The sequence below is a fragment of the Flavobacterium sp. LK-23 genome (assembly GCF_058135255.1).
This window is the reverse complement of the sequence record NZ_JBYUVT010000004.1, coordinates 346,029-403,699: the sequence shown is the minus strand read 5'-3', so window position 1 is coordinate 403,699 and position 57,671 is coordinate 346,029. Positions and strand designations below refer to the sequence as shown.

The following is a 57,671-nucleotide window of genomic DNA, read 5'->3' as shown; positions in this document are numbered from 1 at the left end:
CCAGATAGCGTATTTGAGACGATCTCAATTCCGAATGGACAAACTATCGGTTATGAGAAATTTGTCTTTGAAATTTTAGAAGCGCTTTCTGATAGTAATTTTCCACCATTCGGAACTCTTTTATTAGCCATTACTGCTACCAATAATGATAGTAAAGAAGCTATTGACAGAATTCAGGAGTGGGCAAAAGGCATAGAAATAACCAAATCATTTCCTATAGAACATTCGTTTAGATTAGGCGCCAGTATTGGTTTTATGAGACAGCTTTCAGCTTTGCCAGATGAATATAAAACTGGTGAAAAAAGACTGAAAATGTTTCAGACTATTTTTGATGGATGTCATAACAGAATTTCTACTGAAAAGGCCAAAAAGATTCTCGAGGAATACAGAGATAAAAGACATCATTTGGTACGAGCTGGTGTAAAAGAGCCCTTTAATGATGCCAATTTTATAAAAGATTTTAGAACGCTGGCTTTACTAAAAAAGAATTTTCCAACTGTAGAGTCCATTTTGCATGCCATGGAAAATAATCCGCATGAGGATTTAAAGGAGAAGCTGCAAGAGGAAATTTTAGAAGAGGAAAATCTTATCGATGCAGCAACTTTTGTGGAACAACTTATAAATGATGATCGTACGTTTCATGTAGGAAGTCTTATCAAACGACTTTGGTCGGGGCTTCATATTCCGTTGCACCACAATCACCCAAGTGAACAGCCTTTGGGAGGAATCTCGGATTTGACAAACAAAGGCGACTTTGATAAACTGGTCATCTCTGAATTTGCTTATGATGATGACGTTTTTATGTCCAGAATAGCCAATAACGAAGCGCTTTATATTCAAAGAGAAGTTCCGCCAGAAGCAGATAAGTTCGAACGTATTTTGATTATCGACAGCTCATTGAAAAATTGGGGGAATGCTAAGATTCTGTCTTTTGCTTCGGCAATTGCGATTGCTAGACATCCGAAAACCGATATTAAGTGCAGGGTTTTTATAGCAGGTCAGGATTTTAAAGAAGTTCCATTAGATAACGTTCATGATGTAATTGAGTCGTTGAGCGAACTTAGTGGTAAACTGGATTGTTCACAGGGACTTGAATCATTTTTTCAGCAAAATAAAATTAGCAGTAAAAATCAGGAAGTATTTCTTTTTTCCTCAGAAGACAGTTTGAAACTGACGGCAATGAAAAATGTGATAAGTACTTATTATACTGAGATTAAGTATGTTTTCGAAATGGAGATAGAAGGCATCAAAGTCTATAAAAATCAGAATAAAGGCAGAAAAATGCTTCAGCATATTATAATGCCACTGGATGAACTGTGGGAAAAAGAAAAGCGAGATTCACCACGCCGTAAGTATTCAGAAACAGACTTAGATAATATGCCGCTTTTGTTTCCATTAGAAAGAAGCTATCAGAATATCTTTTATTATGGTACCGACTTTTATACCTATCTAAACGGAAATTTATTCTGGTTTGTCAGTAATGAGTTCAGCAAAGGATTTAAAAGAATAGCTTCAAATCTTCCTTTTGACAAAGGAGAATTTGCTATAAAAACCAATGGCAAAGGCGAGAGATTTCTGTTGTGTTATGTAAGTGATTCGATACCAAAAATTAGTATTTATAATATTGATAAACAGGAGTTAAAAAGTAATTTGGTTTCTAATGAAGAATTTAATGATTTAAAAGTTAATGTTTTTGGATATAAGAATGAGTTTTATTTGACTGATGGTACAAGCTATTGGCGTGTCGATGATGGTTTAATAAAAATGAAGTCTGAGTTTAGTAATTTGATTAATGATGCTTTTGTGAACTATAGCATGAAACAAAATTCCTTTGTTAGGGATTTTATGAATAGTAAGTTCAAATACAGCGTCATAAAAAAACTAAAAGGATTGTCAATTGTAAATGATAGCATTGAAATTAACGGATTTAACTTTACGCACTTAGAGTTTTCTAAGAGAGGTTACTATTCTGCTGACTGGAAACACCCAGCAATACGATTTTACGAAAAAGTAAATCTTATTTTGAAAAATAGGGGAGCATCAGCTATTAATCTTGTTAAAATAATAAAACAAAATACAGGTAAATCTTTACTTGAAAGTAAAACTGTTGTAGATGAGGATTTTGGAGTTGTTTTAAATGATGTAACAAGACAGGAGGCTGAAATATTGAAGAATACTATAGAAAGTAACGGTGCTGTTTGTTATATAGAAACCTTGTGTTTTGAGTCTAAGGACGGAAGTAGAGTAACGAATAAGGATGGAATTCTAATATTTGAAAGCAGTAAGGAGGACATCTCCAAATTTTATATTCCTTTTATTGTAAACGGCAGAACAATTATGGCCTCCGAAAGTGAATATTCTGGTAACGATTATTTTATAACAGATTCTTTTCTGACGAGTGTAAAGGAGAAAGATTTTTTGGAAAAATATCTGGATCCGTTTATAAAAAATGTAAGACAAAATGGAACTTAAACTTAGCATAAATTCTAAAAATACATTTCCTAAAGGAGGTGTTTTCATAAAAAGCAGATTGCCGAAAGTATGGCTTCAGGAAATTCAGAATATGGGATTAGCATTCCATTTGGTCAAAACTTTCCCGGTTCCTGCCGTAAAGGCAAATGAGTTGTTTGGATGTATGTTGGTTTTTGATCAGAGTCTGATTAAAACGGATCGTATTGGAAAGAATTATTTCTGCCAATTGATAGAAAACAAATTATTTATTCCCGAAAATACAATTGTGACCCCTCAGCTAACAAAGGCTGAGTGGCACAATTTATTTTCAGAGCACTATCATTTCATGCATCCAGATATTGGATTAGTAGAGTTAAAGGAAGAAGTTTCGTGGATCGATTTAATTGAAGTGCCAGTTTTAAAAGAAATCGATATACTGGAACCTTCCAAAACAGTTCATATTCCGCAGTATATATCATCATTGCGTTACGAAACAAATACAGAAGATATTCTGGAAGCACTTGAAAAGCCATTTTCACAAGAAGATATGCCGGATGAATTACCATTTGATATGGAGGAATTAATGAAGGGAAATCAAAAGGAAATGGATAAGTTTTTGGCCTTTCTTGATAAAAATCCTGAAATGGCTTTACAATTGGCTATTCCTCTCGATACTTTAGGAACTGCAAGAGGAGGGTTTGATGGAAAATTTTCTTTTGAAGGAAATGGCTCAGGTTTCTCTGGAGGTCGTTCTTTTTCAGGAGGAAGCAGAAATAAAATGGATGAATCTGAATTTGATGGTAAGCCTTTTTTAATTGTTTTTAAGATAATTTTTGTACTGATCATTCTATTTAATCTGAAGAGTTGTAATTTCAGCAATACAAACCTTGGAACTAATTCGTCTCTAGCTTTGATTGTGATTGTGTTTGCAATTGGCCTAATAATAGCACTGGCACTTTTGAATAGCAGTTCTTCGAGTTCTTCTTATAGTTATTCACCACCACGCCAGCCATCGCAATCTGGAGGAGGAGGCTCGGCTCTGATAGATTCGGAGCGTTTTTCTACAATACAAAGCAGATATGAAAAAATGGCTGAAGAATTTAAAGAAAAGAAAGATTATGCAAAGGCAGCCCATGTGTATATGAAACTGCTTAAAAATCATTACAAAGCTGCAGATGTTTTGGAAGAAGGGGAGTTGTACAGTGAAGCCGCAGCAGTCCATCTTAAATATTGTAATAATAAAAACAAAGCGGCGGAGTGTTATGAAAAAGGACATGTATACAAACAAGCAATTGAATTATACAGAGAACTCAATCAAAATGAAAAAGTGGGAGATTTGTATACGATTCTAAAAGACAAACCGGAAGCCGATAAGTTTTATGGTAAAGTAATAGATGACTATAAAGTAAATAATCAATACGTAAAAGCATCTTTTATTTATAAAAATAAAATTAAGAATATAAATGAAGCACAGGAGCTGTTGATAACGGGATGGAGAAGCAATAAAGATGCATTCAATTGTCTGAATAATTATTTTGCAAATATTGAATCGACAAAGAAATTATCTGGAGTCATAACCTCAATTTATGAATCGGATGTTTCGGCGGAGAATTCAGAGTTGTTTTTGCAGGCCATGAAACACGAATTTAAAAAGCATGAGGATTTAGAAGAAATTACTAAAAATATTGCTTACGAGATTGTAGCCGATAAGATTATGATTAAACCTGACATAGCATCAGAGCTGGTTGCTTTTAACGAAAAAAACAAATCAATGCTTAAAGATGTTATGAAATATAAATTAAAGGGAAGAAAGTAAATCTAAATAAAATGGGTATATCATTCAATTGATTATGCCCATTTTTATTTTGAATCATTCAAATCCATTCTCCAGCAGCATTGTAATCATCTGGAAGATAAGTAAGATATTGAACCATTCTTGGGTTTTCTCCTCTGTTGGGTGTTGCGCAGTGTGGCAATGCATTGTGCCAGATTATAAAATCGCCTGCATCTCCTGTAATTGGTTTTGGTTGCAACGTTTTTAAAGCTTTTTCTCTTGGATTTTCATGTGGCTCAAGTTCGTCGAGCCATTCATCGATTTGATTGTGAAAACCTGGAACGCAATGGAAAGCGCCATCATTTTCTTTGCATTCAGTTAAATAAAATAACCCTTGTAGACCATAAGTAAGCGGTTTTTTTAAGCTCATATCCCAATGAAGCGGACTTCCAAGAAAGGTGAAATGATCTGTTTCGGGCGGATTAAAACTTACTTTATCTATAGTTTTGTAGATATTCGTAGTTCCATAAAGCTGTTCATAAGCCTTTTTTACTTTTGGCGAAAAGCGATTACGATTTAAAGTTTCATGATCCGAAAAATTAAGCATAAGCCCTTTTTGTTCTTCGTGACGCTTGTACCAGCTTTCTTTTTCATTCGGATTCATTTTTAAATATTCCCAAATGGCTTTTTGAGTGGCTTCGCAATCTTCTTTTGAAATAGCATTTTTAACCACAACATAACCGTTCCGATTCCAAAATTCAAGATCCTGCTCAGACAAGACATTTACAGTTAAATTCTCAATTTCTTGATCAGTATTTCTTTTTCTATTATTAATCCATGTTTTGAAAGTTTCAAAATCTGGTTTTTCAGAATATAGAAAATACAAAGTATCTTCCATGCCAATGCCTAACTGATATAGTGTTTTAATCTGGTTATCCCAATTGGTATGGTCTGAATTCGCATTTTTAGAATCTAAAGTTCGTTTCCACAATTGTTCGAGAACTGTCCAAGGCATATTGTTTTGTTTTAGGTAAAAGAAAACCTAAAAATACGCGATTTATAGTTGGGTGTTTAAAGTAAAAATACCCGTTTTTTGATACTAAAAAAAAGGCTATCTCAATGAGACAGCCTTTTCACTTTGGTTATATTATCTTGATTTATTAATTGTTTCCGTAGATTTTTGCATAAAGATCTTTGTAAATTTCTTTAATGATTTTACGTTTCAATTTTAGAGTAGGGGTAAGCTGTCCACCGTCAATTGACCATACATCTGGTGTAAGTTCAAAACGTTTTACTTGTTCCCAATGTCCGAATTTTTTGTTGATTCCTTCTACTTCTTCATCGATTCGTTTGATAACATCTGCATTAGAGCTGATTTCTGCATCAGAACTTCCTAAAGTAATTTTGTGGATTTTTGCCCACTCCTTTACAAATTCAAAGTTTGGCTGAATAAAAGCACCTGGCATTTTTTCGCCTTCACCAATAACCATTATTTGTTCAATAAAACGAGATTGTTTCATTGCATTTTCGATCATTTGCGGAGCAATATATTTACCGCCAGAAGTTTTGAACATTTCTTTTTTACGATCGGTAATTTTTAAGAAACCTTCGCTGTCGATTTCTCCGATATCTCCCGTATGAAAATAACCGTCAATTACAGCTTCTGCCGTTTTCTCAGGATCTTTATAATAGCCTAACATTACGTTTGGCCCTTTTAATAAAATTTCTCCGTCTTCGGCAATTTTTACTTCTAGGTTACGAATCGGCTTTCCAACAGTTCCAATTTTAAATCCTTTGTTTCTTTGGTCGTTTACAGCAATTACTGGAGAAGTTTCCGTTAAACCGTAACCTTCCATTACCGGAATTTCTGCAGCAGCAAAAACTCTTGTCAAACGCGGCTGTAAGGCAGCACTTCCAGAAACCATTAAATCTAAATTCCCACCCAAACCTTCTTTCCATTTACTGAAAATTAATTTGCGTGCAATTTTTAATTGGAATTCATACCAAGCACCATTTGCTCCGTATGGTTCATATCTTAAACCTAAATCGATAGCCCAGAAAAACAGTTTTTTCTTGATACCGGTTAATTCGGCACCTTTCGCATAAATTTTATCGTAAACTTTTTCTAAAAGTCTTGGTACAGCTGTAATTACAGTTGGACGGACTTCTTTTAAGTTATCGCTGATTTTATCAATAGATTCTCCAAAATAAACCGATACACCATAATATTGATAGATATACAAAATCATTCTTTCAAAAATATGACAGATAGGCAAGAAGCTTAATGCGGTGCTTTTTCCTGGATCAAATGGGATTCTTGGTGAGCTGTCTAAAACATTTGACACAATATTTTTGTGTGAAAGCATAACACCTTTTGGTCTTCCTGTTGTTCCAGAAGTATAAATAATGGTAGCTAAATCATCTGTTTGGATACTGTCTTTTTTAGCCTCAACTTCGCTTTGATTGCTGTCATCTTCGCCTAAAACCAATAAGTCTGACCAATGTTTACAGCCATTAATTTCATTAAAAGAATATACTTCTTTCAATGTCGGTACATTGGCTTTAATTGCATTTACTTTCTGTAACACTTCATCATCAGAAACAAAACAGTAAATACTGCCGCTGTGGTTTAAAATATATTCGTAATCTTCTTCTGCAATAGTTGGATAAATTGGAACATTTTGCGCACCAGTCTGCAAAATTCCAATGTCCATTATATTCCACTCGGTACGGTTATTTGAACTAATTAAAGCAATTTTATCATCTTTCTGAACGCCCATACGCAATAATGCTCTCGAAATAGCATTTGCTTTTGCAATATATTCTTCACTGGATGTTTTTTCCCAGACTCCATTTTTTTTGGTTGCGAGAGCAACTGGAAGGTTGTAAGTTTCTTGTTGATAATAGGGAAAATCAAAAAGGCGTGTGATTGAAACCATGTTTAATATATTGAATTTTATTGCAAATTAAATAAAATTTGGGTATGATTTTCAGTTTTATAAAATTTAATGGGAAAATTTATAAAGACTATTAAAAATCAACGAAAACGTTTTCTTTTTCGCCGTTAAATTTCTAAAAAATCAAGAAAAATTTAATTTGAAGACGTTTTTTAAACGCTATTGTACGTTATAATCTTCGTATACTTTTACTCTTTCGCCCATTAGAAACATTTTTTTCTTAGCAAAATGAATAGAGAATTGAGAATAATACCATTCATTACTGTCATTTGGTCTGTACCAGAATGTGTAAGAAGCACTATTGAATCCTTCTTTAAAAACAGGAACACCTTCTTCAGTACATTCGATTCCCCAATTTATTTTTTGTTTGCTTAAATCTTCAGCTTGAATAAAACCTGTTCCGTCTGGATTTAAAACCGTAATAGGCTCTTTTTGATTTAATGGCGCGTAAGTTCCAGGAACTGGATAGCCAATTGTAGTAGTAATATAACGTTCTTTAGAATTGTGGATAATCTGATCTACGTGAACTTGTGAATGTGATGGTGTAACAGCAAAGAATAGGCTGAAAACAAAAAGTAATTTTAAAAATTTCATTCTATGTAGGTTTAAATATTTTTGGGTCGAAAAATCTAGTGGATGATTTTTGCTGAGCGAATATAATCCATTTTTTTTATAGAATGGAAGCTTAAAAATACAAGAATGAAATTTTTATGTTTTATTTATTTTAGGTAAGTTTTTACTCTGTAGAAAACTGATTTTCTAGTAATTTTTCTTTAAAATCAGATCTAAACGTATAAGCAAAAGTAATCATCAATGCGCGCGTGTCTGATTTGTTTGTTCGGTGGTTGCTAAACAAAAGAGTGTTGTTTTTATAACCGCTTTCTAAGGTGTTAAACATATCGGTTACAACCAAGCCTAAACGGGCATTTCCTTTTCCTAATTTCTGTTGAAATCCCATATCAACATTATAAATCGGAATTCTTTTTCCTTGTGGAGTGGCAACGGCCGAATTATAGTTTCCGGTAATCTGAAGTTTTCCGCCTTTCCAAGGAACAAAGTTGTTAATCACTTTTCCGTACCAGCTGAAGGCATTGCTTACAACATCTTCGGCCTGTGGTAAATTGTCAGCATTGATGTTTTGCTGAAAAGCGGTTAAACTAATATTAGCATCATAAAAACCAACTGGTTTAAGGGTGAAAATGGTTTCTAAACCATAAGTAACCGTGCTTCCAATGTTTTGTGGCTGAAGTAAAATTACGCCATTGTCTAAAAGCTGTGCATATTGTCTGATAGCATCGTTTGCATTTCTGTAAAAGGCATTGGTCGAAAAAGAGTAGTTTTTCCAGTTTTTATTATAACTCATTTCGGCAATATGAATGATTTCGGGTTTTAAATATGGATTTCCTCCATGCGGATTTAACGCATCGGTAATGTCAATAAAAGGATTTAAATCATCCAGGTCAGGGCGGTTAATTCGTTTGCTGTATCCTAATTTTATAAATTCATCCGATTTTAAATTTAATTGTAAAGAAGCCGATGGAAAGAGTTTTAGATAATTATTGCTGAATCGGTCACTGTTATTTTGCGTTGCTCCTGTATTGGAAACATTTTCGGCACGCAAACCTAAATTGTATTTCCATTTTGGGTTTTCGCTGTCGCCAATATAAGAATTCATCAGACCATAAACGGCATTTATCTGTTCGTTAAATTTGAAATTATTACTAGCTAACGGATTTACAACATAATCGCCATTTATCATATCAGCACTTTCAAAATCTGAATTAAAAAATCTAAAAGTTCCTTTGTAGCCTGTTTCTATAATCGATTTTTCTGAAATTGGAAAAGCGTAATTTACAATGGCATTCGAAATATTCTGATTTTCATAATTGTGTGTTCTCTGCAGTAAAGCCTCACCAATCTGCTGCTGATATTCATCGTAATTATAAGTGTCAATATCAGTGTTTTCTTTATGTTTTCCAAAAGAAGATGTAATAGAGGTGTTTAGACTTTTTCGCTCGTCATCAAATTTACGATCATAGGTAAAAGCAAGTTCGCCAACTTTTGAACGTTCCAGTTCTAATGAATGTCTTCTGTTATTGGAGAAAAAGGCATTGGCATTTGTGTTTACTTGCGTGTATAAAGTCTCGTCATTGTCTTGAGTTTCTAGATTTCCAAGTGCTTCAAATGAAAAGCTATTTTTGTCATTTGGAGAAAAATCAATATTTAATTTCAGATTCTGAAGGCCTTCAGTTCGTTCATCGTTTCGATTTTGATGAATATAATGTTCGTCATCAATAAAATAATTGGTTCGGTAGGCATTTATTTTCTTTGTTCTTCCGGCAAAACGATTGTCATATCCTAAACCAAAATTCCATTTTTCTGTTTTATGATTGAAAAGAACAGAACTATTTGCTCTTCCTTTTGCACCAAAACCCGCGCCCAATGCTACAGCACCATTTGTACCGCTGAGGTTGTTCTTTTTAAGTTTAATATTAATGATACCGCTTTCGGCATTTGCATCATATTTAGCCGTGGGATTACTAATTACTTCAATACTTTCAATACTGCTCGCAGCAATCTGATCCATATTGGTAATAGCCGAATTTTTTCCGTTTATCAAAATCATCGGCGATTTTCCTCTTAACGTAATACCGCCTTCTGCATCGACGGCAACCGTTGGGATGCTTTTAAGCATATCTGTAGCGGTTCCGCCCGTTTGCGAAATATTCGAAACAGCATTAAAAATAAAGCCTTCGTTTGTTTTCTTAATCTGTTTTTTCTGTGAGTTTACCACTACAGTATTAAGCTGGTTGGTATCTTCTTGCAAAGTGATTGTTCCAAGTGAAATAGCTGTACCGGTATATTTTATTTTTTTAGTATTGGTTTTAAAACCAATTAATTTAAACTGAAGCAGATATTCTCCAGAAGTTATATTTTCTAATGAAAAATTTCCAGAAATATCTGTAACGACGTAATTAGCGGTTTTGGTTGAATCGGCTGTGTTTTTTAAAATTACATCAACAAATTCTATAGGATTTTTTCCGTCTGTGATGGTTCCTTTTATTGCTGTTTTTTGAGCGAAAGAAAATTGGCTTAAAGTAAATAAGAGGATTGTGAGGTATATTTTGCGTATAATATTTTTCATGTAGCAAAGATATTTGCCAGAATGTTTACGCTTGCTTAAGCTGTCTTAAGATACCATTAAATTAATCTTAGAGTCGTTTTAAAGAATGTTTTTTTTGCCACAGATTAAAAGGATTAGAATGATTTTAAGCGTTGCTAAAAAAAATCTGTGATAATCTTTTTAATCTGTGGCTATAAAAAAAAACGCCCGATAAAATTCGGGCGCTTTTAATAAAATCTATTTTTAGTTTTTCTCAATCCATTTTCTGGCATTAACAAAAGCTTCATGCCAAGGCGAAACCTCGTCATTTCTATCTTTTGGATAATGCGCCCAGTTCCATTGGAAAGTCGAACGCTCAATATGAGGCATCATAACCAAATGTCTTCCGGTTTTGTCACACATCATAGCTGTGTTATAATCAGAACCGTTAGGGTTTGCAGGATAACCTTCGTAAGCATATTTAGAAACAATGTTGTATTGGTCTTCTGCATAAGGCAATTTGAATTTACCTTCTCCGTGAGAAACCCAAACTCCTAAAGTGCTTCCAGCCAATGTTGACAACATAACCGAATTGTTTTCCTGAACCGTTACAGAAGTAAAGATACTTTCGTGTTTCTGGCTTTCGTTATGGTGCATTTTTCCGTGAACTTCGTGTTCTGGATTAATCACTTCCAATTCCATAAACAATTGGCAACCGTTACAGATTCCAACTGATAATGTGTCTTCTCTTTTGAAGAAATTATCCAAAGCTGTTTTTGCTTTTTCGTTGTATAAGAAAGCTCCAGCCCAACCTTTAGCAGAACCTAAAACATCTGAGTTAGAGAATCCTCCAACGGCTCCGATGAATTGAATATCTTCAAGTGTTTCGCGACCCGAAATTAAATCCGTCATGTGAACGTCTTTTACATCAAATCCAGCTAAGTACATAGCATTTGCCATTTCACGCTCAGAATTACTTCCTTTTTCACGAATAATAGCCGCTTTTGGTCTCTCGACTCCGCTCGAGATGACAGGCGCTTTTCCTGTAAAATGTGCAGGGAAAGTATATTGTAAAACCTGATTTTTATAGTTTTCAAAACGTGCCTGAGCTCTTCCGTTTTTAGATTGTTTTTGATCTAATAAATAAGAAGTCTCAAACCAAATGTCTCTGTACTTCGCAATATCCAAATTATAAATTCCAAATTCCAAACTTGGTATGCTTTGAACTGTACCTAATTTGAAGAATTCGATATTGTTTGCATTTAATTTAGCTTCAACAGCTGTATCAGATTTTGCTTGGAAAACAATTCCGATGTTTTCAGCGAAAAGGATTTTCAACAAGTCTTTTTCAGCAAATGCAGAGAAATCAATTTTAGCTCCCAAATTCACATCAGCAAAACACAATTCTAATAAAGTTGTGATTAAACCACCACTTCCGATATCGTGACCCGCTAAAATTTGGCTTTCGCCGATTAATTCCTGAACCGTATTAAAAGCATTTTTGAAGAAAGAAGCGTCTTTAATAGTAGAAGTTTCGTTTCCGATTGTGTTTCTGATTTGTGCAAAAGAGGAGCCTCCAAGTTTGAAATCATCCTGAGACAAATTGATATAATAAATAGAATCTCCGTTTTTCTGTAAAACTGGTTCCACTACTTTTCTAATATCGGTACAATTTCCTCCAGCCGAAATAATAACCGTTCCCGGCGCTATTACTTCGTCGTTTGGATATTTTTGTTTCATCGAAAGTGAATCTTTTCCTGTTGGAATATTGATTCCCAATTCGATTGCAAAGTCTGAACACCCTTCAACAGCGGCATATAAACGAGCGTCTTCACCTTCGTTTTTACAAGCCCACATCCAGTTTGCAGATAATGAAATTCCTTTTAAACCATCTTTAATTGGCGCCCAAACAATGTTTGATAACGATTCTGCAATAGCATTTCTACTTCCTGCAACCGGATCAATCAATGCCGCGATAGGAGCGTGGCCAATAGAAGTTGCAATTCCTTCTTTACCTAAATAATCCAGAGCCATAACTCCAACATTATTTAAAGGCAATTGTAACGGACCTGCATTTTGTTGTTTAGCAACTTTTCCTCCAACACAACGGTCCACTTTATTAGTCAACCAGTCTTTTGAAGCAACAGCCTCTAAACGTAAAACGTCTTTTAAATATGATTCGAAATCTGCTGAATTGTAAGCAACATCAGCATATTTTCTATCGATAGTTTTGTCTGTCATAACCGTTTTTGGAGAACTTCCGAAGAAATCTTCTAAAGCATAATCCATCGGTTTTGAACCATTTGATTTTGATTCGAAAGTAAAACGGTGATCTCCCGTTACATCTCCAACCTGATACATTGGCGAACGCTCTCTGTCGGCAATTCTTTGCAACGTATCGATATCTTTTTGACCAATAACCAATCCCATTCTTTCTTGAGATTCGTTACCGATAATTTCTTTTGCAGAAAGCGTTGGATCTCCAACAGGTAATTTATCTAAATCGATTAAACCTCCAGTTTCTTCAACCAATTCTGAAAGACAGTTTAAGTGTCCTCCAGCTCCGTGATCGTGAATAGAAACAATTGGGTTATTGTCGCTTTCTACTAAACCACGAATCGCGTTTGCAGCACGTTTTTGCATTTCAGGATTTGAACGCTGAATCGCATTTAACTCGATTCCTGAACCAAAAGCACCTGTATCTGCAGAAGAAACTGCAGCACCACCCATTCCGATTCTATAATTTTCTCCTCCAAGAATAACGATTTTATCGCCTTCTTGTGGTTTCTTTTTGATTGATTGATCTAGTTTTCCGTATCCAATTCCACCCGCTTGCATGATTACTTTATCGTAACCAATTTTACGGTTTTCTTCTTCGTGTTCGAAAGTTAAAACAGAACCTGTAATAAGCGGCTGACCGAATTTATTTCCGAAATCAGAAGCTCCGTTTGAAGCTTTGATCAAGATATCCATTGGCGTTTGGTATAACCATTTTCTCTCCTCAACTGCATTTTCCCATTTTCTGTCATCCTGAGCGGAGTCGAAGGACTTCAAACGAGAGTAAGAAGTCATGTAAACAGCAGTTCCTGCTAATGGCAACGATCCTTGTCCTCCGGCTAAACGGTCACGAATTTCTCCTCCTGATCCTGTTGCAGCTCCGTTGAAAGGCTCAACAGTTGTCGGGAAATTGTGTGTTTCGGCTTTTAAAGAGATAACCGAATCAAATTCTTTTATTTCGTAAAAATCAGGTTTGTCAGCCGATTTTGGTGCAAATTGCTGCACTTTTGGTCCTTTTACAAAAGCAACGTTGTCTTTGTAAGCAGAAACAATATCGTTAGGATTTTCCTGAGATGTTTTTTTGATTAATTTGAAAAGAGAAGTCTCTTTTTCTTCGCCATCAATTACAAATGTTCCGTTGAAGATTTTGTGACGGCAGTGTTCTGAATTCGCTTGAGAAAAAGCAAAAATTTCAGAATCAGTTAATTTTCTTCCTAGTTTAGTCGAAAGATTGTTTAAATAATCAACTTCTTCTTCGCTTAAAGCTAAACCTTCCACTTTGTTGTAAGCAGCAATATCATCAATTTCTAAAATTGGTTCTGGCTGAATGTTGATAGTGAAGATTTCTTGATCTAATTCATTGAATTTTTGAGAAAGCATTGGATCAAAATCAGTAAAATCTTCCGTTGCAGGATGAAATTCTTCAATTCTAATAATGCCAGAAATCCCCATGTTTTGAGTAATTTCTACAGCATTTGTACTCCAAGGTGTGATCATAGTGGCGCGTGGACCAACAAAAAATCCTGTCAATGCAGATTTTTCGATCTTGTTTGCGTCGGCAAAAAGCCAGTTTAATTTTGAAATGTCTTGAGCTGAAATTTCGTTTTGCGTTTGTACGGCAAAAACAGTTTTGCTTTGGTTTTCAAAGAAATGGATCATTTGTGTAGTTTGTTGTATTGAGCTGCAAATTTAATGTAAATAAATAGTAAGCGCAAATTTGAAAACCATCTCTTTTCAAAAAAAATGAAATTGCTTTTTTCTTGCATTTTTTCTACCAAAAAGACGCAAAATCAAGAGGTTTGGGTCAATGAGAAAATTTAGAGATTTAGTAATTTTTCTTTTTTGATATGTTCTGTAATATTAAACTTTTAGAAAGGAAAATATTAAAAATTGAATAATATAATTTTAGAATATTTAGTGAAATGGATTTGCAAAAATTACGAAAGATTCGGGTGAATAAAAAGAATATTTTTGAGATGAATGAATGTTTTGAGATTAAAAAGATAGACAAAACTCAATTTGTAGTCTAGATTTCATTTCCGATAAAGGACAGAACTTTACGATAAGCTCTATAAATATAGAATTTTCGTTCCGAGATTTTCTTTATTTAGTTAACAAGCTTAAATCACCATAGGCTGCTTATAATCTTGATTTTCTAAATACTGATTTATTAGAATAATAAATTTTTGGAGATGTTCAATTATATAATTTTTCCATTCCTCTAATTGTCGTGCTGTATAATCTTGACCAATCTCTGCAAATGTTTTTTCACCATGGGCTAGCCAATTTCTCTTTTCTTGGATTTGCTTTAATGCTTCGCCATGTGTGTGTCTTTTATAATCAATATTTAGTGCATCTGGATTTAATCCTAGTGCCTTTACAGTGTCTTTTATTTTTAACGCATCCAAAGATCCCCCATATTTAATGTAATTAGATGCTAAAACTAGAGATTCATTAAATATTTTATTTGAAATGTCTAGATAGCTTTTAATAACTGATTCTTTTTTTATTCTTTCGTCATGTTTATATATATTATCTAACCAGTACTTTTTGATATCGTCTATTACATCAAAAAATTTTAATTTCGGATTATGTCTTTCGGAATTAATGTCATCAAAAATTGAAATTACAGCATTAAATACTGTTGACTCAACTAGATTATATAAAAGCAAAAAAGCGCTTGCTCTGAAAATGTTTATTTTTTTTGAATCAAAGGAAATTTCTCTTTGATTTCCTTCCTGATCAATAAAATGTAACTTTGGACTAGTTGAATCTATTGCGTGTAAAATCTCAAAATAAGCGCTAATTTCTAGTATTCTTTTTTCAAATTCATCATTCATATTGTAATTTTTTTTTGTCAATTTTCTCTAAAAGACAATCTCTAACAAATTCTATTCGACCAATAAGTTTTCCTCTACTGTTCGAAGCATCTGAAGTTGTATGCTTTTTAAATTCTATTGAATCTAGCCATTTTACATCTGGATTTTTTAAGCCTGGTTTCTCTCTCAAAGCTAAATTTACACCCACTGAAATAGCTTCGTACCTTACTCTTGGAATAGATAAGCTTTTTTGAGATTTTCTAAATCCGTTCGGAATATATTTTTCAACAAAATCTAATGTTTTTTCAAATTCATCTCTTTTAAATTTACCAATTTCTTTGGTATATTTTTTACCTTCTTCGATAATGTAATTATCAAGAAAACCTTTGACAGAATGAATGAAATTTTCATAATTATCAGAATAAGCAAAGAATCTGGTAATGAGTTCCTCCTTTTCTCCCCTTAATTTTTCAGTGTTTTTTGCGGAACTGAAAAGTTTGCTGAATTGAGGAATGTCATTGCAACTTAAAATGAAATCATAAAATTGGTTTTGTATAAACTTGCCTTTTCTTATTTCGGCTGAAACTAATTTTTTGCCAGTTTCATTTAACCTTCTGAAGATATCAGCTCTTACTCCTTCATCTGTATTTTCATTAATTATATAAAGTTTTAAAGACGTATTTAAAAATTTTCGCTTTCTTGAGCCTTCTAACTTTTCGAATGTATAATCATTTAATGTTGTTAATTCTTCTAATTTGCTTAAAGTTAATTCATTACTAACAAAAGCTTTTACAGTAGATAATCGCTGTACACCGTCTAATAATTCTAAGTTTCCTTCGTCATCTAATTCAAAAGCGAAAAGAGGCTGGATAGGAACTCCCATAAAAATAGATTCAATGAACCTAGCTTGCATATCTTCTGGCCATACAAAGTCTCTCTGGTATTTTGGGACAAATAATATTGAAGTTATTTCTTCAGTTTCGATATTATCAAGTAAATTATCCTTTTGTCTAAATTTTCGAACTAATTCACCAATACTAAATTCAACAAGTCTGTAGCTATAATCAGCCTGTATTTCTTTTATTTGGTCCTCAACTTCACTAGGCGTTGATAATTTGATTTTGTTCATTCTTGAATAAATTTAAATGTTCTTTTATGCTTTTTGCAATAACTTGTCCAAGCGCTACAGGTACAGCATTTCCTAACTGTCTTGCAATCATTACACTTGAGAATTCTCCTTTTTTTTCATCAAAAAACTTATAGTTTTTAGGAAATGTTTGTAATAAAGATGCTTCTCTTAAGGAAATTGCTCTGTCTTGTACAGGATGTCCAAATCTACCGTTTCCATAGCCAATGCAGTGCGTTGTAATAGTTGGAGAAGGTTCGTCCCATTTCATTCTTCCATACACGCTTGAGTAAGACTTGCCAGATTTCTTTTGATGGCAAGCTAATACTAGATCATTAGACCAATCTTTCCAACTACCACCATAAGGTGTTGCTTTTATTCTTTTTTTATTTATAGCAGTAAGTTTTCTTGCAAAATGTAATTTATCATTTATATAACTTTCGCCGTCATTTATTTCAGGTAGTTTTCCAATAGTATCTTTAACTGTTTTGAAATTTTTTTGAGAGTGAGTTTTTGGAATTAAATTAATTTCTCCAAATAGCGAAGCTAATAGTACTAACCTTTTTCTTTTTTGAGGAATTCCATATTCTGGGCAGTTAACTATTTGATAAGAAACAAAGTAGCCTAATTCTTTTAGTTCATTTATGAAATCATCAAAGACTGGTGCTTTTTTGAAATTTACTAATTGCGCAACGTTTTCCATTGAAACAATTTGCGGCCTAGTCTCTCTTATTATTCTTGTAAATTCATATAATAATTTCCATTTATTATTTTCTTTTTCTTTATCCTTAAAAGTATACGATGAAAAAGGTTGACAAGGAGCGCATCCAACAAGAATTTTTATCTGAGATTCCCCATAAATTTCATTAATTTCACGTGAACTTACATCAGTTATGCTTTTTGATATAAATTGAGATTTGTTATTTGCTTCAAAAGCAAATTTACAGTCCTCATCAATATCTATACCGGCTAAAATATTAAATTTTTCTTTGACGAAGCCGTAGGATAGTCCGCCTATTCCACAAAATAAGTCAATTACTCCGACTCTATTTAAATTGTCTTCTTCTATTTTTTTCAAAATTAATAATGGGGTAAAATTATTTGATCGCAAGTTACAAAAATAAGACAGATGTTTTAATTTTCATTTTAAGCGATTGTAAAAAAAAAACTTAGCGTCTTACTGCCTTTTGGCAAAACTATTACTTAGGAAAATCCTGACTCTGATAAGCACCCAAATCTGGTGGAGAAGTTCTTGTAATTCCTAAAATATCGGTTGGAATCATAAAGACTGGATCTCCTTTCGCGAAAGCGGCAGAAGTTTTATCAATATTAAATTTATTCTGAGACACATTATAAAACTTCGGATTTTCATTCAGAATTATATTCGTATAATGTTCGGTGTCGGTCTTGAATTGATAATTAGGATCTTTAGTCGAACTGCTGAATTTTAATAGACAATTATTTAATTGATAGACAAATGGCACATTTGGATTTTTGTCCAAATTGAATTCGTTTGTAGCCGAACCATAAATAATGCAATTATTAAAAATAGCATTGGTTAAAGGATTGGTTTCTGGAGTTGCTCCAGCCAAAGAGTTGCTTAAATTTACTGCAACTTGAGAACTGCTTGACCAATTGTTGTTAAAGGTGCAATGCGTAAAGTTGTAATTTCCACCATAAACGCAGGATAGGGAAGCTAAACCAGCATAGTTTATTACAATATTGCTAGCAATAACATGAGTATCTCGAGCTAAAATTCCGTATTCGGCGCAATTATAAATTTGAGTGTTTTTAATTTCGAATGTATTATAAGGACTTTGCAAATCCAAACCAATAATCGCATTTTTTAAAGTTAAATGATTGATGGTGTGATTGGCACTTCCATTTGAAAAAATAACCGATTTCCACTGTCCAGGAATATCAGAATAAAGTGATTCTAAACGATCGCCTTCAAAAATCACTTCATTTTCAAGTTTATCAGTGGCAGAGGTTGTTCCGTTAATTTGTAGTGAAGCGTTATCACCAACATACAATCCAGAATTGGCATGAAAATGAACTCTTGCGCCAGCTTCAAAAGTTACGGTTTTAAATTCTGGAACTCCTGCGTAGCCATAAATTACGTATGGTTTTTCATTTGTAAAAAGAAGTTCATTTCCGTTTGCAGGATCATTTTCGTTTAAATAAAATCCGTCAACATCTTTGCCGTCAATTTTAATTTTTTCTTTGGTTCCGTCGGGATTTTGATTTGGATATAAAAACACCGCATCTTGAATTAAAGTAACCAAAGCTACTTCTTGCAAATTTGCACCACTGTCAAACTGAATTTCGTCGGTATATAAAAAATCATCAGGATTTGCATCTGTAATATCTGCCGTGGTTTCTATAAAAATGTACAAACTGTCTTTTGCTAAAAGCGTGACATCTTTAAAAATTTTCCCGTTGTTGCCCGTCATTCCGTCAACAGTCATTCTATATTTAGAATCTAAACCTTTTTTAAATTGTACAATCGGAATCGAAATATCATTTTTACTCTGATTGTATATTTTCAATTGGTAAGTGCTTGAGCCAATATTCTTAAAAACAGTATCCAAATAAACAGTGTCTTTCGAGAACTTTAAATTTCCAGAACTGGCAACAGTATCAAAATCAGTTCGGCAAGAACTGAAAGCTAGAATTAAACCAATAATGAAAAGTGCAAAGTATTGACGCATTTGAATGTTTTTTTTAGCCACGAATTCACGAATTTTTATTTGAATTAATTCGTGAATTCGTGGCGAATAAATTGTAGATAAAAAATCTTTTTAATTTATGTAATCTGTGGCAAAAAAAAGCCAAAGATTGATTTTGATTGTTTTTGTAAAAATAGCAAAAAACTGACAAGTTCATAATTGATTTTTAATTTTAGAATCCAATTTTTAGATTTATGTCTTATCTTTCTTTAATTTTACGATTTTAAAGTTTATTTTAATGAATTATACAAAAGAGCAGATTTTAGCGCGCTGCAATGAGTTTTCTAAAAACACATTGATGGAAACGCTAAAAATAGAATATATCGATGCCGGAGAAGATTTTTTAACTGCAAAAATGCCTGTAAATCCAAGTGTTCATCAGCCAATGGGATTATTGCACGGAGGCGCTTCTGTAGCTTTGGCAGAAAGTGTTGGGAGTGCAGCTTCTTTCTTTTTTATCAATCCGAAAGAACAGGAGGTAAGAGGTATCGAAATTTCGGCAAATCATCTAAAAAGTATTCGCGAGGGTTATGTTTTCGGAACAGCCAGAATTATTCACAAAGGAAGAAGTCTTCATCTTTGGGAAATCAAAATTACCGATGAAGTAGGAAATTTAGTTTCGCTTTGCAAATTGACGAATATGGTTTTGGATAGAAAGAAAAGCGAATAAATATGAATTCATTTTTCTTAAAAATTAAAAATCATAAAGAACAAAATTTACCCTTTGTACTTTATTCAAAACCCAATACAGAAAATTATGTTGGGATTTTGCAACAAAATAATATTTTAAATACCGTTTCGGATTACAGCGAAAAAGGATTTGTTTTTGCTTCTTTTGATGAAAAACAATTAATTTTAATTCCTGAAAATGAGTCGGAAATTATTACGGTTCAAAAAGAAAAGACTTCATTTGAACGCATTGAAATTGACGATTTGAGTTTTGATGCTGAAGCTAAATTTCAATATGAATATCTAGTAGCGCAGGGAATTCAAGCCATTAAAAATGAAGAATTCAAAAAAGTGGTTTTATCACGAAGTGAAGAAGTTCCTTTGTCTGAATTTGATTTTATTGAAACCTTTCAGCACTTGGTTCAGTTATATCCAGCCACTTTCTGCTATTGTTTTTTTCATCCGAAAATTGGACTTTGGATGGGGGCGACTCCAGAAAAACTGCTAAAAGCAAACGGAAATGTTTTTGAAACGATGGCTTTGGCAGGAACGCAAAAAGATAATCAAGAAGTAGAAATCGTTTGGCAGCAGAAAGAAAAAGACGAACAGCAATTTGTTACTGATTTTATTGTAAAGAGACTTCGAGAATTTACAGCTTCGGTTGTGGTTTCTGAGCCTTACAGTTTAAAAGCAGGATTGATCTGGCATATTAAAACAGATATTTCTGGAGTTTTAAAAGATAATTCGACTTTAGAAGAGGTAATAGACACGCTGCATCCAACACCTGCTGTTTGCGGACTTCCAAAAAAGAAATCGAAAGCATTTATTTTAGAAAATGAAAATTACAATAGAACTTTCTACACTGGTTTTCTAGGTGAATTGAACAGTACTTTTGAAGAAAATAATGCTAGTTCTGATTTATTTGTAAATTTACGATGCATGCAGATTCAGGAAAATAAAGCGATTTTATACATGGGCTGCGGTATTACCAAAGAAAGTATTCCAGAAAAAGAATGGGAGGAAAGCGTCAATAAGTCAATGACGATGAAACGGGTCTTAAGAGTTATGAGTTAGAAGTTATGAATTATGAGTTTTCAGCTGTGTGTCTCCCTGAGCGAAGTCGAAGGGCATATCGTAAAGGGCTTCGACTTCGCTCAGCCTGACAACTTGAAAGCAACCTATAAACTTGAAACTTTAAACCTGAAACAAAACAAACAAAAAAATCATTTTCAGAATTGTAATTGAAATTGATTTTTGATATTGATATTAAAAATTATGAAATTAGACATATTAGCCTTTGGGGCGCATCCAGACGATGTAGAATTGGGTTGCGCTGGAACCATTTTAAAAGAAGTTTCCCTTGGGAAAAAAGTAGGTATTGTAGATTTGACGCGTGGTGAATTAGGAACCCGAGGCACAGCAGAAACTAGAGATCAGGAAGCAAAAGATGCTGCAAAAATTTTAGGAGTTGTTGTTCGTGAAAATTTAGCAATGCGTGACGGATTTTTTGTTAATGACGAAAAGCATCAATTAGAGGTCATAAAAATGATCCGTAAGTACAAACCTGAGATTGTATTATGCAATGCAGTCGACGATCGTCATATTGATCACGGAAAAGGAAGCAAATTGGTTTCTGATTCTTGTTTTCTTTCAGGGTTAATGAAAATTGAAACTTCGATTGATGGAGTGCCACAAGAAGCGTGGAGACCAAAAGTGGTTTATCATTATATTCAATGGAAAAATCTAGAACCTGATTTCGTTGTAGACATTACAGGATTTGAAGAAAAGAAGGTTGAAGCGATTATGGCCTATAAAACTCAATTTTACGATCCGAATTCAAAAGAACCTTCGACGCCAATTACGAGTAAAAACTTTTTTGAAAGCTTAAATTATCGTGCGCAGGACTTAGGAAGGTTAGTTGGGAAAGATTTTGCAGAAGGTTTTACGGTTGAAAGGTGTTTGGCAGTCAATAGCTTAGGTAATTTGATTTAATTTTTATAAAAATTTTTCATTTTTTTCTTTGTAGAACTCAACCTTTGTCCTATATTTGCACTCGCTAAGCAGAAAAATGGTGGTTGTAGCTCAGCTGGTTAGAGTAGCGGTTTGTGGTGCCGCGGGTCGCCGGTTCGAACCCGGTCAGCCACCCAGATTTAAAGCCTTGAAGAAATTCAAGGCTTTTTTTGTTTTCTGTAATAGATAAGAAATTTAGCCTTGAATTAAAGACGGGATTTTTTTTTGTTAATTTTTTTTAAGAAAAATATTGAATTTTATATAAAAAATATAGTTTTATTCTTATATTTGTGTGCGGTATTAATGAGTATCGTATAATAACTAAAAAAAACTATTAATTATTAAAATTTAAAAAAATGAAAAAAAACATTAAAAAAATTGATTTAAATAATGTAAAAGTTATTTCTAAAAAAGAAATGCAGACAATTAGTGGAGGAATGAAATGGCAAGGTAGAAGACAAAGCAGTAATGTTATAGATCTAAGAGGATGGCGTCAAGTTGAACCTTGGACTGGTTTGGATTTTTAATAAAGATGAAAGTTAGCAATAAGTTAAAAAAATGCTTTTGATTAATCGAAAGCATTTTTTTTATCTCTCTTTAAAAGATAGCGATGTTTATTGGAAGATTTATAGAGTGAAAAAGCACAACCGTTTAAGTTGTGCTTTTCTGGTGGTTATTATATTTGGTTTATGTATTATTGAATTTCTTCAAATGTGTTTCCTTGATTTATATCTCCAGTTGTAAAGCCTTTTTTAAACCAATACATCCTTTGTTCTGATGTTCCATGTGTAAAAGAATCGGGAACAACGTGTCCTTGCATTTTACTTTGTATTGCATCATCTCCAACAGCATTTGCTGCACTTAAAGCTTCTTCAATATCTCCAGTATCTAAATTGGTTTGATTGTAATGTGCCCAAACGCCAGCATAAAAATCAGCTTGTAATTCTAATGCTACAGATAATTTATTAGCTTCAGCGTCACTTTTTCCTTGTTGCATCTGACGCATCTTAGAAGACGTTCCCATTAAAGTTTGAATGTGATGGCCTATTTCATGCGCAATAACGTATGCAATGGCAAAATCGCCACCTTTTGCACCAAATTTGGTTTTTAATTCTTCGAAAAATGATAAATCCATGTAGACTTTACGGTCACCAGGGCAATAAAAAGGGCCAGAGGCAGATGACGCACTGCCACAAGCAGTCTGATCCGAGTCTTTAAAAAGTACTAATTTTGGTTTTTCATAAGTCATGCCATGTTCGGCAAAAATTTTATTCCATGTGTCTTCTGTATCTGCCAAAATAACTCCAACATAATTTCCCATTTTTTTGTCTTCCTCGCTTAAAGGAGCTGCAGTTTCGGTTTGTGTCTGTCCACCTTGGAATAGTTCTAAAATTGGCGCTATTTGCTGACCTGTTTCGCCGCCAAAAACATTCAGAAGCAAAACAATGATCCCAATAACTCCTCCGCCAATTATTGCTTTTCCTCCACCAGAAATTGATCTTCTGTCTTCGACATTATCACTTTGCCTTCTTCCTTGCCATTTCATATTGAATTGTTTTTTAACTTGTTATTTAAAACGTTGTACGAATTTATAGATTTTTTATGATAAATTTTAGGATCGGCATATTAAGTTTTCAGTCGCGGTCTCAGTTTTCAGTTAAAGCTGCGACCGCGACTAAAAACTGCGACTGAAAGCTAAATTATCCAAGCCATTTAACTAGTGCTTCTTCAACACTTCCTTTCATAATTGGTTTAGAAATGTAATCATCCATTCCGGCCGAAATACATTTGTTTCGTTCTTCTTTTTCCGCGCCAGCTGTCACGGCAATAATAGGAACATCACGGCCCTTCTTGGTATTTCTAATTGCTTTTGCAGTTTCATAACCATTCATAATTGGCATCTGAATATCCATAAAAATAATGGTCGGATTAATTTTTTCAAATTGCTGAATGGCTTCATAACCGTTTTCGCATTCGAAAATAAAAGCATTATGATATAGATTTTTTATAATTGTCTTGAGAAGAAGCATGTTTACTTTATTATCTTCTACAATTAAAAAGGTAATATTGTTGTCGTTTATCTCAATTTCGTCAGAATCTAAGTCAATATTCAAACTTTTAAGCTCGGCATTATATTTATCATTAATGCTGTGATTGCTTGTTTTTAAATTTAAATCAAAGAAAAAAGTACTTCCTTCGTCAATTTTACTTTCCAGCTGTAAACGGCTTTCCATTAAAGCAAGCAATTGGTTCGATATGGTTAAGCCTAATCCTGTTCCTCCAAATTTTCTTGTTGTTGAGCTGTCTTCTTGCAGAAAAGCTTTGAATATTTTTTTCTGATTTTTTTCAAGAATTCCAATTCCGGTATCAATTACAGCAAAACGGATAACGCAATGGTTGCCATGGTTCTTTTCTAAAACCGAAACGTTTAGTTTGATGGAGCCTTTTGTTGTGAATTTAACCGCATTTGAAAGCAGGTTAATCAAAATCTGTTTGAGACGAACAATATCTGTCCAGATATATTTAGGAACATCGGGATCAATGTTCAATTCTAGTTCCAGATTCTTTTTATTAGACTCATAAACAATTAAATCGAAAACTTGTCCTAAGATTTTTTTTATGTCATATAGATCAATAAAAAGTTCTAGTTTTCCTGCTTCAATTTTTGAGAAATCCAAAATATCATTTATAATTTCAAGAAGGGAATGAGCCGACTGGTTAATTGTGGTCATATATTTTTCTTGAATTTCCTCCAAATCCGTTTTCATTAATAAGTGCGTAAAACCAATAATTCCGTTTAGAGGAGTTCTAATTTCGTGCGACATATTAGCCAAGAAGTCCGATTTTGATTTGTTTGCCGCTTCAGCAAGCTGTTTGGCTTTTATCGCGTCTTCTATTTCTTTTTTACTTGTAATGTCAAAATAGATTCCGCCCACAAATTCAATTTCATCGTCTCGCTTAATTACATCTCCAAATTCTTCTATCCAAATAAATTCGCCACTTTTGCGCTGAATACGATACACGTTATGTAAAGGCATTCCGTGCTGTAGATTATCGATTTGATTGTTAATTACTTCTTCTTTATCATCAGGATGAATTAACGATAGAAAAGACAAATTATTTTCAATAAATTCAGATTTTGAATATCCGGTAAGATTTAAAACTTCATCGTTTAAGAATATTTTAGTCGAGAAAGCATCAAATTTTGATAAATAAACGGTTCCAGGAATATTGTTTGCAATCAGTTTAAATTTCTCTTCGCTCTCAATAATCTTAGTTTCATTTCGGTTTCTTTCTAATGCCGATGAAATATTATTTGCCAATACCTGAAAGATATTTATTTCATCTTCAGTCCATTTTCTTTCGGTTGTACAATCATCAAAACCAATAAAGCCTGTAAAAAGATCATTAATATAAATAGGTAAAATTAAGATAGATTGTATTTCATTGTCAATGAGAAGTTTTTTAAAAAAACCTTCATTAAGATTTCTTGTAAATATATTTAGGATTTTTCTTTGTGATGCCACATCATATATTTCTTGAAGATTTTGTTCTGTCATATGATGCAAAGGGGTAATTTGATGGACAATGCCCTCTCGGGACCATTTGTATTTTTGACTTACAGTATTATAGATTACATCTTTTTCGTAATAATACATATGATCTACTTTGGCTGCTTTTCCAATAATGTTAAAGGTTTCCTGAAACATTTGATGCGTCGTTTTGCTGAGCAGAAACTTCTCTGTACATAATGAAAGTGCGGATAAGAGTTGGCTCTTAAGTTCTAATTTTCTTTCCGCCTCTAAACGCATTTGTGAAGAAATAGCAAGAGAAATTACATCCGATATGGTTCTCGCATAATTAATGTCTTCATTGTCCCATTCTCGCTTTTGTTCTGTGCTTTCAAAACACGCAACACCTGCTAATTGGCCTGTTAAGAAGATAGGCACATCTAGCATTGATTTGATATTGTTTTTTGTAAAATAAAGCTTTTGAAACTCAGATGTTTCCAATTTGTTGAATACGTCTGGTGCGTTAATAATTGCCTTATTGTTTAAGGTTTCAAAATAAATAGGATAGGACTCTTTATTTAAAATGTTTTTGTCGCTTAAACTTTGATTGTCAAGACTAAAAAGATTTTTGCAAGTAATTAAATCATTGTCATATTTCCAAAAACTTACGCGGTTAGTGTTGCTTATAGAAGCAGCTTCTTTTAATATTAAATCAATAACAGTATTTAATTCGTTGTACTTGCTAAAATCTGTCGTTGATAATTTTTTGGTTGAATTGTTATAGGCTTCAATTTTTTTAAGACGTCTTTTTTTCTCGTTTTCGATATTTTTTTTCTCGGTAATGTCTCTTGCAATTCCAGAGAAGCCAATTGTTGACCCTAATTCATTTTTGCGGACAATAATTTTTTGAGACATCCATATTTCTTCACCATTTTTCTTCAAAATAGGAATTTCAATAATGGGATAATTGTTTTCATTGAGAACCAAATTTTCGTAAAAATCTACGGCACTATTGATGTAATTATCATGAATAAAATTGGAATAGTGTTTTTTGATTATTTCGTTTTGAGAATATCCAAGAGCAGAAATACCAAATTCATTTATAAAAGTAAAATGACCTTCTGCGTCTATTTCAAAAATAATATCGGTGGCCGTTTCAATTAGGTTTTTGTATTGATCCTGAACGATAACTTGTTCGGTAACATCTTGCCCAATGCTAATGATTAAATCGTCTGAAAACTTTTTATCTTTCCACTGAATGTATTTGTATTCGCCGTTTTCGGTTTTTAATTTTCTAATATAAAGTTTATTTTCTTGGTCTCTAACAGGATTGAATTTTTCGTCTGATTCTAAATCATGGGTTAATTCCCAGAATTTCAATCCCATAACTTGATCGGGTTGGTATCCTAAAATAGGAGTTACGGTTTCGCTGCAGAAAAGTATTTCACCTTTTTGATTGGATGCTATTGTAAGTGAATTTCCTTTATGGACGATTTCGTTTGCAAATCTAAAATTGTCGCGATTGTTTAATAAAACTGCATATTTTACTTGATTTATAATAAAAATTAGAATGCAGAAATTAAGCAGTAAGATGGAAGATTTTATTGGAATAAGTTGAAGTGCTAACGTCGTAATTAGAAAGGTAAACGTTAAAGCAACAAAGGCCCAATAAATCTTTATAGGTTTAAGGATGTTGTACGAAAAGAAAAAAGAAATCAGGAAAACAATAATGGGTACAACATCATTTTTTAGTGTTACAATGTTGTAGGCTACGTAACTGATGTAAATAAAAAAGCTGGAAATAAAAATCTGCTGGATTTTATCTCTTATCCATTTAATTTTTTCGGTTATCGTATAAATGATAAGTACCAAAACCCCAATTGAAACATTTACAATTAAGAGGCTTTTGGGTCTTATTTTGAAAATTTCATTTATGATTTCAATTACAATTACCGCAATACCAAAAAATAAGATATAAAGCTGGTATTCTCTTCCAACAGCATCTTGTTCTTTCTTCTTTTCGATGAAATATCCAATTTTGGCTTTAATTCTAAAAAATTGATAAACTAAGAGCGAAAGGAAAGCAAAAAGTGATAAGCCTAAAACAAAAAGTTTATGGTTATTGTAGTAAATGATATCGGAATTAAAAACATACCATCCAGTCATAATTGATTCTAAGGTACTCCCAATAGTGGAAATTCCTGAAATAACCGAATTGAAAAAACTATAGTTTGCGACCATAGAATTTGGAGTATGTTGGTTTAGTAAATAGCCTTTTGAAAATTCTTAAAAGAAGTGGTTAATTTCTCGGTAAATAAGAATTTTCGGTTTTAATCTACATTGTATTTTCCGATTGAATCAATTGAATCTTCTTCTTCAGATTGTGTTCCGAAAATGGCAAAATAAGTCGCATAAATCATAGAGCTGTTAAAAACAACCGTAAATATGATTCCGACGCAACAGCCAATAAATCCAACCATTGAACCAAGAAAACCTATGATAAAAAAAGCAAATATGTTAAGCGGATTTTTTGTAACGATAATGAGGCTAGATTTTATAGCATCTATAGCTTTAAGGTTTCCAAAAACAATTAATGGAATGGAAAGATACATAAAGTAAGAAACCATAAACGAAATAATATTTCCAACAAATACGATTCCTGAGCTTTCGATTAAATTGGCAATCGCAGTTCCTAAAATTGCTGGAATAAAAGCTGCAACAAAAATTTGTGCAAAATAGGGTGCTTTGTAATAAGTGAAAATAGTGGAAACATTGAACTCAACATCTTTGTCTGCAGAATCGGCCATTTTTAGGAAACCAGCACCAAAAGGAGCTGTAATTCCTGCAACCACAGAAACAGCAACGGTTTGAATTACGAGTTGAATTGAAGTGAATTGTTGATTCTCAAAATTTTGAATGAAATCTTTCGTCATCGCCTCGGCACCAAAATAGGCAATCATTATACCCATGAAAGCGACGGCTGCAATAATTGAAAAAACTAGGATGATAAGTCCTGAGTAAAGCGCTATTTTTTTATAATTTTCGAAAGCGTGATTAAAAACCGTAGCAAAATCAAGGGAAAAGCCATTTTTTTTAATGTCCTCAATTTGGTTAAGTGTAGATTTCATTTTTATGTAAGATTGTTTTATAGACTTGTAATATTTGAAAGGTATCTTGACGTAAATATAATATTTTTAATCAATTCCATATAAAAATCTACAAAACATTCCGAAATGTTTTTGACTGCAGCTATAGCCAGTCTAAAATTCGTTTTATTGGGCCTAATTTTTCTTTGTAAGGAGCGTAGCGCATAGGCAAATCAAGCCAATTGCCTTTTTTTACAATTGCTTTATGGTGAGAAAATGTGTCGAAGCTTCGTTTACCATGATAAGCACCGATTCCACTATATCCGACACCGCCAAAAGGCAGTCTGTTGTTAGAGAAATGAATAACGGTATCGTTGATGCATCCGCCTCCGAAAGAGTATTTCGAAATTAATTTCTTTGCAAATGAATTATTTTCGCTAAAAATGTAAAATGAAAGAGGTTTCTCATAACGGCTCACAACATTTTCGATGTCACTTTCATTTTCGTAAACAAGAATCGGCAAAATAGGGCCAAAGATCTCTTCTTTCATAACGGCACTGTCCAAATCTGGTTCTTCAAGAAGAGTAGGCGCAATATAAAGTTGGCTGGCATTGCTTTCTCCACCAAACAAAATGTGCTCACCTTGAATCATATTGGTCAAACGATACCAATTTTTTGTATTTATAATTCTTGCAAAATCAGGAGATTTGTCAATTTTCTTTCCATACGCTTTTAGGATTTCTTCAATCATATAAGAAATGAAATTGACTTTCATGTTTTTCTGAATTAGAATATAGTCGGGAGCAATGCAAGTTTGTCCTGCATTGATAAATTTTCCCCAGACAATTCTTTTGGCAGCCAGTTTTAAATTGGCTGTTTCATCAATAATGCAAGGGTTTTTTCCGCCTAATTCAAGAGTAACCGGAGTTAGATTTTCGGCTGCCGCTTTTGCAACAATTTTACCAACAGCAACGCTTCCTGTAAAAAAGATATAATCCCAGCGCTGCGCCAATAATTTATTAGAAACATCAACACCACCTTCAAAAACTTCTACGTGCTTAACGTGAAACGTTTTTTCTATAATTTTTGCAATTATAGCAGAGGTGTGAGGGGTAAGTTCAGATGGTTTTAAAACGACTCTATTTCCTGCAGCAACTGCAGCTACGAGCGGACACAAAGCAAGCTGAAAAGGGTAATTCCATGGAGCAATGATTAATACATCTCCATAAGGTTCTTTATAAAGATAATCGGAAGAGGGAAAATTAAGCAGGGACGGAAAAACACGTTTTGGTTTTGCCCATTTATTCAGGTTTTTAATCGTATCCTTAAGTTCCGAAATAACGTAATTCGTTTCGGTTAAAACAGCTTCAAACTCTGGTTTTTTAAAGTCATCATATAAAGCTTTTACAATTAAATCTTCGCTTTTTTGAATATTATACAATAACTTTTTTAGAGTTTCCTTTCGATATCCGATGTCGCTTTTAAAGTCCATTTTTTTTCGATTTGCTTGTTTTTTCTCTATGCAAGTTAATCGATAAAATTTAAAAAATTAACAATTAAATCATAAAAATCAGACAGCATTCCAAATAGGATCATCTGGAGTAGGGGCAATAATTGTAATATTCTCTTTTGAAACAGGATGGACAAAAGTTAGTTTTCGTGCATGAAGATGGATGCCTCCATCGGGATTGCTTCGGTCTGCGCCATATTTTAAATCTCCTTTAATTGGCGATCCGATTGCACTTAATTGTGCACGAATTTGATGATGACGACCCGTATGCAAATTGATTTCCAGAGTGGTATAATTCTGAAGTTCTTTTATTATAGTGTAATCTAAACTGGCTAATTTGCTATCTGGAACTTCTTTTAAATGCGCTTTTGAAGTGTTGTTTTTTTCGTTCCTTTTTAAATAATGAACCAATTTTGCTTTTTCGTCTTTTGGTTTATTTTTGACAACAGCCCAATATGTTTTTTGGGTTTCGCGATTACTGAACAATTCATTCATACGCGATAAAGCCTTGCTAGTTCTAGCAAAAACAACAATTCCAGTTGTAGGTCTGTCTAGACGATGAATAACCCCCAAGAAAACATCTCCAGGTTTATTGTATTTGGCTTTGATATATTCTTTCACAACATCAGACAAAGGTTTGTCGCCCGTTTTATCACCTTGTACAATATCGCCCACACGTTTGTTGACCACAATAATATGGTTGTCTTCGTGCAGAATTTGGAGATTGTTTTTGTCTGAAATAATTTTCATTTTGAAGTGAAATTTTAAATTAAAAAAGTTTGGCTAAAGCCTTTAACATGTCTTAAAAATAAACCTCCAGCTAAAGCTGGAGGCAATTTATAAAAATCTCTGAACCTTTGTTGCTTTGTCTCTTTGAGCCCAAAAACTTAGAACCTTAGCAACTCAGAACCTTAGTATCTTAAAAATTAATATTGTTCCTTTTCGTTCGGGAAATCACTAGCCTTAACATCTGCAGCATATTGACCAATTGCTTTAGTCATTTCGTCGTAAAGATTTAAGTAACGACGTAAGAAACGAGGGCTGAATTCATTGTTCATTCCCAACATATCGTGGATTACTAAAACCTGACCGTCAACACCGCCTCCAGCTCCAATTCCGATTACTGGAATCGAAATGCTTTCAGCTACTTTTTTAGCCAGATCTGCTGGGATTTTTTCTAAAACAACAGCAAAACATCCCACTTTTTCAAGCATTTGAGCATCTTCAATCAATTTTTCAGCTTCTTCTTCTTCTTTAGCGCGAACACTGTAAGTTCCAAATTTGTAGATAGATTGAGGTGTTAAGCCTAAGTGCCCCATTACAGGAATACCAGCATGTAATATTTTTTTAATGGATTCTTTAATTTCTTTTCCGCCTTCTAATTTTACAGCATGAGCCCCACTTTCTTTCATAATTCTGATAGAAGAACGCAAAGCTTCTTTTGGGTCAGATTGGTAACTTCCAAAAGGCAAGTCAACTACAACTAAACCTCTTTCTACAGCGCGAACTACAGAAGAAGCATGATATATCATTTGATCTAAAGTAATTGGCAAAGTCGTTTCGTGACCAGCCATTACATTTGATGCCGAATCACCAACTAAAATTACATCGATACCAGCGGTATCAACAATTTTTGCCATTGTATAATCATACGCAGTAAGCATAGAGATTTTCTCTCCGTTGCTTTTCATTTCAATTAATGACTTTGTTGTGATTCTTTTATAATCTTTTTTTGCTACTGACATTTTAATGTTTTTTTGATGTTGTAAAAGTATTGAATAATTGTAAAAAGGGAATTAGCAATTATAGAATATTTCGAGAGAAAATGGTTTTCGGTCTTTAAATCCTAATAGAAATGGACTGTTTCCTATTACAATAGAGTAATTGTGTAGTAATTTTTGAGGTTTTTGACAAAGATTAAAGGTTTTAAGAATGATTTTTTATCAGTCTAAAACCTTTAATCTCTAGCATTAGTTATTTTAAGTTTTAGCAATCAGCCATGTTTACAGCAATTGCAAGACCTCCTTCAGAAGTTTCTTTATATTTTGAATTCATATCTTTTGCTGTTTCCCACATGGTGTTAATCACTTTGTCTAATGGAACTTTAGCATTTTTAGAATCGGTTTCTAAAGCTAATTCAGCAGCGTTTATGGCTTTAATGGCACCCATTGTATTTCTTTCGATACATGGAATTTGAACTAAACCGCCAATAGGATCGCAGGTTAAACCTAAATGATGTTCCATGGCAATTTCAGCAGCCATAAGAACTTGAGCAGGAGTTCCGCCCATTAATTCGCAAAGAGCAGCCGCAGCCATCGAAGACGAAACGCCAATCTCAGCTTGACATCCGCCCATTGCTGCAGAAATAGTAGAACCTTTTTTAAAGATACTTCCAATTTCACCAGCCACCATCAAAAATTGTTTGATTTCTTTTTCGCCTGCATTATGGTTTTCAATAACCATATAGTACATTAAAACAGCAGGAATTACACCCGAACTTCCGTTGGTAGGAGCAGTAACCACACGGCCTAAAGAAGCATTTACTTCATTAACTGCAAGGGCAAAACAGCTCACCCATTTTAAGATTTGACGGAATTTAACTTCAGTTTTTCTAATTTCTTCCAACCAGCTTTGCGGGTCCGTGTAATTAGATAATCCAATTAAGTTTTGGTGCATATCAAAAGCTCTTCTTCGTACGTGAAGTCCGCCTGGAAGAATTCCTTCAGAATGGCAACCAATATACATGCATTCCAACATCGTATTCCAAATACGCATTAATTCAGAATGCACTTCGGCTTCTGGACGCATCGAAATTTCATTTTCGTATACAAGTTCAGAAATCGATTTGTTTTCAGTAACCGTATAATTTAATAATTCTGCGGCGTTTTGAATAGGATAAGGAAAGGCACATTTTATAACCTCTTTCAGTTTGGCATTTGTACGTTCTTCTTTTACCACAAATCCTCCTCCGATTGAATAAAAAGTAGATTCGTATTCTGAATCATCAGGCTTGTAAGCCGTAAATTTCAATCCGTTTGCGTGAAACGGAAGAAAGTCTTTATTAAAAACAATGTCTTGAAGAAAAAAGAATGGAATCACTTTTTGGTTACCCAAATTGATTTCGTTTGTGGTTTCGATTTTTTTAATAATTCCTGCAATATCCTCTACAGGAATATATTCAGGATCTTGTCCGCTTAATCCTAACATTACCGCAAGATCTGTTGCGTGGCCTTTTCCAGTTAAAGAAAGCGAGCCATATAAATCGACTTTTACCCTTGTAATATCGTTTAAAATTGCTTCTTCTTTCAGTTCTTCTAGAAAGCGTTCAGCAGCGCGCCAAGGACCCAAAGTGTGTGAGCTTGAAGGCCCAACGCCTATTTTAAGCATATCAAAAACAGAGATACATTCTTCCATTGTTCAATTTTTGTTAAGACAAAGATAATCGAATAATGCAATGATGATTTCTTTTTTAATGTTAATCTTGCGTATTTGTTAAAATAAATATTAAAATTTAATAATTCGGCAACGAAATAAATTTAAAGCCTTAATATGCAGTTTCCGTAAAAAGTTCGTGTTTTTTCGGTATTTTTGTACAAGAACGAGTTGCATTACTCGATTCTTTAATTATTAATACTTCATGGATTTTGTTTTAATTCTGAAAACGTCTTTTTACAAATAATAATGCCACAAGAAGATAAAGTTACCCTATGATAGAATTTTTCAGACATCTATTACAAGAATTCGAATTACCACTAAGCAATCCAGTATTGATTTTTTCATTAATACTATTTATAATCCTGCTTTGTCCCATTTTACTAAAAAAAATAAACATTCCTGGAATTATCGGACTTATTATTTCTGGGGTTATCATTGGTCCACACGGATTAAATATTCTGGCTAAAAACTCTGCGGTAGATTTATTTTCTACAATCGGGCTTTTATATATCATGTTTATTGCAGGTTTAGAATTGGATATGAACGAGTTCAAGGCCAATAGAAATAAGAGTTTGCTCTTTGGCTTTTTCACCTTCATTCTTCCGCTTTCAATAGGATTTCCAGTTTGTTTTTATTTGTTGAAATATGATTTTAATGCGAGTTTCTTGACGGCAAGTATGTTTGCTACACACACTTTGGTCGCGTATCCGATTGTGAGTAAATTAGGAATTGCTAAAAATCAAGCTGTTGCCATTACGGTTGGAGGAACTATTTTAACAGATACTGCCGTTTTAATTATTCTGGCAGTAATTATGGGAAGCAGTCAGGGAAATCTAAATCAGGCATTTTGGGTTAAATTGATTATTTCATTGGCGATTTTCTCTGCTATTATGTTTTTGATTATCCCTCGTGTAGCAAAATGGTTTTTTAAGAAGTTAGAAAGTGAAAAACATGCCCATTATATTTTTGTTCTTTCTGTCGTTTTCTTTGCTGCTTTTTTGGCTGAAGTAGCAGGAGTAGAGCCCATTATTGGAGCTTTCGTTGCAGGTTTGGCTTTGAATCCGCTGATTCCGCATTCTTCTGCTTTGATGAATAGAATTGAATTTATGGGGAATTCGCTGTTTATTCCGTTTTTCTTGATTTCTGTGGGAATGCTAGTTGATGTAAGTGTTATTTTGAGCGGACCAACAGCTTTAATAGTGGCTGGAACTTTGAGCGTTGTAGCGATATTTGGAAAATGGATTGCAGCGTTTTTTACTCAAATTGTTTTTAAATACACCAGAACAGAAAGACAGCTTATTTTTGGATTAAGCAGTGCGCACGCCGCTGCAACTTTGGCGGTAATTTTGGTCGGATTTAAAGCAAAAATATTAGACGAAAACATTTTAAACGGAACGATTATTCTAATTCTGATTACATGTATTGTAGCTTCTTTTGCAACTGAAAAAGCAGCGAAAAAAATTGCCATCTGCGAAGAAGAAATTTCACATGAAGACGCAGACAGAGATCAGATCTTAGACGAACATATTTTGATTCCGTTGGCAAAATCGTCTGCTGCAGCAAGTTTGTTGGATTTTGCGCTTTTGATCAAAGATAAAAAATCATCAAATCCGGTTACTTTATTGACGATTGTTCCAAACAATAATCAGGCGGAAAAGAACATTTTAAAATACAGAAAAGCAGCTGACAAATTTGTAATCCAGGGATCGGCTTCAGAAGTGAAAATTAATACTATTGCCAGAATCGATCACAATCCTGCGAGCGGAATTGCAAGAACTTCTAAAGAAATCATGTCGGATATCGTGATTGTAGGCTGGCCAAGAAAGACTGGATTTATTGATAAAATCTTTGGAGAAAATGTTGATTCGATTATCAATAATGTAGATAAGACTTTGTTTATCTGTAGGTTTCAAAAGAATTTTATTGAAGAAAAAAGACTGGTTTTTATTTGTCCGCCATTTTCAGAAAGAGGAATTGGTTTTCATTTGCTAATGCAGAAAGTGAGCCGTTTGGCGCAGGAATTAAGTATTCCGATTGTGATTTACGGCGAAGAAAGAACCTATCAGGCTATTCAGCAGATTGCTTCTAATTTAAAACTGAACAGCAAATTTGGTTTTAAAAATGTTTCGGATTGGGAAGATTTTGAAAGCATTTCTGGTGAAATAAAATCAACCGATTTGGTAGTTGTCAACTTATCTCGAAAAGGTTCTGTTTCCTATCAGTCTATCTTTGATAAATTGCCAACGAAATTTGAAAAATATTTCGATAGCAACAATGTAATGCTTGTTTATCCGCAAGACGATAGAAAAGAAAGTGCAATGGATGCTTACGAAGATTTTACTGCATCGCCTTTGGCAAAAGGTATCGAAGCAATAGAACAAATTGGACGCGGTTTGGGAAGTATTTTGAAGAAAAGCTAAAAATCTGATTTTCATGAAAATCTCAACTATTTTGCTTGTTTTGGCTTTCGCTTTTATTGCTGTAAATTGTAATAAAGTAAAAGAAGAGACGAAATCAAATTCTGAAATTGCTATTAAAAGTGATAGCATTGCAAAACCCATAAAAAAAGAATTGCCTGAGAATTTTGACGAGTTCAATAAAAAATTCCATTCTGATTCTCTTTTTCAAGTTTCAAGAGTTGATTTTCCGATCGAAGGAAAACATGTTTCTGGTTTTGAGCAATACAATTGGACAAGAAAGAATTGGCAGTTTCAAGTAATTCCTGTTGCTGAAAAAACAGAAATTGAAGAATACCAGCATTCATTAGTAAAAACAGATACTTTAATCACAGAAAAATTTTGGATTCCAGATAGTGGTTTTGAAGTAGAAAGACAATTTAAACTGATCGGTAATAAATGGTTTTTAATTTATTATAACGACATAAATTTATAGTAAATGAATCACGGAGCTAAATCAATCAGACCTTTTATAGGTGCTAAGAACTTTGAAATCTCTAGAAGTTTTTATCGCGATTTAGGATTTGAAGAAACGGTTTTAGAATCTAATTTTTCGGTTTTTAAAACGGGAGTAATAGCTTTTTATCTTCAAGATTACTACGATAAAAACTGGATTGAAAATACTATGATTTTTCTGGAAGTGGATAATGTCGAACGCTATTACAGCGAACTTTTAGCTCTAAATCTTCCCTCAAAATATGAAGGAGTAAAACTGACTCCAATAAAATATTTGGATTGGGGAAGCGAATGTTTTTTGCACGATCCGTCTGGAGTTTTATGGCATTTTGGGAAATTCAAGCAATAATTTTTTCTCACTCAAAAACCTTGTTTTCCATTTCATAAATGGCTTCTCAATTATTTGATGTAGCAAATATGCGGCTCCTACACAAGTAATAATGCAAATTAGCATTGAAAATGTACTACTTGTATCAATGTTTAAAGAAGCGAGAAATTCCTGCGTAATATGAATAATTCCTTTGTGCGTTAAATAAATTCCATACGAAAGCCCTGCAATAAAAGTAGTGGTTTTAGAATTCCATTTGTATAAAACGCTTTCAGGAGATATTGCGCCCATAACTACAAATCCATAGCCGAGCCCAATTACCGGAAATCCGAAAAGTGATGCGTAAAAAGATCTTTCTTCAATGCAAAGAATATAAGCACCAAACAATATTAGAAGTCCAATTATAAGTAAAAGGTTGCCGTATTTCGAGATTTTATTCCATAATTCAGGAAGAAATTGATAGAGGGCAGCAATGGATACTCCAATCAAAAGTCCATCCAAGCGATTGTATGTTGGGTAGTAAATATATTTGTACCAATAAAGCCAAGAATTATCATTTTCAATTAATGGAATATATAATTTTTCCCAGCTATAGAATCGAAAAACAAATCCTAACAAGACAAAGATAATCAGCAGCCAATAGGATTTTTTGAAGAATGTTGTGTTGAGCAAAAAGTACAGAAATAGAGGTAAAAGAAGATAAAAGTGTTCTTCTACGCAAAGTGACCAAGCATGCGAAAAAGTGCCAAAATCTTGAAGGTTTAAATCAAAATTTTGAGTAAAAGTAAGTAGCTTCCATAAAGGAGGAAGCGCTTCTCTTTCTCTAAAAAAAGGAAAAAGATAATAGATTGCTGTGACGAACCAAAAAGCAGGCAGAATTCTAAAAAAGCGTTTTACAAAAAAGTCTTTAAACGAAATTTCGATGCCATTTTTAATTTGAAAAAACAGCTGAGAAGAAATTAGAAAACCACTTAAAACAAAAAACAAATCGACTCCTGTCCAGCCAAATTTAGCAATTGCAGGAAGCCATTTTGGGTAATCAAAAACGGGAACTTGATAATGAAATAAAAAAACAAAACAGATTGCAAAAGCACGTAAATGATCTAGTCCGTAAAGTTTTTTATCCACCGTTGTAAGTTTGTATAATTTGGTTATTTTGAACCCAAAGGTAGAAGTATTTGTAAAGCTTAAAACTCGAAATTAGAAGTTTTATTAACAAAATTTATTCTGGTTTAAAGTAAATTATCTCAAACAAAAATCTCCCAAAACACGAGTAGTATTTTTACGCTGATACCAGTCATTGTAAACCAATTCTAAATTTTTAACTTCGAATTCTCCGAAATCATAATCACGAAATTTTGCTGCTATTTCTATTAGTTTTTTCGGGTCATGAAGCTTTTCTTGAAAACGCATTATAGTTGAATGGGCTGTCGATATAGAATAACGGCTATCTATGCTTTGCTGTAATCCGGAATTTTTAAAGTTTTCACGAAGTCTATCTCGTAAATTATTCAGCGTTTCGTCGCTTGGAAATCCCTGAATCATAATTGCCGAAGGAGAAGCAGTTATGCCTTTGTAATGAATTTTTATTTTCTCCACATCTACAAGACTTCGGCAGATTACCTCGATATATTCATTTGGTGAAATCTGATCTAAGGTAAAAGCTGAAGAACAAGAAATAATCGACATAATGGTAATATGAATGTCTGAATCTGGGTAAAAATATTGCTCAGGTTCGGCTTTTTTTAATTCATTAATGAAAGTCTGAATATTAGCTTTAGTTTCATCATTTGGGCGAATAAGTAACGTGATTCCAAAACGAGAATCAGATTCATTTTTAAGTTCAGAATCAATAGCATATTTGCCTGCTGAAATGATTTCAGAAGATGTTTTGTAAAGTTGATCGTAATGTTGGATTAAATTCATTGTGGTTTATTTCTTTTTTGCTTTTTCCAGATTTTCTTTGACTCTAAATTTGACAATTTCAGTAATCAAGTCATAAGGCATTGCTTCTTTTAAAGGAAATTGAACAGATCCTTTTCCAGATTTATATTTAGAAAGTTTTTCTGCAAAAGCAGCGTGTCCGCTTGGTAATGCATAAAGTCCAATATGGTTTTTAAAAGCCGCAAAATAAACTACAATACCGTTCTGTTCAAAAGCTGGCATCGAATAACTGATTTTTTCTTTGGCATCTGGCGCCGCCTTCTGAATCGTCATTCTAACTTTTTCCAGAATTTCTTGTACATCATTAGGAAATGCTCCAATATATTCGTCTATGTTTTCGGGTTTCTTTGTTTCCATTTGGAGAAATTTATTTTTAAGTTTTTTTTTAATCTCGCAAAGTCGCGAAGTCGCAAAGTTATTTTGAACAGATCTTAAAGATTAAGTTTTTTGTTATAAATAAAAAAACTTAGTGACTTTGCGTCTTTGCGAGACTAATTCGTAGCAGTATAGAAAACTTCGCGTACTTTGCGTAAAACCTTTGCGAGCTTTGCGTTAAAAAACTTTACGGTTAAATCACAATTAAGCAAGTCCTTTAGGAAAGCGATCCAATACCAAATTCAATAGTAAATTATGCTCTAAATAAGCTTTTGCTCCAGCCAAAACCAAAGTAAAACCCTCAGTCGAATTACGAACCTGATCGATTATTTTATCAGTGTCTCCATGAAAACCTGAATTGATGATACTTACAAAAGTTTCATTTTCATTCAACGGACTAAAAACCCATTCGACCAAAGTGATTTCATCTGGATTTCCCCATTCAATTACAATCTTTTTATTTTCCTGTAAAACAAGCGTAGTAACCGAAAGCGAAAAACCGTACATTTCCCAAGTCCATTCTGTTTTTTTATTTTCTTCTAATTTTCCAGATCCCTTTGTAAACCAAAATTTACTTGTAATATGAGGATCAATAAAAGCCTGAAAAACTTCTGAAACAGGTTTTCTTATCAGCATTTCGGCCTTTGCATATTTGTTGTTTTCTGTTTTCATTTTTTGTTGGTGAGATGTTGTTTGCGAATTGTAAAATGTGAAAAAAGTCTAGTTTGTTATTCCGAGGAACGAGGAATCTTCACAAGAAACTCCGTAAAGAAAAGCCAATCTTTGTCGAGCTACTGGCGGAGATTCCTCGTTCCTAGGAATGACAAGATTGGGTTTAAAACTGATACGTTTTTTCGAACCTCTAAATTTAATAAAAAAAATCCACACAAGTTTTTACCTGCGTGGACTTTATAATCTACAATCTGCGATCTACAATCTGCGATCTAAATTTATTCTCTTATTGTGGTTTTATCATGTAGTGCTATTTCTGCAATTTCATCTTTTCGTTTAAAGCTTACGCCTTGATGTTGCTGCATATATTTTATGAGATCGTTTGCTGCTTTTACCATTTGCGGAGTTCCTCCAATACGATCATGAAAACTAATTGACATTTGTCGGCGTTGTGTTTCACTTTCGGCGTATAATTGGTCAAATTCCATTTTAACTTGCTGTAAAAATTGATCTGCCGAAAAGTTTTTCCCTTCAATCAAAACAATATCATTACATCTAAGCGTATATGGAACCACTGCAAAATCTTTATTTTTTACCTGAATAATAAAAGGTTCATCACGGCTAAGATCATCGATATGATATTTAAAACCAAGTTCCTGTAAAATATCCAGAGTATTTTGTCCTCGGCGTAACCAGTTGGCATTGTAACCAACTGGAGTAAAGCCTGTGACTTTTTTTATGGCATCGACACCGTCTTTTATAAACTTTTTTTCTTCGTCATACGGCATGGTGTATTGTGTGCTCCAGCTCATTCCGTGTGCGGCAGCTTCGTGGCCTCTTTGTACAATTTCTTTGGCCAGTTCGGGATTTTTTAAAACGGCGGTTCCCACCATGTGCGAAGTAACTTTTACACCCAATTTATCCCAATTATCAAGCATACGCGGAATGCCTTCTTTGTATCCGTATTCATACCAAGTAGCAGAAGGCAGATCAATAAAACCTTTTTGTATATTTTGAGGAAACGGACTTTCGGCATTTTGAGGCTGTCCGCCAGCTTCAAATTGCATTGAGATCGAAACCACTAACCTAGAACCATCTGCCCATTTTGTTTTTTGTGGGACGAAAAGAGGTGCATTTTTCGAAACTTCTGAAAAAGTTTCAATAGGATTCATCATGCCAACCATTCCTATTATTCCAGTTTGTTTAATAAAATTTCTTCTTGAACTCATGCTATTTATTTTTTAATTAAAGTATCAATTGCCCAGCTATTATAATCTGCAAAATGCAAAAGCAAAGCAAAAAAAGCGATGTGAATTAATTGTGACGGAATAGCTTCCCAGTTCTCAATCATCGAAGTGCCAAATAATAAGATGAGCATAACAATTGCTCCTGCAACTAAAGACGGTTTAGTAAAGATGCCTAGTAATAAGAAAAGACCAATTGCAAATTCGGCTATAGGAAGAATGTAGCTAAATGGTGTTACGATGATTTTTGGCAGCATCGAATTTTCAAAACTGCCAACCATCCATTTGCTGAAAGTTGCTAGTTTTGGCAGACGAACTAATCCGTGGCCAAACATACTGATGGCAATAGCAAGACGTAATAATAAAAATGAGGTTGTTTCCATATTGATGTGATTTTATAGTACAAAGTTGCAGATAACGACTTTTAAAAATTTGTACAATCATTGGAATAATTTGTATTTTTGGAAGATGGAAATTAGAAACTTACACCGTCCTTTTGAACTTCAGTTTTTAGAAGTTTTGGAATATGAACCGAAAGAACGTAAAAATACGTTCTTTGAAATGGTTTTTGTTCTAGAAGGAAAAGGAACTCAAATTATCAACGATCATCGATTACCGTATAGCAGTGATAAGTTTTTCTTGATTTTTCCTCAAGATACACATAGTTTTGAAGTCACTGAGAAAACGAAATTTTTCTTTATACGCTTTAATGACAGTTATCTTAAAACACAAAACAGCGATTGGATCCAGAAGTTGGAGTTTATTTTCCATAACCACAATCATATGCCAGGCTGTATTTTAAAAACTATAATCGACAAACCTTTAATAAGGGCAATGATAGAGGCACTTATTAGAGAAGAAAAAAGCCAGTTTCCGCAGCAGCAAGAAGTTATAAAGCAAATTCTAAATACGATTATAACAATAGCAGCGAGAAATATTTCGCTTATGGCTCCTCTTAGTATAAATGAAGTTAATGCAGTGCCAAGTTTGGATTTATTGAATTATGTTCATCAAAATATTTATCGTCCAGATCAATTAAGGGCATCGAATATGGCGTCAGCATTTAATATTTCGCCCAAATATATAAGTGAGTATTTTAAAACCAAAACAGGGCAAAGCATACAGGAATATACAATCGCGTACAAAATAAAACTAATTGAAACACGACTGAAATATACCAGTATGCAAATCAATGAGATTGTGTATGAATTTGGTTTTAGCGATGCAAGTCACTTGAATCGACTGTTTAAAAAACATAACGGAGTAAATCCAAGTGACTATAAAAAGCAGTTTAAAAATGTTGATAGAGCATAACGCTGAAAACTAAGATTGTGCTTTGTCAATCCATTTTCCAACTGTTGGCGGAACATAATTTCTCATTTTTTCTAATAAATCATCAATAGAATCGCTAACTAAAAGCATTTCTCGATTAACCTCTTTTAGCAATCCTTTTTCAGTCATGGTTTGCAGTAATGCTATCAGCGAATCGTAAAAACCATTTATGTTTAAAATAGCGATTGGTTTTTTATGAAGCCCTAATTGTGCCCAAGTCAGCATTTCGAAAAGTTCTTCTAGTGTTCCAAATCCTCCAGGAAGTGCAATTACGCCATCGCATAAATCGTTCATTTTGGTTTTTCTTTCGTGCATGCTTTCTACCAAAACTAATTCGGTTAAACCTAAATGCGCAATTTCTTTAGATCTTAAAAAGTTTGGAAGCACACCAATCACTTTTCCGCCAGCGTTTAAAGCGCCGTCTGCTACAGCGCCCATCAAACCGACATTTGCACCGCCATAAACTAGTTCTATATCTTGTTCGGCTAAAGTTTTTCCAACTAAAATGGCTTGTTCTTCGTAAATTTTTTCAGTGCCAAAACTAGAGGCACAGAAAACGGTTATTCTTTTCATTTTTGTTTTTTGTAAAAGGTTATGTGTTAGAAGTTAAATGTTAGAAGTTAAATGTTAGAAGTTATTTAGAAACTGATAAACTGTGACTAAAAACTGCAAACTATTATCGCTTCAATTCATATTCAAAGTAAGGCACTTCAAGACCATTAACAGTAAATGTCAGCTCATTGATTTTTTCTGCTCCGAGTTTTAAAACGGCTTTTTGCGAACGGAAATTTTCTGCTCCAATATGAAAAAGTACCGAATTAACATGCTGAAAAGCATAATCAATCATTAATTTTTTGTTCGATTTATTATAAGGTCCGCCCCAATATTTTCTGGTAATAAAAGTGTAGCCAATTCCAACACTCGATTTTTCTGGATTGTAATCGTAGAAACTCGTTGTTCCCATAATTTCTTTGGTTTGTTTATCGAGAATTAAGAACGGACTTTTTGTAATTATCATATCAAAATAAGCTCTAAAAACGTCTCTTTTATATCGATCTTTAGCCGGATTTTGTTCCCAAATTAACGGATCGGAAGCGGCTTCAAATAATGCTTCAAAATGTTTTTCTTCTAACGGAATTAACTTTGAGATCTCATTTTCTAAGAAATCGGGCTGTAGATTGAAGTTTGATATTTCCATTTTTTTGTTTTTTTATGATTAGTTTTTGCCTAATTAGACAGAATGTTAAAAATAAAGAAAGAAATAAAATCTGCTATAATCAGCAAAATCTGCGTGAAATAAAAAAATCAAATCTGCTTAATCTGAACACAAGAAACGTTTTCCATTTTTATCTCTTTTTCTATTTTCTTTAATAATCCAGTTTTAGAATCTCTTTTAAAAACAACAACATTGCCGGTCAATACATTTGATGCTACTAAAAATTTCCCGCTTTCATCAAGAGCAAAAATCCTCGGATGTTTTCCTAAAGTAGATTGATAGCCAATGTTTTTTAGATGCCCGTTTTCATCAATAGAGAAAATCGCAATATTGTTTTCTTTTCCTCGATTTGTAGCATATAAAAATTTACCATCAGGAGAAATATGAATATCAGAGCTTTCAAAACCCTCTTTTATTTTGTCTGAATGCGTGGCAATACGCTGAATTTTATTTAAAACACCATTTTCGTAATTGTAAACGCTTATTTGCCCCGCCATTTCTTCAATACAATAGCCCCATTTTTGATTGGGGTGAAAAGTTAAATGTCTCGGACCAGCTTCTAAATCGGTTTTGGTAAACGGATTTTTAGTTTCAATTAAAGGCTTTTTTAGATTTTCATCAAATGCATAACAGCGAATTTTATCGGCTCCTAAATCGGGTAAAAACAAATAATCGCATTGAGGAGAAAATACAGCCGAATGAACGTGAGATCGAGTTTGTCTGTCTTTATTTACGCTTCCGTCCATGTATTGAAAATTTTGAGCAATCGAATCGATTTTGCCGTTTTCCAAGATCGGATAAACTGAAACGCTTCCTTCGGTATAGTTGGCATTGGCAAGCCATTTTCCGTTTTTATGTACAGAAACATAAACAGGATTTTCACCACCACTTCTCTGACTGTTTAAAAAAGTCAATGTTTTTGCTGACGGATTAAATTCAAAACTGCTTACGCTTCCTGCATTTGGAGTTTTGGTGTCTGTGCAGGCATAAATGTATTTTCCGTTTGGCGAAACCGTTAAATAAGACGGATTGACAACATTCTTAACCGAAGTAAATTTGGTCAATTTTCCACTCAATGTATCCAATTGATAAACTTGAATGGCTTCAGCTGTTTTATCCCGATTATATGATCCTAAAAACACATAGGTATTTTGAGAAAATAGGTTTATGGTTAATAGAAATGCAATTACGAAATAGTATATTTTTGGTTTCATTTTTTGGTTTCAGGTTTCAGGTTTCAGTTTCAAGTTTGAAGTTTGAAGTTTCAGGTTTCAGGTTTCACGTTTCAAGTGCTGTGCTTGTTGTCAGGCTGAGCGAAGTCGAAGCCCAAGTGCCAATCGGAACGCCCTTCGACTTCGCTCAGGGTGACATTACAATTCACAATTCACAATTAATTAACCCCTTTCCACCATTGCTTAAACTCTTGTTTTTCATTTTTCAATTCAACGATTTCGCCAATCATTGGTGTAATTAAAGGAATCGGATTTTCAGACAAACTATTCAATTCGGTTACTTTTTTCAAAGGCTCGTCCCAAGCATGAAGCGATAGCGAAAATTTAGAAGAATGCACCGGAAATACGCGTTTTGCTTTCAGGTCTTTCATTGCTTTTATTACATCTTGAGGCATATTATGAATATATTTCCATTTCTCATTGTATTGACCATTATCCAATAAAGCGATGTCAAATGGACCGTATTTTTCACCAATTGCAGCAAAATGAGAATCGTAACCGCTGTCGCCACCCAAATACATCTTAAAATCTTTAGTTTCCAAAACAAAAGAAGTCCAAAGTGTATTGCATCTTTTAAAACTTCTGCCAGAAAAATGTCTTGATGGCGTAGTATGAATCGTCAGGTTTTCATCTAATTTGATGGTGCTGTACCAATCTTTTTCGATAATTTTTTCTGATGGAAATCCCCAAAACTCAAAATGTGAACCAACTCCAAGAGCGGTAACAATCTTTTTTGTTTTAGGTTTTAATTTTAAAATCGTATCGTAATCCAGATGATCATAATGATCGTGTGTAATCAATAAATAATCAATTTCTGGAAGATCCTCGACAGAATAAATATCAGAACCTTTGAAAGATTTTGTTGTGCCGGGAATAGGAGAGGCGTTTCCGCTAAAAACGGGATCAATTAAAAATCGTTTTCCTTCCAACTGAATAAAATAAGACGAATGTCCAAACCAAACTAAAATATCCTGATCAAGAGGAAGTTCATGCAAATTGGTTTTTATAGACGGAATCAAATCGGTTGGAGTTTTTCTTTCTACTTTTTTGAAGAAAAATTCAAACAAAACCCCCGCCATACTTTCTCCTTCTGCAAGGTCGGGTGTAAAAGATTGATTTTCAAATTTTCCGTTTTTATATTGAGGCGAATTTTGAATTAAAGTTAATCTTTCGCCAGAAGGAGCTTTTCCGAATTTTGGATGCTGAAGAAATTTGTAAATGGCAAGTAGTATTAAAAATACGAGAATTAAGAATATAATCATTTTATTTTGAGGGATATAATTTTTGAGTGTATTGTTTAGAAAGCAAAATTATCTTTTTTAAGATTTCGATATCGACATCAGCCAATTTTTTGATATAAATGCAAGCTTTTGAAGAGGTGTGTTTTCCTAGTTTCGATAAAAGTTCTTCTCTTTTTTCTTCTGGCAAATAGAAATAAACGGTCAATGCTGTTTTTCTTGGCGAAAATCCAGCTAAAGGCGCGTCGCCTTCATGCCCGCTTTCATATTTATAATGATAACTTCCAAAACCAATAATGCTTGGTCCCCACATCTTGGGTTCAAAACCGGTTGTTTCCTGTATTATTTTAATAAGTTCAAAAGCATCTTTTCTTTTAACTTCATTTTCGACAGCGTTAATAAAATCAGTAACACTGTTTTGAGTTTCTGTAGTTTTATTTTTTGCCATTTTGTTTACTTTTTACTTAATAAATCGCTTTTTAGAAGGATGTTTTTGATTTTGAATTCAGAAGCATAAAACAAATTGGCATCTTCGGGCATTTGATTTTCTAAAACAATCAGACTAACGTCGCTTTCTGGGAAATACAAATTTACACCAGAAAATCCGTCTCCTAAACCTGTATGTCCAAGATATTTTACAGATTCTTCTTCTACAATTCGAATTCCGTATCCATAAGGTTGTTTTTCTTTTCCGAAGAAATTATGCTGAGATAAAATGGTGTTTTTAGTTAATAACTGATACGATTCTTGTTTTAATATTTTTCCTTTATGAAGATTAGTGTTCCAAATGGCAAGATCAGAAACGGTTGAAATAATGCCGTCTGCACCTAAAGTTTCATCTGTGATCTGCCTTGAAGTATCAGCTTCCAGCTGATTTTTTACATTATAATATCCCGTTGCCAAATTTTGTTCTTTATCTTTTGAATAACAAAAAGTGTGATTCATTTTTAATTTCTTAAAAAGTGATTCAGCAACCTCTCTATAGCTTTTTTTAGAGCTGAATTCGACAATTTTTGCGACCAGATTAAAACTTAGATTTCCGTATTTAAAATCGGTTCCCGGTTTAAAAGCCAATGGTTTTTCTAAATCGACAATTCCGTGCGAGTGATTTAAAAGCTGATGTACCGTTACCGAATCGGCCCAAGTTTGCGTAAGCTCTGGCAGGTATTTTTTGATTGGCGCATTCAAATCTACTTTTCCTTTTTCTACTTCCAACAAAAGTAAAACGGCAGCAATTAATTTACTGTTAGACATGATTTCAAATTGGGTATCCATTTTCAAAGATGTTCTAGTTTCAAAATTAGAAAAGCCTTGCGCTTTAGAATACAATGTTTTTCCGCTTTGCGAAATCAAAATCACACCATTAAATTTTGGATTAGAATTTTGAATTATACTGTCGATACTTTTTTTATAATCCTCTTTTTTCTGTGCCGATGAATTGCAAGAAGTGAAAATTAGAATTGTTAATAAGGAAATTTTGGCGATGAAATTCATTTGATTGGTAGTGGTGAATTTTTTAAGGTTTCAATTTTCAATTCTCAGTTTTCACGTTTTGTAGGTAACTTGAAACCTGAAACGTGAAACAAAAATTAAAACATCCCATTTGCATTAATAGAATCTTTTGGAACGGGTTGGCCTAAATCCCAGAGTTCTACGATTTTGTCGTCTTTGAATTTTAGAATATGCACAACGGCAAAACCAATGTCTGAAGGCGTTTGTTTAAGATGTGAATGTACAGCAACCAAGTTTCCATCTTCTAGAATATGATGAATTTTAAAAATCTTATTCGGATTTGTTCTAGCAGATTCTTCCATGGCAAGCATTAAGGTGTCTGCATCGCCTTTGAAGTACGCGTTGTGATGTTTGAAATTCTTTCCGACATATAATCGAAAACCTTCGTGAGAATGTCCTTTTGCTGCCAATTTCAGGAAGTTTTTAGCGATTTCTTTCTTAGTCATGATTCAAGATTTAAAAGCAAACTAAGTTATGAAATAACTATATAAATTAGATTATATTTAAATTATTAGTTTTTATATAATAATTTTGATTGATGACTTTTTTTGCTTCTGGACTAATCCAGAAATTTGGACGGAATAATTTCGTACTGCTTTGTACTTTTGCCTTATTTGATATTGCTTTTATATTTTTTATAAGAAGGTTGAATAAATTATAAGTCTCAAAAGAATTTGTTTCAATTGCGGTTTCAAAATCAGGAGAAAAACTCACAACTTTTGGATAGGTTAGCTCTAATCCAACTGTTCCTCCTGGATTACTATAAGCAACACTAATACTTTCTTTAGTTTGGAAATAGATCAGGTCAAATGGAGATATATTTATTACAGGTTGAATGGGGCAAACTAATTTGTATTCATTTGAAATTGTTCCATTTTTATTAATAATGTCTCTAAAATGGATTTTAGCAATATCGTCAATAATTGAAATTCTAATTTTGCTTTCAAAAGCCCATTGTTCTTTATGATCTAATTTATTTTCTGTAACTAAAACTGCATTGAAAAAATCTTCATAACTTGAAAAAATAAATTTATCTTCCGTCTTTTCGTATTTAATTTCAACTCTTGAATTCGTTATGACAAATTCAAATTTCAATTCCTTGAATATAGATTCAAATTCTTTGGGCGTGAGTATAAATTTGAATGTATTCCAGCCTCTTCCTGCACCTAATCCGCCAAAATAAGACATGATAATAAGTTTAAAATATCTGACAAAGATATAAGTAATTTACTACTTTATAGGTGTTTTTTTTAAAATTATTTATAAAATTAAATGGCCTCCGATTTGATTTGGCTAAGATCAATACCAAGTTTAGAAAACTCTTTTTCACCCAATTCGGTTATGTAAAAATGCTTCTCTTCGGGATTATTTTTGGCAATCCATTTTTTGTCTGCAAATGATTCTAGAAGCAATTCTCCCAATTTACCGCCAAGATGTTCATAGCATTTTTTTGCTGGTTTTATCTTTTTTTGATTTTCCATGATTTTACTTTTTTACAGCAACTTTAGAAGCCAAATAAGCCATCGGAATATAAGCAAAAACTAAATCAACTAAACCATACCAAAGTGGAGAAGGTAAAGTGAAAATTGTAACAAGACCACCAAACAAAAAGAAACCTCCAATACCGAAAGCCAGTTTTGTTTTGTGTTTAATCGCAGCAAAAGCGGTTGTCAACGCTCCTGCAAAAGTTCCGAGTGCGTGCGCCAGAAATGGAAAAAGAAAATGCTTTGGCTCAAATAAATGCATGCTTGCTTTTAAACCCTCAGTAGTAGTAACGTCTGCACCATTTGGCGCTGGAATTATAGAGCCGCTTACTAAAATGATGCTCATATTGACAATACTGCCAATAACAAGACCAGCAATTACAGCCAAAGTATTTCTTAAAAATGGATTCATGATTTTCGTTTTTTACCTAACGAATGTATGAAAAATAAAGCAATTAGTTAAACGATTGCCTGAATTCTAAAGGGGAAGTGTTTGTCTTTGTTTTGAATAATTTACTAAAGGATTGCTGGTGCTCAAAACCCAGTTCATATGCAATTTCGCTGATCGATAGAGTAGTGGTCGAAAGCTTTTCTTTGGCTTTTTCAATCAATTTATTGTGAATATGCTGTTGTGTGCTTTGACCCGTATGCGTTTTTAATAGTGCGCTGAGATAATTGGATGAAACATTTAGGTTTTCGGCAATAAATTGAACAGTTGGAATTCCTTTTTGTTTTAAAGTGTCGTCGGTAAAATAGTCTTCCAAAAGTTTTTCTAATCGCACCAGAATCTGATGACTGCTTATTTTTCGGGTAATAAATTGCCTGTTATAAAATCGTTCTGCATACGTGAGAAACAATTCAATTTGTGCAATAATAACGTCTTGACTGAATTTATCGATATTGGATTGGTATTCCTGCTGAATATTTTTGATAATATCAATGAGCATATTCTCTTCTTTATCAGAAAGATGTAGCGCTTCATTGACCGCGTAACCAAAGTAATCGTATTGTTTGATTTTGTGAGCAAGTGGCGTATTCCAAAGAAAATCAGGATGAATCAATAATGACCATCCTGTGTGTTGCATTTCGGCATTTCCTTCAATAGAAAAAACTTGTCCTGGCGAAAGAAAAATTAAAACACCTTCTTTAAAATCATATTCCTGTTGCCCATATCGCATTTTTGCGTTGGCATTTCTTTTTAAAGCAATCGAATAAAAATCTAGCATTAAGCTTTTGGGTTCTTCATTATGGAGATATTTTAAATCTTCAAAATTGTAAACGCTTACCAAAGGATGTTCGGGTTTTGGCAAATCTCTAAAATCATGAAATTCGCTTATTGTTTTAAATCGAAGTGGTTGCTGATTTGCCATAGTACAAGATAATTAATTTTGATTGAAAACAGCAGCAAATTCTTTTGCATAATCTGCCAGTTTTGTTTTTCCTAAAACGGCAGGACGATTTAGGTAATAATCTTCACTTAGCAAACCACTGTAAAGTGCAGCATACATTTCTACCAAACCTTTTGCGATTTTTGGTTGCATTCCAACAGCAATTAATCCGTTTAGTGTTTCTTCGTCGGATATTAATTTCCACTTTAAATCTGGATTTCCGATGGCGTCGCCTAAAATTTTTGCAGTTTCATCTCCAGAAACTTCTTCGCTAGCCACATAACGTATTTTTTTTCCGTCAAGCGGAGTTGTAAGTTCTTCTGCAATTGCTTCGGCTATATCGTTTGGAGAAACCCACGGAATCAATTGGTCCGCTCCATAATTAGCAGCTATAATGGCTTGGTTTTTAATCATCGGGATATAAGCCAGCAAATTGTAGTAAAAAGAAGTCGGACGCATAAATGTAATCGAAACATCTGAAAGTTTGTTCAGAACCGCTTCGATTTCATTATAACGCTGAATAATTCCAGAACCTTGTTCCAAATGTGCACCAATACTGCTTAAAAATACTACTCGTTTTACGCCAGATTTTGCGATCGCTTCTGCATAATTATTTCCAATTGTATGCGTAAAAGCGTCTAAATCAAGATTCGGATCAAAATAATTCGCGCGCGGAATCATGCAATATACGGCATTAGCTCCTGTAAAAGTTTGAGTCAAAAAATCGACATCATTTACAGATCCAATTGCGGCTTGAGCGCCAAGATTTTCGATTTCCGATTTTCTTTCGCTACTGCTTGCAATTATTGTAATTTGATGGTTTTCTTTTAATAAAGCTTTCGCTAAAGGCTTGCTAATGTTCCCTAGAGAACCTGTAATTATAATTTTCATACTATTATTTTTTTGTTGATACAAAGTTGCGAAGCATTAGCAAAAGAGATTTAGCCAAATCTATGATTGACGTAGTCTAAAATAATAGTATGAAATGTGATTTTATTTTTCGGATAATTTTCTTTCGGTTTCAATTTGGGGTTTTCCAGTCGCATTTGGCAGACCTTTTCCTGTTTCAATTAGTTTTTTCAAACTATTCTCAATGTAATTGGTCCATCCTGCTTTGCAAACTTCAAAACATTCGTATTCTGGCACTAAACCCACATGGGTAAAATTGAGTTTCGTTTTGTCGTTTTCTTTCGAAATATCAAAAACAGCAGTCGTATTGGTCCATTCGGTATCGTCTTGGGTGAAGCTGAAATAGTTTTCCTCAATCAGCCAAACGATTTTCTGATTCGGAATTACTTCAATCAGTTTTATTTTACAACGGTGAACGTCTTCATAATGGTATTTAAATTCGTCTCCTTGGTTGGCTGTTTTGCCTTCAATTTCTTCAGACCACCAGCCGCGAACGTTTTGTATGGCTTTAAAAACTTCTTCTGGCGATTGACTGACAAGTATTGTTGTGGTAAAATCTTGAGTATTCATAATCAATTGACTTTTAAATTAGTAAAGTAAATTTACAATCTAAAAATCAATTGGTTAAGGTGTTTAAAAGACAATTTTAAGGGGTGTTTCAGACAGTTTTTAGAATTTAGATTTTGGAATTTCAGATTTGGAATTTTAAATTAAAATATCGCTTTAATTTTTTGAGGAATTTTATTTAGGAGTTCAAAATGTGTTGACATAACCTTTTCTAGTTCCAGTGTTCCGCCTAGAATGATCATTTCTTTATGCGTAAAACGTTTTCCAAGTCGGTCTTCGAGCATAATTTTTTCCATACTTTGTGCAATTTCAATTTCATGCAAGAATTCATTCGGATGACCTGCTGTACAAATTACAAGACCGTACGGAATAGTTTTCATTTTTCTAGACGTTTCGTTTTGTCCATAAGCATATCCAACCGAGTAAACACGATCAAACCAGCCTTTTAATTTTGCAGGACAATCGCTCCACCAAACAGGATATAGAAAAATAATGCAGTCTGCTTTTTCTATTTTTTCTTGTTCTGCTAAAACATCTTTAGAAATAGGAAGTTCTGTTTTGGCAAGACCTTCCCGTTCATATTCTTCCTCAGACATATCGCTCACAAAATTGGACGCAAATAAATCGGAGATTTCTACCTTCCATTTTTCAGTATTCAAGACTAGTTTCAATCTTTCTAAAACTTGAAAAGTGTACGATTTTTTGCTCGGATGTGCGTAAACAATTAGAATGTTCATTTTCAGGTTTTTTAGATTTATAATTTTTTGAAATCCCAATCTGATTTGTACGAAAATACAAATTAAATCGAAATGAAATTATTCTTCAGAAAATTCTAAAATATCGCCAGGCTGGCAATCTAGAACTTTACAGATGGCTTCGAGCGTACTGAAACGAATTGCTTTTGCTTTGCCAGTTTTTAGAATGGAAAGATTAGACAAGGTTAAATCTACTTTTTCTGAAAGTTCGTTTAATGACATTTTTCGTTTTGCCATCATGACGTCTAAATTTACTATAATGGGCATAATTTTTTGTTTAAATAGTTAAGTCAATTTCAGATTGAATTTCGATTCCTCTTTTAAAAATCTGTCCTACCACAAACATTACAATGGCCATAAAGATCCAAATGCTGTGTCCTTCAAGATTAAGCGATTCCAACGAAGGAAGTTTTACGCCTTTAATAATTAACCAATTGTTGAATTTAAAGGCCCAGAAAGAAAACAAACCAATTCCGAAAGCGAGATAAGAAAGATAAGATATAAAGCGTCCCATTTCGGCAGTAAAAGGCTGTTCGATGTTTAATTTTTTCTCATGCAACATTTTTACAATCAGATAAAACATAATGGCTTTTAAGATGGCCACGATGCTGATAAAGGATATTTCTTGAATATAAAAACTAGGACTGTAATTATATAAGTCAAGTAAATCAAGAAACCGAGCATTGTAGGAGTTTATTGTCATAGTATAAATTCCGTTAAAAAGATACATGCCGGCTTCTACGCATAAGCCAATAAAAATAATCCATGATAAGATATTCAGGATTTTTAGAATCTGTGGTGTTCCAATTTTAATTTCCATACTATTCAAGATTAGAAGTTATGCTGCTAAAATAATAAAAATTTATTGATAAACAATAAATAAATAGTTTTTATCAAAAAAAAAGCTTCAACATTAAAATTTGCTGAAGCTGTGGTATTTTGTTTTTAAAATTATGTTAGCGAAGCATTTTCTTTTCGTTTTCTAGCATTTTTTCGATGTTAAAATAAATACCGTCTACATTGTAGACACCTTTTTCGAAGCTCAGATAATCGCAATTATCAACGAGCGATTGTCCTTTAGATTCAATTTCAAAAAGATTGAGTAAAATGTATTCGTGTTCGACCATTATAACATGAAAACCAGTTTCGCATTTCTTTCCGTCTCCAGAAGAAAGTATGACATTCATAATGCTGTGAAATCTAAAAGAAGCAATTTTTGCAGATGCTTCGTCTCCTTTTAAGTGATAAACGTAAGTAAGGAAATTGAGCTGTTTTAAGTCAAATGGGAATTCGCTTAAGGTATGATTGGATAATTTGATTATTTGGTCGTAATCTGAAGCTTCGAGTTCTTCCTTATCATAATATTTGCGAAGCTGTTCCTCGTCTGGCGATTTCCAAAAGGCATCATATTTGGGTTGAAAAACATAGCCTAAATACAAATGGCGGTATTCGTCATGCGATAAAAGCGTATCGTTTTTCGTGAGTCTTTCCATTAATTTAGGATAGTAAAACTTTGAATTTTTGTCGTTGATTTCTTTTTCGATGGCTTTATAATCTGGGGTTGTAAAACCAATTTCTTGTGAATGCACTTGAATTCCGAAACAAAAAATGAGAAGGATGAAAATTTGTTTTAGCATGATTTAGAGGTGTTTTTGGTTGTAGTTCTGATCTTACTAATGTACAAATTATATAAAAACAAAAGTGTTCTTATGGATGCCAGATGCGTGAAGGATGGGAGCGGCATCTCCCGATTTAGAAAAACAAGGCTTTTTAACCGTAGTTTTTGTTAATCGGGAATATAGCGGACAGCCTGACCCGAAGGGACACGCCCAAGTAATTAGGAATTTTGTTTTTCTAAATTATTCGGTAATCCATTTTCCTTTTTTAAAGTGGTTTTATTCGTAGCAGTTCGCCTTTTCGTTTTACAATGTTTTTATAATCCCATTGAATTTCTCTGCTTTTTTCTAGCCAGCGTTTTAAGTCTTGTTCGTTTATTTGATCAACGTTTGTATAACGCATTTCGGCAGCTTTGAACGAACCTTCGTTTTGGAGTTTTTCTTCGTCAAAAGATTGTCCGCTCCAGAAAAGTAATCGAACAGAATCTTTTAATTTGCTATAACCCACAATCGGATTTCCGTCTAGAAACCAAACCGGATGCGCATGCCAGATTTTGCTTTCGGCATCAGAAAGGTTTTTATTTATAATCGCCAAAAGAAGGTCGCAGATTTCTTTGTTTTCTACTGTCTGAGAATTGTTGTAATCTTGAATCTGGCTCATGTCTTCAGCTTTTTAGGGTTATTTTACCTCTTGGGTCAACTCAAATAAAATATAAGTTCCGTTGCTCGAATTTCCTCTCGATTTTTCTATAAAGCCCTTTTTTCTATAAAACTCAATTGCTTTAATGTTGCTTGTAAGGCATTTTAGGGTAATTGGAAAAGAGATTTTTAAGAGGGCTGCTTTTAACAATTCTGTACCAAGGTTTTTTCCTTGATGTTTAACATCAACGTAAAGATGATGAATAAAATTGTTTGGCATCCAGATCGAAATAAATCCGACTGGAATATTGTTTACAAGCGCCGTTAAAATGTATTCACCTTGTGTTTGCTTGTCAAAATCGTCTAATTCAAATTCTGAAATATCTTGTTCTGTAAATGTGCGTCGTCTTTCGTTTAAGAATAATTTTCTTAAATGAGGTAAATCTGTATTTCTAGATTCTACAATGCTTAACATGCATTTTTGTATTTAATTTCTTTTCAGCAAAATTGTACTTGCTGCATTAGATTCATTAAATTCGGTGGCTCTAACTCCGTTTAAACTGAGATTGATTTTAATTTCATCATTACTTTTAAAATCTAATATTGCTAAAAACCTGCCTTTTTCAATTTGCTTGCCTTTTTCTAAAGCATAAGCGATAATATCTAGCGCTATAGGCGTTTTAGATTCATCAATTTCATATTTTAATAGGCCTTTTTGCCCGTTGTTTTTTCCTCCTTTAACGATATAATTTTTCCCGTCGATTAATTCACCATTAACAGTCATCGAAATAAAATTATCTGAAGTAAAAATCATTGTATTCTTTGCGCCACTGGCATCTGTTCCTAACCAATTGCCTACTAGGATTTCTTTTTTTGTTTGCGCGTATGATACACTGGTTAAAATAAGGAATAGTAAGAGAATTTTTTTCATTGATTATACTGTTTATATTTTCTTATTGTTCTTCAAGTATAGAATTTCCTTTAGATAAATCTCCAGAAGTCCATTGCCACGTTTCGTGAAGCCTAATTTTTCCGCTTGCTAAAATTTCAGGTTTAGAAGTGCAGAAACCAGTCATTAATTCGCCTTTTTCATTCACTTGATGATATCTCATTTCGATATTTCCCGCTTCGTCAACCAAACCAATTAAATGGCCTTTAACGATTTTTCCTCCAGAATATTCAGAAGTTAAAATGTTTCCTTCTTGTTTATAATGAAATGAAGTTTCGTTAGACGTTTCTCCGTTTTCTGTATTACTTACAGGTTTAAAAATTTTATTATTGTAATTAATCATTTTGTTTGCAAATTAACTTTTTCGATTCAAATCGGTAATTAGTAATGGATTGTTTTCTTTTAATTTGTGGACTAATGCTTCAACCTTTTCTGGGTTTTCCTTAATGTTTTCGTATTCTTCAGAAGTTATTCCAACAATTTGTAAAAATGAAACTTCGCCGTGTGGCGTTTGTTTTTTAGGAACTTCGGGATCATTCACAAAAATTAATGCCGTAATATCGGTTTCAGTGTCCAGACGAATTGGTCCGTTTGCTGGCATGTAATGAAACTCTTCAAACCAATTTCCACTGTCAAATACATATTTGGCGATATTTTGAAGCAAAGCCACAGCCCAGCTCGGATTTTCATTGTCGGCTTCATAAGGTTTTAATCTAAAAGTAAGTTCAAATCCCCATTTGCTAAATTCTCCGCCTGCTTTTTCTTCATTATAATACAATTCAGAAAAACCGTAAGTAATAAAATGGTAATGATCTTCTTGATTTTTGCTTTCGTAATAGCTTACGCCGTCAAGCGGATGTTCTCCGCCAAGCATATAACTAATTGCTGGAGCAAAATGTTTGGGTTCCTGATTAGGATAAAGGCGTTCAAATTCTTTATCAATTTCTAACCAGCCAACAGCGTCATCTTCGGTAAATTCTTTTTTGTATTGTTCTAATTCCATTTCTAATAAAACTTATTTTTACACTAAAATAAGTCTTTTTTCTAGCTATTAGTTTCCATACATTAAAAAAAATCCGATTTGATTTCGCAAATCGGATTTTGATCTATTTATTGTTGTTGCAATTTTTTCATGAATTCATTTGAAGCCTGTTCTAAAGCCTTAAAATAGTTTCCTTTTTTAAGTTCGGGTATCGAATAGGTGCTGATTATATTTTGTGTGTCTTCAGCATTTAATTTGTATTTTATAAAATCGACGCTTAAAACCTGAATTTGCCTTAATGTTTTACTGACAACAATTAAAAGGGTTGGATCTAATCGCGGGTCTTTTGATAAAAATTTGTCAAGATCTACTGCAAATTCGTCAAAAGATTTAAATGGTTCAACAGAAGGTGTTGTTATGACTACAATTTTGTAAAGGTGTTTTTTTTCGAAAGCGTTAAGAGTAGTGTTTAACGATTGAAGTTCTGCTGGTTTTAATACTTTTTCGAAGTCGTTTACACAGTCTGTAGATTGAGAAAAAGTGCTTTTTAAACGGGAAGCAAAATCGGTGTCGGTTTTGGTTTGGGCAGATAAAACTGAAGATAACAGTATAAGCGTAAAGAATAATTTTTTCATTCTATGGCATGTTAGATTTGGTGCTGCAAAAGTAGCACATTCTTTATTGTAAACAGATGAAAAAATGATCAGTTTTGATTTTAAAATGAAAAAATATTCTTTTTTGAAAAGCAGTTTCTCAAATAAAAATCCGATCTACTTTTGGTAAATCGGATTTTGAATTTTTTTATTGAAATAAAGGTATTAAATGATCCCATTTGAGTTCTATGGCAAAATCTAAAGCTGTTTTTCCGCTATTGGTTTTTGCATTTGCATTGGCTCCGGCTTTTAAAATAAGTTCTACA

Annotated in this window: 56 protein-coding genes and 1 tRNA gene (2 of these 57 cut by a window edge); 11 read left to right on the top strand and 46 right to left on the bottom strand. The window is 33.4% G+C overall.

Features of this window, described 5'->3' with window-relative positions; genetic code table 11:
- Window positions 1–2,472, top strand: partial view of a ribosomal protein L7/L12 gene (locus tag AC3Y25_RS09270; RefSeq protein ID WP_489902549.1) — the 3' portion only. It extends 69 nt beyond the left edge of the window; the window shows 2,472 of its 2,541 coding nt (coding positions 70–2,541); its start codon lies beyond the left edge, outside the window; the stop codon is at window positions 2,470–2,472.
- Window positions 2,462–4,267 carry a hypothetical protein gene (locus AC3Y25_RS09265; protein WP_489902548.1) on the top strand — a complete coding sequence of 602 codons (1,806 nt, stop codon included), beginning with the start codon at window positions 2,462–2,464 and terminating at the stop codon, window positions 4,265–4,267. Before AC3Y25_RS09270 ends, AC3Y25_RS09265 begins: the two co-directional genes overlap by 11 nt.
- Before the next feature lie 58 nt (window positions 4,268–4,325).
- Here AC3Y25_RS09265 and AC3Y25_RS09260 read toward each other — a convergent pair whose 3' ends face one another.
- The 9 genes from AC3Y25_RS09260 to AC3Y25_RS09220 all read right to left on the bottom strand — a co-directional run bounded on the left by AC3Y25_RS09260 (window position 4,326) and on the right by AC3Y25_RS09220 (window position 19,218).
- A complete protein-coding gene (locus tag AC3Y25_RS09260) occupies window positions 4,326–5,240 on the bottom strand; it encodes a phytanoyl-CoA dioxygenase family protein (protein WP_489902547.1) in 915 nt (304 codons plus the stop codon).
- 145 nt (window positions 5,241–5,385) lie between these two features.
- A complete protein-coding gene (locus AC3Y25_RS09255) occupies window positions 5,386–7,164 on the bottom strand; it encodes an AMP-dependent synthetase/ligase (protein WP_489902546.1) in 1,779 nt (592 codons plus the stop codon).
- Window positions 7,165–7,341: 177 nt separating this feature from the next.
- Complete coding sequence (locus AC3Y25_RS09250) at window positions 7,342–7,776, bottom strand: hypothetical protein (RefSeq protein WP_427874708.1); 435 nt, start codon at window positions 7,774–7,776, stop codon at window positions 7,342–7,344.
- Window positions 7,777–7,918: 142 nt separating this feature from the next.
- Window positions 7,919–10,327, bottom strand: coding sequence for a TonB-dependent receptor domain-containing protein (locus AC3Y25_RS09245; protein ID WP_489902545.1), 2,409 nt, complete (start codon window positions 10,325–10,327; stop codon window positions 7,919–7,921).
- A gap of 222 nt (window positions 10,328–10,549) precedes the next feature.
- Entirely contained in the window at window positions 10,550–14,221 is a 3,672-nt protein-coding gene (gene purL / locus AC3Y25_RS09240) for a phosphoribosylformylglycinamidine synthase (protein ID WP_489902544.1), read from the bottom strand.
- A gap of 461 nt (window positions 14,222–14,682) precedes the next feature.
- Entirely contained in the window at window positions 14,683–15,402 is a 720-nt protein-coding gene (locus AC3Y25_RS09235) for an MAE_28990/MAE_18760 family HEPN-like nuclease (RefSeq protein ID WP_489902543.1), read from the bottom strand.
- Complete coding sequence (locus AC3Y25_RS09230; RefSeq protein WP_489902542.1) at window positions 15,395–16,510, bottom strand: GmrSD restriction endonuclease domain-containing protein; 1,116 nt, start codon at window positions 16,508–16,510, stop codon at window positions 15,395–15,397. The genes AC3Y25_RS09235 and AC3Y25_RS09230 overlap by 8 nt, the downstream gene beginning before the upstream one ends.
- Window positions 16,482–17,585 carry a DNA cytosine methyltransferase gene (locus AC3Y25_RS09225; RefSeq protein WP_489902541.1) on the bottom strand — a complete coding sequence of 368 codons (1,104 nt, stop codon included), beginning with the start codon at window positions 17,583–17,585 and terminating at the stop codon, window positions 16,482–16,484. The genes AC3Y25_RS09230 and AC3Y25_RS09225 overlap by 29 nt, the downstream gene beginning before the upstream one ends.
- 121 nt (window positions 17,586–17,706) lie before the next feature.
- Window positions 17,707–19,218 (bottom strand): hypothetical protein, encoded by a 1,512-nt coding sequence (locus AC3Y25_RS09220; protein WP_489902540.1) that lies wholly within the window; start codon window positions 19,216–19,218, stop codon window positions 17,707–17,709.
- A 256-nt stretch (window positions 19,219–19,474) separates the two neighbouring features.
- On the opposite strand from AC3Y25_RS09220, the gene AC3Y25_RS09215 reads away from it, so the two are divergent.
- From AC3Y25_RS09215 to AC3Y25_RS09195, 5 genes are all read left to right on the top strand, one after another.
- Window positions 19,475–19,906 (top strand): PaaI family thioesterase, encoded by a 432-nt coding sequence (locus AC3Y25_RS09215; protein WP_489902539.1) that lies wholly within the window; start codon window positions 19,475–19,477, stop codon window positions 19,904–19,906.
- A gap of 2 nt (window positions 19,907–19,908) precedes the next feature.
- On the top strand, window positions 19,909–20,979 hold the full coding sequence (locus tag AC3Y25_RS09210) for an isochorismate synthase (RefSeq protein WP_489902538.1): 1,071 nt from the start codon (window positions 19,909–19,911) through the stop codon (window positions 20,977–20,979).
- A gap of 201 nt (window positions 20,980–21,180) precedes the next feature.
- Window positions 21,181–21,897 (top strand): bacillithiol biosynthesis deacetylase BshB1, encoded by a 717-nt coding sequence (gene bshB1 / locus AC3Y25_RS09205; RefSeq protein WP_489902537.1) that lies wholly within the window; start codon window positions 21,181–21,183, stop codon window positions 21,895–21,897.
- Window positions 21,898–21,976: 79 nt separating this feature from the next.
- Window positions 21,977–22,050 (top strand) — tRNA-His (locus AC3Y25_RS09200).
- 221 nt (window positions 22,051–22,271) lie between these two features.
- On the top strand, window positions 22,272–22,442 hold the full coding sequence (locus tag AC3Y25_RS09195) for a bacteriocin (protein WP_489902536.1): 171 nt from the start codon (window positions 22,272–22,274) through the stop codon (window positions 22,440–22,442).
- A gap of 167 nt (window positions 22,443–22,609) precedes the next feature.
- Here AC3Y25_RS09195 and ypfJ read toward each other — a convergent pair whose 3' ends face one another.
- The 7 genes from ypfJ to AC3Y25_RS09160 form a co-directional block, all read right to left on the bottom strand.
- Complete coding sequence (ypfJ, locus tag AC3Y25_RS09190; RefSeq protein ID WP_489902535.1) at window positions 22,610–23,461, bottom strand: KPN_02809 family neutral zinc metallopeptidase; 852 nt, start codon at window positions 23,459–23,461, stop codon at window positions 22,610–22,612.
- Between the two features lie 154 nt (window positions 23,462–23,615).
- The gene (locus AC3Y25_RS09185) at window positions 23,616–27,668 is read right to left on the bottom strand and encodes a PAS domain S-box protein (RefSeq protein WP_489902534.1); all 4,053 of its coding nucleotides are present in this window, start codon (window positions 27,666–27,668) and stop codon (window positions 23,616–23,618) included.
- Window positions 27,669–27,757: 89 nt separating this feature from the next.
- Window positions 27,758–28,555 carry a hypothetical protein gene (locus AC3Y25_RS09180; RefSeq protein ID WP_489902533.1) on the bottom strand — a complete coding sequence of 266 codons (798 nt, stop codon included), beginning with the start codon at window positions 28,553–28,555 and terminating at the stop codon, window positions 27,758–27,760.
- 121 nt (window positions 28,556–28,676) lie between these two features.
- Window positions 28,677–30,005 (bottom strand): aldehyde dehydrogenase, encoded by a 1,329-nt coding sequence (locus tag AC3Y25_RS09175; RefSeq protein ID WP_489902532.1) that lies wholly within the window; start codon window positions 30,003–30,005, stop codon window positions 28,677–28,679.
- 78 nt (window positions 30,006–30,083) lie between these two features.
- Window positions 30,084–30,773 (bottom strand): RluA family pseudouridine synthase, encoded by a 690-nt coding sequence (locus AC3Y25_RS09170; protein ID WP_427874702.1) that lies wholly within the window; start codon window positions 30,771–30,773, stop codon window positions 30,084–30,086.
- A gap of 176 nt (window positions 30,774–30,949) precedes the next feature.
- The gene (gene panB, locus AC3Y25_RS09165) at window positions 30,950–31,768 is read right to left on the bottom strand and encodes a 3-methyl-2-oxobutanoate hydroxymethyltransferase (protein ID WP_095928867.1); all 819 of its coding nucleotides are present in this window, start codon (window positions 31,766–31,768) and stop codon (window positions 30,950–30,952) included.
- Window positions 31,769–32,009: 241 nt separating this feature from the next.
- Window positions 32,010–33,437 (bottom strand): L-serine ammonia-lyase, encoded by a 1,428-nt coding sequence (locus AC3Y25_RS09160; protein WP_489902531.1) that lies wholly within the window; start codon window positions 33,435–33,437, stop codon window positions 32,010–32,012.
- Between the two features lie 293 nt (window positions 33,438–33,730).
- Between AC3Y25_RS09160 and AC3Y25_RS09155 the strand changes: the two genes are divergently transcribed.
- From AC3Y25_RS09155 to AC3Y25_RS09145, 3 genes are read left to right on the top strand one after another with little or no spacing between them, the layout of a single operon-like run.
- Entirely contained in the window at window positions 33,731–35,878 is a 2,148-nt protein-coding gene (locus AC3Y25_RS09155) for a cation:proton antiporter (protein ID WP_489902530.1), read from the top strand.
- A 13-nt stretch (window positions 35,879–35,891) separates the two neighbouring features.
- Window positions 35,892–36,350 carry a hypothetical protein gene (locus AC3Y25_RS09150; RefSeq protein ID WP_427874700.1) on the top strand — a complete coding sequence of 153 codons (459 nt, stop codon included), beginning with the start codon at window positions 35,892–35,894 and terminating at the stop codon, window positions 36,348–36,350.
- A 3-nt stretch (window positions 36,351–36,353) separates the two neighbouring features.
- Window positions 36,354–36,719 carry a VOC family protein gene (locus AC3Y25_RS09145; RefSeq protein WP_427874699.1) on the top strand — a complete coding sequence of 122 codons (366 nt, stop codon included), beginning with the start codon at window positions 36,354–36,356 and terminating at the stop codon, window positions 36,717–36,719.
- Here the strand turns inward: AC3Y25_RS09145 and AC3Y25_RS09140 are convergent.
- From AC3Y25_RS09140 to AC3Y25_RS09115, 6 genes are all read right to left on the bottom strand, one after another.
- Window positions 36,690–37,826: an acyltransferase family protein gene (locus tag AC3Y25_RS09140; protein WP_427874698.1), complete on the bottom strand. Its 1,137-nt coding sequence runs from the start codon at window positions 37,824–37,826 to the stop codon at window positions 36,690–36,692. The genes AC3Y25_RS09145 and AC3Y25_RS09140 overlap by 30 nt on opposite strands.
- 114 nt (window positions 37,827–37,940) lie before the next feature.
- On the bottom strand, window positions 37,941–38,624 hold the full coding sequence (locus AC3Y25_RS09135) for a 2'-5' RNA ligase family protein (RefSeq protein WP_489902529.1): 684 nt from the start codon (window positions 38,622–38,624) through the stop codon (window positions 37,941–37,943).
- A 6-nt stretch (window positions 38,625–38,630) separates the two neighbouring features.
- Complete coding sequence (locus AC3Y25_RS09130) at window positions 38,631–38,999, bottom strand: iron chaperone (protein WP_427874696.1); 369 nt, start codon at window positions 38,997–38,999, stop codon at window positions 38,631–38,633.
- 222 nt (window positions 39,000–39,221) lie between these two features.
- Window positions 39,222–39,689, bottom strand: a complete 468-nt coding sequence (locus tag AC3Y25_RS09125; protein WP_427874695.1) for an SRPBCC family protein — start codon at window positions 39,687–39,689, stop codon at window positions 39,222–39,224.
- Window positions 39,690–39,967: 278 nt separating this feature from the next.
- Window positions 39,968–40,918 carry a polysaccharide deacetylase family protein gene (locus AC3Y25_RS09120; RefSeq protein WP_489902528.1) on the bottom strand — a complete coding sequence of 317 codons (951 nt, stop codon included), beginning with the start codon at window positions 40,916–40,918 and terminating at the stop codon, window positions 39,968–39,970.
- Between the two features lie 5 nt (window positions 40,919–40,923).
- Window positions 40,924–41,316: a DoxX family protein gene (locus AC3Y25_RS09115; RefSeq protein WP_489902527.1), complete on the bottom strand. Its 393-nt coding sequence runs from the start codon at window positions 41,314–41,316 to the stop codon at window positions 40,924–40,926.
- 85 nt (window positions 41,317–41,401) lie between these two features.
- Between AC3Y25_RS09115 and AC3Y25_RS09110 the strand changes: the two genes are divergently transcribed.
- Window positions 41,402–42,247: a helix-turn-helix domain-containing protein gene (locus AC3Y25_RS09110; protein ID WP_489902526.1), complete on the top strand. Its 846-nt coding sequence runs from the start codon at window positions 41,402–41,404 to the stop codon at window positions 42,245–42,247.
- 9 nt (window positions 42,248–42,256) lie between these two features.
- On the opposite strand, the gene AC3Y25_RS09105 is transcribed toward AC3Y25_RS09110, so the two are convergent.
- From AC3Y25_RS09105 to AC3Y25_RS08990, 24 genes are all read right to left on the bottom strand, one after another.
- Window positions 42,257–42,838 (bottom strand): LOG family protein, encoded by a 582-nt coding sequence (locus tag AC3Y25_RS09105; RefSeq protein WP_489902525.1) that lies wholly within the window; start codon window positions 42,836–42,838, stop codon window positions 42,257–42,259.
- 103 nt (window positions 42,839–42,941) lie between these two features.
- A complete protein-coding gene (locus tag AC3Y25_RS09100; RefSeq protein ID WP_489902524.1) occupies window positions 42,942–43,463 on the bottom strand; it encodes a GNAT family N-acetyltransferase in 522 nt (173 codons plus the stop codon).
- Between the two features lie 107 nt (window positions 43,464–43,570).
- Window positions 43,571–44,695, bottom strand: coding sequence for a lactonase family protein (locus AC3Y25_RS09095; RefSeq protein WP_489902523.1), 1,125 nt, complete (start codon window positions 44,693–44,695; stop codon window positions 43,571–43,573).
- A 176-nt stretch (window positions 44,696–44,871) separates the two neighbouring features.
- Entirely contained in the window at window positions 44,872–45,975 is a 1,104-nt protein-coding gene (locus AC3Y25_RS09090) for an MBL fold metallo-hydrolase (RefSeq protein ID WP_489902522.1), read from the bottom strand.
- A gap of 1 nt (window position 45,976) precedes the next feature.
- A complete protein-coding gene (locus AC3Y25_RS09085; RefSeq protein WP_489902521.1) occupies window positions 45,977–46,399 on the bottom strand; it encodes a DUF1801 domain-containing protein in 423 nt (140 codons plus the stop codon).
- A 5-nt stretch (window positions 46,400–46,404) separates the two neighbouring features.
- Window positions 46,405–47,445 (bottom strand): serine hydrolase domain-containing protein, encoded by a 1,041-nt coding sequence (locus tag AC3Y25_RS09080; protein ID WP_489902520.1) that lies wholly within the window; start codon window positions 47,443–47,445, stop codon window positions 46,405–46,407.
- A 95-nt stretch (window positions 47,446–47,540) separates the two neighbouring features.
- Window positions 47,541–47,909, bottom strand: coding sequence for a nuclear transport factor 2 family protein (locus AC3Y25_RS09075; RefSeq protein ID WP_379795227.1), 369 nt, complete (start codon window positions 47,907–47,909; stop codon window positions 47,541–47,543).
- A 46-nt stretch (window positions 47,910–47,955) separates the two neighbouring features.
- Window positions 47,956–48,651: a hypothetical protein gene (locus AC3Y25_RS09070; protein ID WP_489902519.1), complete on the bottom strand. Its 696-nt coding sequence runs from the start codon at window positions 48,649–48,651 to the stop codon at window positions 47,956–47,958.
- An 80-nt stretch (window positions 48,652–48,731) separates the two neighbouring features.
- A complete protein-coding gene (locus AC3Y25_RS09065) occupies window positions 48,732–48,944 on the bottom strand; it encodes an ArsR family transcriptional regulator (protein WP_489902518.1) in 213 nt (70 codons plus the stop codon).
- A 4-nt stretch (window positions 48,945–48,948) separates the two neighbouring features.
- Window positions 48,949–49,359, bottom strand: a complete 411-nt coding sequence (locus tag AC3Y25_RS09060) for a hypothetical protein (protein ID WP_489902517.1) — start codon at window positions 49,357–49,359, stop codon at window positions 48,949–48,951.
- Window positions 49,360–49,402: 43 nt separating this feature from the next.
- The gene (locus tag AC3Y25_RS09055) at window positions 49,403–50,317 is read right to left on the bottom strand and encodes a helix-turn-helix domain-containing protein (protein WP_489902516.1); all 915 of its coding nucleotides are present in this window, start codon (window positions 50,315–50,317) and stop codon (window positions 49,403–49,405) included.
- A gap of 12 nt (window positions 50,318–50,329) precedes the next feature.
- Complete coding sequence (locus tag AC3Y25_RS09050) at window positions 50,330–51,226, bottom strand: SDR family oxidoreductase (RefSeq protein WP_489902515.1); 897 nt, start codon at window positions 51,224–51,226, stop codon at window positions 50,330–50,332.
- A gap of 102 nt (window positions 51,227–51,328) precedes the next feature.
- Window positions 51,329–51,814 (bottom strand): SRPBCC family protein, encoded by a 486-nt coding sequence (locus AC3Y25_RS09045; protein WP_489902514.1) that lies wholly within the window; start codon window positions 51,812–51,814, stop codon window positions 51,329–51,331.
- 140 nt (window positions 51,815–51,954) lie between these two features.
- On the bottom strand, window positions 51,955–52,548 hold the full coding sequence (locus AC3Y25_RS09040) for an NAD(P)H-dependent oxidoreductase (protein ID WP_489902513.1): 594 nt from the start codon (window positions 52,546–52,548) through the stop codon (window positions 51,955–51,957).
- 78 nt (window positions 52,549–52,626) lie between these two features.
- Entirely contained in the window at window positions 52,627–52,833 is a 207-nt protein-coding gene (locus AC3Y25_RS09035; protein WP_057116634.1) for a helix-turn-helix domain-containing protein, read from the bottom strand.
- Between the two features lie 10 nt (window positions 52,834–52,843).
- Window positions 52,844–53,386: a hypothetical protein gene (locus AC3Y25_RS09030; RefSeq protein WP_489902512.1), complete on the bottom strand. Its 543-nt coding sequence runs from the start codon at window positions 53,384–53,386 to the stop codon at window positions 52,844–52,846.
- Window positions 53,387–53,522: 136 nt separating this feature from the next.
- Complete coding sequence (locus tag AC3Y25_RS09025) at window positions 53,523–54,203, bottom strand: DUF4919 domain-containing protein (RefSeq protein WP_427874674.1); 681 nt, start codon at window positions 54,201–54,203, stop codon at window positions 53,523–53,525.
- Between the two features lie 247 nt (window positions 54,204–54,450).
- A complete protein-coding gene (locus AC3Y25_RS09020) occupies window positions 54,451–54,843 on the bottom strand; it encodes a DUF1801 domain-containing protein (RefSeq protein ID WP_489902511.1) in 393 nt (130 codons plus the stop codon).
- Window positions 54,844–54,861: 18 nt separating this feature from the next.
- Window positions 54,862–55,296, bottom strand: a complete 435-nt coding sequence (locus AC3Y25_RS09015; RefSeq protein ID WP_489902510.1) for a GNAT family N-acetyltransferase — start codon at window positions 55,294–55,296, stop codon at window positions 54,862–54,864.
- 12 nt (window positions 55,297–55,308) lie between these two features.
- Complete coding sequence (locus AC3Y25_RS09010) at window positions 55,309–55,752, bottom strand: hypothetical protein (protein WP_489902509.1); 444 nt, start codon at window positions 55,750–55,752, stop codon at window positions 55,309–55,311.
- 22 nt (window positions 55,753–55,774) lie between these two features.
- Window positions 55,775–56,113, bottom strand: coding sequence for an avidin-fold protein (locus AC3Y25_RS09005; RefSeq protein ID WP_489902508.1), 339 nt, complete (start codon window positions 56,111–56,113; stop codon window positions 55,775–55,777).
- 12 nt (window positions 56,114–56,125) lie between these two features.
- On the bottom strand, window positions 56,126–56,773 hold the full coding sequence (locus AC3Y25_RS09000) for a suppressor of fused domain protein (RefSeq protein ID WP_489902507.1): 648 nt from the start codon (window positions 56,771–56,773) through the stop codon (window positions 56,126–56,128).
- A gap of 107 nt (window positions 56,774–56,880) precedes the next feature.
- Window positions 56,881–57,387 (bottom strand): TPM domain-containing protein, encoded by a 507-nt coding sequence (locus tag AC3Y25_RS08995; protein WP_250836821.1) that lies wholly within the window; start codon window positions 57,385–57,387, stop codon window positions 56,881–56,883.
- A gap of 166 nt (window positions 57,388–57,553) precedes the next feature.
- Window positions 57,554–57,671, bottom strand: the final stretch of a protein-coding gene (locus AC3Y25_RS08990) for a YegJ family protein (RefSeq protein ID WP_489902506.1). 632 nt of this gene lie beyond the right edge of the window; 118 of the gene's 750 nt are visible here — the last part of the coding sequence; its start codon lies beyond the right edge, outside the window; its stop codon occupies window positions 57,554–57,556.

Bases quoted from the DNA above. Each gene is read 5' to 3' on its own strand.
- AC3Y25_RS09265 (WP_489902548.1), top strand. From the start codon at position 2,462: ATGGAACTTAAACTTAGCATAAATTCTAAAAATACATTTCCTAAAGGA.
- AC3Y25_RS09260 (WP_489902547.1), bottom strand. From the start codon at position 5,240: ATGCCTTGGACAGTTCTCGAACAATTGTGGAAACGAACTTTAGATTCT.
- AC3Y25_RS09255 (WP_489902546.1), bottom strand. From the start codon at position 7,164: ATGGTTTCAATCACACGCCTTTTTGATTTTCCCTATTATCAACAAGAA.
- AC3Y25_RS09250 (WP_427874708.1), bottom strand. From the start codon at position 7,776: ATGAAATTTTTAAAATTACTTTTTGTTTTCAGCCTATTCTTTGCTGTT.
- AC3Y25_RS09245 (WP_489902545.1), bottom strand. From the start codon at position 10,327: ATGAAAAATATTATACGCAAAATATACCTCACAATCCTCTTATTTACT.
- purL (WP_489902544.1), bottom strand. From the start codon at position 14,221: ATGATCCATTTCTTTGAAAACCAAAGCAAAACTGTTTTTGCCGTACAA.
- AC3Y25_RS09235 (WP_489902543.1), bottom strand. From the start codon at position 15,402: ATGAATGATGAATTTGAAAAAAGAATACTAGAAATTAGCGCTTATTTT.
- AC3Y25_RS09230 (WP_489902542.1), bottom strand. From the start codon at position 16,510: ATGAACAAAATCAAATTATCAACGCCTAGTGAAGTTGAGGACCAAATA.
- AC3Y25_RS09220 (WP_489902540.1), bottom strand. From the start codon at position 19,218: ATGCGTCAATACTTTGCACTTTTCATTATTGGTTTAATTCTAGCTTTC.
- AC3Y25_RS09215 (WP_489902539.1), top strand. From the start codon at position 19,475: ATGAATTATACAAAAGAGCAGATTTTAGCGCGCTGCAATGAGTTTTCT.
- AC3Y25_RS09210 (WP_489902538.1), top strand. From the start codon at position 19,909: ATGAATTCATTTTTCTTAAAAATTAAAAATCATAAAGAACAAAATTTA.
- bshB1 (WP_489902537.1), top strand. From the start codon at position 21,181: ATGAAATTAGACATATTAGCCTTTGGGGCGCATCCAGACGATGTAGAA.
- AC3Y25_RS09195 (WP_489902536.1), top strand. From the start codon at position 22,272: ATGAAAAAAAACATTAAAAAAATTGATTTAAATAATGTAAAAGTTATT.
- ypfJ (WP_489902535.1), bottom strand. From the start codon at position 23,461: ATGAAATGGCAAGGAAGAAGGCAAAGTGATAATGTCGAAGACAGAAGA.
- AC3Y25_RS09185 (WP_489902534.1), bottom strand. From the start codon at position 27,668: ATGGTCGCAAACTATAGTTTTTTCAATTCGGTTATTTCAGGAATTTCC.
- AC3Y25_RS09180 (WP_489902533.1), bottom strand. From the start codon at position 28,555: ATGAAATCTACACTTAACCAAATTGAGGACATTAAAAAAAATGGCTTT.
- AC3Y25_RS09175 (WP_489902532.1), bottom strand. From the start codon at position 30,005: ATGGACTTTAAAAGCGACATCGGATATCGAAAGGAAACTCTAAAAAAG.
- AC3Y25_RS09170 (WP_427874702.1), bottom strand. From the start codon at position 30,773: ATGAAAATTATTTCAGACAAAAACAATCTCCAAATTCTGCACGAAGAC.
- panB (WP_095928867.1), bottom strand. From the start codon at position 31,768: ATGTCAGTAGCAAAAAAAGATTATAAAAGAATCACAACAAAGTCATTA.
- AC3Y25_RS09160 (WP_489902531.1), bottom strand. From the start codon at position 33,437: ATGGAAGAATGTATCTCTGTTTTTGATATGCTTAAAATAGGCGTTGGG.
- AC3Y25_RS09155 (WP_489902530.1), top strand. From the start codon at position 33,731: ATGATAGAATTTTTCAGACATCTATTACAAGAATTCGAATTACCACTA.
- AC3Y25_RS09150 (WP_427874700.1), top strand. From the start codon at position 35,892: ATGAAAATCTCAACTATTTTGCTTGTTTTGGCTTTCGCTTTTATTGCT.
- AC3Y25_RS09145 (WP_427874699.1), top strand. From the start codon at position 36,354: ATGAATCACGGAGCTAAATCAATCAGACCTTTTATAGGTGCTAAGAAC.
- AC3Y25_RS09135 (WP_489902529.1), bottom strand. From the start codon at position 38,624: ATGAATTTAATCCAACATTACGATCAACTTTACAAAACATCTTCTGAA.
- AC3Y25_RS09130 (WP_427874696.1), bottom strand. From the start codon at position 38,999: ATGGAAACAAAGAAACCCGAAAACATAGACGAATATATTGGAGCATTT.
- AC3Y25_RS09125 (WP_427874695.1), bottom strand. From the start codon at position 39,689: ATGAAAACAGAAAACAACAAATATGCAAAGGCCGAAATGCTGATAAGA.
- AC3Y25_RS09120 (WP_489902528.1), bottom strand. From the start codon at position 40,918: ATGAGTTCAAGAAGAAATTTTATTAAACAAACTGGAATAATAGGAATG.
- AC3Y25_RS09115 (WP_489902527.1), bottom strand. From the start codon at position 41,316: ATGGAAACAACCTCATTTTTATTATTACGTCTTGCTATTGCCATCAGT.
- AC3Y25_RS09110 (WP_489902526.1), top strand. From the start codon at position 41,402: ATGGAAATTAGAAACTTACACCGTCCTTTTGAACTTCAGTTTTTAGAA.
- AC3Y25_RS09105 (WP_489902525.1), bottom strand. From the start codon at position 42,838: ATGAAAAGAATAACCGTTTTCTGTGCCTCTAGTTTTGGCACTGAAAAA.
- AC3Y25_RS09100 (WP_489902524.1), bottom strand. From the start codon at position 43,463: ATGGAAATATCAAACTTCAATCTACAGCCCGATTTCTTAGAAAATGAG.
- AC3Y25_RS09095 (WP_489902523.1), bottom strand. From the start codon at position 44,695: ATGAAACCAAAAATATACTATTTCGTAATTGCATTTCTATTAACCATA.
- AC3Y25_RS09090 (WP_489902522.1), bottom strand. From the start codon at position 45,975: ATGATTATATTCTTAATTCTCGTATTTTTAATACTACTTGCCATTTAC.
- AC3Y25_RS09085 (WP_489902521.1), bottom strand. From the start codon at position 46,399: ATGGCAAAAAATAAAACTACAGAAACTCAAAACAGTGTTACTGATTTT.
- AC3Y25_RS09080 (WP_489902520.1), bottom strand. From the start codon at position 47,445: ATGAATTTCATCGCCAAAATTTCCTTATTAACAATTCTAATTTTCACT.
- AC3Y25_RS09075 (WP_379795227.1), bottom strand. From the start codon at position 47,909: ATGACTAAGAAAGAAATCGCTAAAAACTTCCTGAAATTGGCAGCAAAA.
- AC3Y25_RS09070 (WP_489902519.1), bottom strand. From the start codon at position 48,651: ATGTCTTATTTTGGCGGATTAGGTGCAGGAAGAGGCTGGAATACATTC.
- AC3Y25_RS09065 (WP_489902518.1), bottom strand. From the start codon at position 48,944: ATGGAAAATCAAAAAAAGATAAAACCAGCAAAAAAATGCTATGAACAT.
- AC3Y25_RS09060 (WP_489902517.1), bottom strand. From the start codon at position 49,359: ATGAATCCATTTTTAAGAAATACTTTGGCTGTAATTGCTGGTCTTGTT.
- AC3Y25_RS09055 (WP_489902516.1), bottom strand. From the start codon at position 50,317: ATGGCAAATCAGCAACCACTTCGATTTAAAACAATAAGCGAATTTCAT.
- AC3Y25_RS09050 (WP_489902515.1), bottom strand. From the start codon at position 51,226: ATGAAAATTATAATTACAGGTTCTCTAGGGAACATTAGCAAGCCTTTA.
- AC3Y25_RS09045 (WP_489902514.1), bottom strand. From the start codon at position 51,814: ATGAATACTCAAGATTTTACCACAACAATACTTGTCAGTCAATCGCCA.
- AC3Y25_RS09040 (WP_489902513.1), bottom strand. From the start codon at position 52,548: ATGAACATTCTAATTGTTTACGCACATCCGAGCAAAAAATCGTACACT.
- AC3Y25_RS09035 (WP_057116634.1), bottom strand. From the start codon at position 52,833: ATGCCCATTATAGTAAATTTAGACGTCATGATGGCAAAACGAAAAATG.
- AC3Y25_RS09030 (WP_489902512.1), bottom strand. From the start codon at position 53,386: ATGGAAATTAAAATTGGAACACCACAGATTCTAAAAATCCTGAATATC.
- AC3Y25_RS09025 (WP_427874674.1), bottom strand. From the start codon at position 54,203: ATGCTAAAACAAATTTTCATCCTTCTCATTTTTTGTTTCGGAATTCAA.
- AC3Y25_RS09020 (WP_489902511.1), bottom strand. From the start codon at position 54,843: ATGAGCCAGATTCAAGATTACAACAATTCTCAGACAGTAGAAAACAAA.
- AC3Y25_RS09015 (WP_489902510.1), bottom strand. From the start codon at position 55,296: ATGTTAAGCATTGTAGAATCTAGAAATACAGATTTACCTCATTTAAGA.
- AC3Y25_RS09010 (WP_489902509.1), bottom strand. From the start codon at position 55,752: ATGAAAAAAATTCTCTTACTATTCCTTATTTTAACCAGTGTATCATAC.
- AC3Y25_RS09005 (WP_489902508.1), bottom strand. From the start codon at position 56,113: ATGATTAATTACAATAATAAAATTTTTAAACCTGTAAGTAATACAGAA.
- AC3Y25_RS09000 (WP_489902507.1), bottom strand. From the start codon at position 56,773: ATGGAATTAGAACAATACAAAAAAGAATTTACCGAAGATGACGCTGTT.
- AC3Y25_RS08995 (WP_250836821.1), bottom strand. From the start codon at position 57,387: ATGAAAAAATTATTCTTTACGCTTATACTGTTATCTTCAGTTTTATCT.